The organism is Phenylobacterium sp., from assembly GCF_036501465.1.
Taxonomy (GTDB): domain Bacteria; phylum Pseudomonadota; class Alphaproteobacteria; order Caulobacterales; family Caulobacteraceae; genus Phenylobacterium.
Genome location: NZ_DASYAF010000159.1, coordinates 1 through 52,855, shown reverse-complemented (window position 1 = coordinate 52,855; position 52,855 = coordinate 1). Strand labels below are relative to the sequence as shown.

Here is a 52,855-nt window from a genome sequence, read left to right as displayed (position 1 = left end):
CGTGGCCTGGAGCCGCCTCAGGAAGTCGCCCAGCAGGGCGTCGAACGCCTGCGGCCTGTCCACGAAGACCGCGTGGCCCGCGCCGGCCACCGTCTGCACCGGACCGGCCTTGGGCAGCGCCTTGGCCAGGGCCGCGAGATCGGCGGCGTTGGGCGAGGCGTCGGCTGCGATCAGCAGGGCGGGCACATCGGCCTTGCTCAGAGGGCTCATCCGGTCGGGACCGAACAGATCGTCCTCCAGGATGGCGGCGCCGATCGTGGGCGGGGTCTTCAGGGCGTCGGCGATCATCCGGGCGCGCTCGGCCTTGGGGCGCGGCGTCTTGAACACCGCCTGCATCATCCCCTCGGTCGCCTCCCTCGGATAGCGCGCATAGAGCGAGAGCTGGCGCAGCTGCTGCGCCGCGCCGGGCGCGGCGACCGCTTTCTCCCAGCCCTGGGCCGGAGCGGCGTCCACGAACACCAGGCCGCGCAGGTCCTTGGTCCCGAACTTGGCGACAAAGGCGGCGACGTCCTGCGCCCCCTGCGACCAGCCCACCAGCACCGCCGGGCCGGAATGCAGGCGGCCCAGGATCGTATGCAGGTCGGCGGCCCGGTCCTCGGGGGTGTTGCCGTCCAGCGCCTTGGTCGAGGCGCCTTGCGAGCGGGGGTCGAGCGTGATCACCCGATAGCGGCCGGAAAAGGCGGCGATCTGCTCGCGCCAAGCGTCGGCCGTGAAGCGCCAGCCGGGGATCAGCACCAGGGTGAGCGCCGCGTCCTTCGGCCCGGCGTCCACGACGCGGATTTGCACACCAGGGGCCGTCGCGACCATCTGCGGCGGGGCGGCGGCCAGGGCCGGTCCCGCGGCCGCCAGCAGGGCCGCGGCGAGCGCCGCTCCAAAGCCTCGACCGATCCGCATAGCCGCCTCCCACGCATCCTGACCCGGTGAAGCTGTTCCGCGTCAGCATGGCGAAAACGCGGCCTGCAAGCCCTGCCGCTCAGAACCTCTCCACCGGCTGGCGCGGGCAAGCCTCCGACAACGGGCAGGCCGTGCAGAGCGGCTGGCCGCGGCGGCACAGCGTCCTGCCGTGCTCGCGCAGCAGCAGGTAGGCGTCCATCAGGCCTGCGCGGTCGCTGAGCCCCGCCGCCGCCAGCACCGCGATCCCGCCCTTGTAGGTGGCGTCATAGGATTTCTGTTCAGCGCAGTAGCCCAGCCGGATCAACACCCGCAGGCCGTTGGACTCCAGCGCGGGCCTGGCTGCGATCCCGGAGAACAGCAGCACCTTGTCCGCGCCCGGGTCGGCGATCACCGGGAAGGCCTTGAGCAGGGCCCGCGCCTTGGCGAGCGGCAGGGCCCGCAGCGTCGCGGCCAGGTCGCCGCCCGCCCGCTCGCGGATCAGCCGGGCGATCTCGCGCCAGCGCTGGACCCGGGTCTCCGGGCGCATGCCGCCCAGTTTGGCGCGAGCGAGGAGAGCCGCGTCACTCGCCGCCTCGATGGCGCCGGGCGACAGGCCGATCTCGGCTTCGAAGGCGTCGAACAGCCTGCGCCGGCGCTCGTCGTCGACCAGGTAGCCGATGTTCTCCCACAGGATCATCTGGAACGGCTCGGTGGGAACCGCCGCGGGCGTCGTCGTGCGCTTCAGCGCGGCGAGATCGGCGATCAGCGCCCCCGCCGACGCCATCCTAGCCGCCCAGTTCCTTCGACCGGCGCTGCGCCGCGGCCACCGCCTCGCGCATCAGGGGCGGTAGGCCATGCTCGCCCAGCAGCACGTTCATCGCCGCCTCCGTGGTGCCGGCCGGCGAGGTGACCTGGCGGCGAAGTTCGGCGGGCTCCTCGCCGCTGGCCTCCAGCAGCGCCGCCGCGCCGATCACCGTCGAGCGGGCCAGGGCCTTGGCGTCGTCGGGTGACAGGCCGATGGCGGCGCCGGCCGCCTCCAGGGTCTCGACGAAGGCGTAGAGGTAGGCCGGGCCGGAACCCGCGACCGCCGTGCCGGCGTGGATCAGCGCCTCCTCCGGCAGCTCCACCACCGCGCCCAGCGGCGCGAACAGCGCGCGCGCCCGGGCCCGGGCGTCGGGGTCCGCGGCATAGAGGCTGGTGGTTCCGCGGTTGATGGCGGCGGCGGTGTTCGGCATCACCCGGGCCACTGTGCGGCCGCCGAACTCGCGGGAGATCGCCTCGGTCGGCACGCCCGCGGCGATGGAGACGATCACCGCGTCGGGCGCCAGATGCGCCCCGTGCTGGGCGGCCGCCTCCAGCCACTTCTGCGGTTTCACCGCCAGGATCACCGTGCGGGCTTGCGCCAGGGCCGCGGCCGGCGGATTGAGCCGGGCGCCAGCCGCCTCCATCCGTTTCGCCGCCTCGGACGGGAAGGGATCGACGATCAGGATGTCACGTGCGGCGAACGCGCCGGCCTTCGCCCACCCATCGAGGATGGCGCCGCCCATGCGGCCCGCGCCCAGCAACAGGATCGGTGTGATCATGCGGGGCAACCTAGAGGCCGCCCTCGCAGACCTCAAATCAGATCGTCATGGCTCGGCTTGTCCCGGCCATCCATGGACACCGCGTTTGCAAGATTGCCTGAGACGCCAGCGTCTATGGATCCCCGCAAAGGGCCGGGGATGACGTCAGAATGAGAAGGTCGGCCCTAGGCTTCGCCCACCGTCTCGAACATGCAGGCGGCGATGGCTTCGGCCGGCGACTTGGAGCCCTGGATCAGGAAATCGAAGGCCGGATAGAAGCGGTCGCCGGCCTCCACGGCCACGTCGATCATCGCCGCGGCCTGGGCCAGGCTCGGTTGTTCGCCGGTCATCAGCGCCATGCCGTGGCGGAAGATCACCTCGCCGTCTTCCCACAGTTCGAAGTGGCCCAGCCACACCCGCGGGTTCACCTGAGCGATCAGGTCCATGGCCGCCTCGCGCTGCGCCTTCGGCACGGTCAGATCCATGGAGAGGCAGAGCTGCAGGCAGTCGCCCTCCGGCCGCCAGGCGAACCAAAGCTCGTAGTCCTTCCAGTCGCCGGCCAGGGAAAAGGCGAGGTCGCCGTCCTCGGTGCGGTCGAAGGGCAGGTTCTCGGCGGCGAGCACATGCTCGACCACATCGAGCGGATCGGCGCCCAGCTGGACGCTGTCGTCAGACGGGCTGGTGGTGTCCATTGCAGGACTCCTTTCGCAGCGGGCGGGGAGCAGACGGCCGCCCCCGAATCGCCTGCGACCCTGAAACTAAGCTGCTTCGCGCCTCGCGCGTCACCTGCTTCATCGTCGCGGGCGCCCACATTCCTGTGTGCAATTGCGTGGACAGGTTCAGCCGCCTGCCTTCGGCTTGGCCTTGGACGAGGCGGCCTTCGCGGAGGCCGGCTTCGGAGCCACCGCGGTCTGGGCGGCCCGCAAGGCGGCCACCTCGGCCCGTAGCGCGGCGATCTCGGCCTTCAGGGTCTCGATCTCGTCGCGGCGGATCAGGTCGAGCTCGGCCACCATGCGGTCGGCCTGGGCGCGGGCCGCGGCCTTGACCTCGTCGCCGGCCGCCTGGGCCAGGCCCATGGCCGCGGTGGAAAGCTTGGCCATCTCGTCCAGGAAGGGATTCTGTGTCTGCATCGTCTACTCTGCCCCTGGCGGACGAGAGGCCCACCGGATGGTCCTTATATGGGCGCAAGGGGATGAAAGCGAAGAGGTTCTCCTCTAAAGCGACAGTCAACCCTAACGTCGCACCCCCTCATCCGGAGCGCCGCCCTGCTGCACTTCCCGAACTTCAACCCGGTGATCTTCCAGATCGGGCCCTTCGCCCTGCGCTGGTACGCCCTGGCCTACGTGGTCGCGATCCTGTTGGGCTGGCGCTACGTCGTGGCCATGGTGCGCAACCAGAAGCTCTGGACGCACCGCCCGCCCACCGCCACGGCGCTGGAGATCGACGACCTGATCCTGTGGCTGACCCTGGGGATCATCGTCGGCGGCCGGCTGGGTCACGTGTTCTTCTACACGCCCTGGCTGATCTGGAAGGATCCGGTCGAGATCCTGAAGACCTGGCACGGCGGCATGAGCTTCCACGGCGGGGCGATCGGGGTGTTCCTCGCGGGCCTGGCCTTCGCCCGGTTCAAGAAGATCGACGCCCTGCGCCTGGGCGACCTGATCGTCGCCGCCGAGCCGATCGGTGGCTTCTTCGTGCGGATCGCCAACTTCATCAACGGCGAGCTCTGGGGCCGCCCGACCAGCCTGCCCTGGGGCATGGTGTTCCCCGACCCCGACGCCGGCGGCGTGCCGCGCCACCCTAGCCAGCTCTACGAGGCGGCGCTGGAAGGCATCGTGCTGTTCTGCGTCCTGCGCTGGGCGACCCATCGCAAGCACTGGCTGAACCGTCGCGGCGTGGTCCTGGGCCTGTTCCTGGCCGGCTATGGCGTCGTCCGCATCAGCCTGGAGAACGTGCGTGAGCCGGACGTCTACATGCCGCACTTCCCGCTCGGCCTGACCATGGGGATGATGCTGTCGGTCCCCATGGTGCTGCTGGGCGCGTGGCTGATCTGGCGTGGCCTGAAGGAGCCCCTGCCGCCGGCGCTGGCGGAGGAAGAGGCCCACCTGGCGGGCGACGCCGAGGCCGCCGCGAAAGCTCCATGAGCCTGACGCGGCGGCTGGCCGACCAGATCGCGGCCAACGGCCCACTGAGCGTCGCGCAGTACATGACCGCCTGCCTGCATGATCCGGACTTCGGCTACTACGCCACGCGTCCGGCCCTGGGCGCCGGCGGCGACTTCATCACCGCGCCCCTGGTCAGCCAGATGTTCGGCGAACTGGTGGGCGTCTGGGCGGCCGCCTCCTGGGAGCTGATGGGCCGCCCGGGCGAGCTCCGCTTCGTCGAGATGGGCCCCGGCGACGGGACCCTGATGGGCGACATGCTGAAAACCCTGCGCCACGCGCCGGGCTTCCTGGACGCCGCCGACGTCTGGCTGGTGGAAACCTCTGCCCCGCTCCGCGCCCTGCAGGCCGAGGCGCTGGGGGACCGCGTGCGCTGGGCGGCGAGCCTGGATGGGGTCCCGGACGGCGCGCCGCTGATCCTGGTGGCCAACGAACTGCTCGACTGCCTGCCGGCCCGCCAGTTCGTGCGCACGGCCACGGGCTGGTCCGAGCAGGTGGTGGGCCTGGATGCGGACGGCGAGCTCGCCTTCGGCCTGGTCCCCACCGCCGCGGCCGGCCTGCTGCCCGACGCGCGGCCCGGCGAGGTCTTCGAGCAGTCCGCCGCCCAGGCCGCCCTGGGCGCGGCGCTGGGCGCACGGATCGCCGCTGACGGCGGGGCGGCCCTGCTGATCGACTATGGCCGCGCCGCGCCCGGCTTCGGCGACACCCTGCAGGCGCTGCGCCGCCACGAGAAGGTCGATCCGCTGGACGAGCCCGGAACCGCCGACCTCACCGTCCACGCCGACTTCCCGGCGGTGATGGCCGCCGCCGGGCGAGAGGGCTGCGAGAGCGCCATCCTCACCCAGTGCGACTTCCTGGCCCGACTAAGGATCGGCGCGCGGGCTGAAGCCCTGGTCCGCGCCCAACCGGACAAGACCGCGACCCTCGGCCGCCAGCTCACCCGCCTGATCGCCGCCGACGAGATGGGTGAGCTGTTCAAGGCCTGCGTCATCCACTCGCCGGGCTGGACGCCGCCGCCGTTCGAGGAGAGCCCGGACCCTGATAGAGGGAAGCCATGAGCGCCCTGCCCGTCATCACCTCGAAGCTGCTCGACCTGCCGGGCATGCGCCACGCCTTCTTCACCCGCCGGGGCGGCGTCTCCCTGGGTATCTACGCCAGCCTGAACGTCGGCCTGGGCTCGAAGGACGATCCCGAGGCGGTCATCGAGAACCGCGCCCGCTGCGCCGCCAACTTCGGCGCCCCGGCGATCGTCACCGCCTACCAGGTCCATTCCGCCGACACCCGCCTGGCCGAAGGCCCGTGGCCGGGCGAGGCGCCCCAGGCCGACGGCGTCGTCACCAAAACCCCCGGCGTGGTCTGCGGCGCGCTCGCCGCCGACTGCGCCCCGATCCTGCTGGCGGATCCGCAGGCGCGCGTGGTCGCCGCCGCCCATGCCGGCTGGAAGGGCGCGCTGAGCGGCGTCGCCGAGGACGCCATCGCCAAGATGGAGACCCTGGGCGCGGTCCGCTCGCGGATCACCGCCGTCGTCGGCCCCTGCATCGGCCCGGCCTCCTATGAGGTCGGCTTGGAGTTCCTGGAGCGGTTCGCCGCCGCCGACCCGGCCTACACCGGCTTCTTCACGCCCGGCGCGGCGCCGGAAAAGCGGCTGTTCGACCTGCCGGGCTTCGTGCTCTCCCGCCTCACCGCGGCCGGCGTCGGCGCCTGCGAATGGGTCGGCCACGACACCTGTGCGCAGGCGGAGGATTTCTTCTCCAACCGCCGCGCCTTCAAGACCGGCGAGCCCGACTACGGCCGCCTGCTCTCGGCGATCATGATTTCCCCCTGAGTCGGGGTTCGACTCAGGGGCGTCGCCTGCTACAAGCGCCGCCATCCACCCAGAGACCTCGAGGGGCCCCGATGAAGCTGCTGGCCGGCAACTCCAATCGTCCGCTGGCCGAGGCCGTCGCGTCCCACCTCGACCTGCCGCTCACCAAGGCTCAGGTGAAACGGTTCTCCGACAACGAGGTCTGGGTGACCATCGACGAGAACGTCCGCGGCGAGGACGTCTTCGTGATCCAGTCGACCAGCTATCCGGCCAACGACAACCTGATGGAGCTGTTGATCTGCGTCGACGCGCTGAAGCGCGCCTCGGCCCGGCGGATCACCGCGGTGATGCCCTATTTCGGCTACGCCCGGCAGGACCGGAAGACCGGCGGGCGCACGCCGATTTCCGCCAAGCTGGTGGCCAACCTCCTGACCCGCGCCGGCGCCGACCGGGTGCTGACCATGGACCTGCACTCCGGCCAGATCCAAGGCTTCTTCGACATCCCCACCGACAACCTGCTGGCCGCCCCGATCCTGGCCCAGGACATCAAGGACAATCACAAGAAGACCGCCGAGCTGATGATCGTCTCGCCCGACGTGGGCGGCGTCACCCGCGCGCTGGCGGTCGCCACGCGGCTGAACGCCGAGCTTTCCATCGTCGACAAGCGCCGCTCCGGCCCCGGCAAGAGCGAGGTGGCCAACATCATCGGCGACGTCTCCGGCCGCCGCTGCATCCTGTTCGACGACATCATCGACGGCGGCGGCACGCTCACCAACGCCGCCCAGGCCCTGGTGGACAACGGCGCGGCCGAGGTCTCGGCCTATGTGACCCACGGCGTGCTGTCCGGCGCGGCGATCGAACGGGTCAACGCCTCGGCCCTGAAGGAACTGGTGATGACCGACTCCATCGCCCCGCCGGAGCGCGCCGGCGACGGCGGCAAGATCCGCTATGTCAGCTGCGACCGGCTGATCGGCGAGGCCATCCGGCGCATCGCCAACGAGGAATCGGTCTCCAAGCTGTTCGACTGAGGCGAACCGGGCCCGACTGGGGGCCGGCTGGGGCCGTTCGCCGCGCGACGGCGTCCGCTCGTCGGCCAAGCTTGCTCACCAGCCGTGCAGTGTGCGATTCCACATTCGGCCGGGGACGAATCGAAGACTGACGCCCAAACGTGCGTCCGTGGGGAACGCCTCCTGATGATAACTGCCCGCCGCCTGCTCGCCCTCAGCCCGCTCAAATCGGCCGCCGTCGCGGCGCTCAGCGCCCTGGCTGTCGCCTGCAGCAGTCCGCCGCCGCCCCCGCCGCCCGCGCCCCCGCCGCAGCCCCCGCCGGCGCCGGTCATCCCAGGCGTCAGCCTGTCGGCCAAGGTGGTGGAGCAGGCCGCCGCCTACCGCGCCTATGTGGCCCACGCCTCGGCCATCTCGCCCAGCTTCGCCAACGGCGACGACGTCGCCCAGAGCCTGAAGACCGGCGAGTCCTACGAGCCCGCCGCCCTGGAGCGCGGCGCCATCGCCTATGGCGCGGTGGTGGCCCTGCAGGAGCCCAGCTATGTGGCCGGCGTGCGCAAGTTCGTCGCCGATCCGGACGGACGGCGCACGGTGGCCTACGAGATCATCCGCAACCCCGACTATGTGACCAAGTTCGACGGCTACGACCAGGCCGCCGGCATGGTGCGCCACGCGCTGGGCGAGGACGGCCGCCGCATCCTGATGGCCGGCCGGACGATCCGCCAGTCGGCCTATGACGTGCAGCACCAGGCCTGGTCCAAGGCCGACGTCCAGGGCCGCGACGCGCGCCTGGCGCTGGCCAAGGACCTGTCGTCCAAGGCCGGCGTCGGCGAGGTCGAGGAGACCGCGCGCCTGCAGAGCGCCGTTGGCGGCGGCGCCCAGATGGACAAGACCTCCGACCATTCCGACAGTCCCTACGCCAACGCGGTGAACCATGCGCTCGCGGTCGCCGCCTTGGCCGCCCTGGGCTACGCCAACGACGACCTCCTGGGCTCGGTGATGCCTATGCTGGGCGAGCCGGATGAGGTCACCTGCCTCAACGCCGCCAAGCTCAACCTCTACCAGTGCCTGGCGGTGGCCCGGCCGCACTACGAGGACGTCTTCTGCCTGGGCCAGCACGCCCTGGAGGAGACCGGCCATTGCCTGATGCTGGGCGCGGGCGTCGCCGAGCCCATCGATCCCACGACCAAGGTCGCCGACGCCAGCACCAGCAAGCCCGTCAAGAAGAAGCGCGCGAAGTCGAAGAAGCGCTGAGGGAATTTAAGGCCCGCGCCGTTGCGCGGACGGAGGGTTTTGTGTATCTACGCGCACCCTTTCGGCCAACACGGCCGCAACTAGCGTCGCCGCGCGCCGTTCGCGCGGCGGTTTCGTTTCTGAGGCAAGGCCATGGCCGATATCGTTCTGAACGTTGAAGTGCGCGAAAAGACCGGCACCGGCGCCGCGCGCGACGCCCGTCGTGCGGGCCTGGTCCCCGGCATCCTCTATGGCGGCGACAAGGATCCGGTGGCGATCTCGGTCAAGATGAACGAGTTCAAGAAGGCGCTCTACACCGGCAAGCTCCTGGGCCACCTGGTGACCCTGAAGTATGGCAAGGAGACCCAGCCGGTGATCGCCAAGGCCGTGGACATGCACCCGGTCAGCGACACGCCCTGGCACTTCGACCTCTACCGGGTCGACGCGCACCAGCAGATCAAGATCGAAGTGCCGCTGCACTTCTCGAACCAGGACGCCTCGCCGGGCCTGAAGCGCGGCGGCACGCTCAACATCGCGCTCCACACGGTCACCGTGTCCTGCGCCGCCGACCACATTCCGGAAGAGCTGGTGTTCGACCTGACCGGCAAGGAAATCGGCGACTCGATCCGCGTCTCCGACCTGAAGATGCCGGCCAACGCGCAGGCCGCGCTCAGCCCCGACACCGTGCTGGCCTCGGTCGCCGGCGTCTCGGCCGGGGTCGAGGAAGACGAGGCTGCTGAAGCGACAACCGCCGAGGGCGGCGAGCCCGCCGCCGAGGCCGAGGAAGGCGACGAGGGCTAAGCCTTCGCCGCCTCCCCCAGAGTCCGGAAGGCTTCTTCCGGCAGGGTTCGGGGGATTTCATGCTGCTGATCGCCGGCCTCGGCAATCCGGGCCCGACCTACGCCAAGACGCGCCACAACATCGGCTTCATGGCCGTGGACGAGATCGCGCGCCGCTGGGGCTTCGGCCCGTTCCGCTCGAAGTTCCAGGGTTTCGTGGCCGAGGGCTTGATCGAAACGCCGGCCGGGCCGGTGAGAACTCTGATCCTCAAGCCCCAGACCTTCTACAACGAGGCCGGCCGCGCCATCGGCGAGGCGCTGAAGTTCTTCAAGATCGAGCCTGAGGACCTGGTGGTCTTCTACGACGAGATCGACCTGGCCCCGGGCCGCTTCCGGATGAAGGCCGGCGGCGGGGCGGCCGGCAACAATGGCGTGCGCTCGATCACCAGCCAGGTCGGCCCCTATTTCCGCCGCGCCCGCCTGGGCACCGGCCATCCCGGCGAGAAGGAACTGGTTCACGGCCACGTCCTGTCCGAATTCCACAAGGCGGACCTGAAGTGGGTCGAGCCGCTGCTCGCCGCCTGCGCCGACGCAGCCCCCCTGCTGGCCGCCGGCGAGGACGAGAAGTATCAGGCGGAGGTGATGCGCCTGGCCCCGGCCGAAAAGGTCGACCCCCGCAAGGCGGCGCGCGAAGGGAACCAGCCATGATCCTCGCCCTTCTGCTGACCTATGTGCCGGCGATCCTGCTCTGCTGGCACATCGTGCGCACCGGGCGCGACACCTTCTGGATCTTCATCGTGCTGATGGCCCCGGGCCTGGGCAGCATCGTCTACATCGTGCTCAACATCATCCCCGACATCTTCGGCGGCAAGACCGCGCGCAACGTGGCCAAGGCGGCGCGCGAGACCCTCGACCCCAACCGCGAATACCGCGAGGCCAAGCAGGCCTGCGACGACACGCCCACGGTGCGCAACCAGTCGCGCCTGGCCGCCGCGGCCATGGGCATGGGCCACTACGCCGAGGCCGAGAGCCTCTACCGCGCCGCCGCCCACGGGGTGCACGCCGACGATCCGGTCCTGCTGTTGGGCCTGGCCAACGCCCTCCTGGAACTGAACCGCGCGGCCGAGGCCCTTGAGGTGCTGGAGCGCCTGGGCCAGGACCAGGCCCACGGCCGCACCCCCAGCGCCGCGCTGGCCCTGGGCCGCGCCTACGAAGCCCTGGACCGCCTGGCCGAAGCCGACGACGCCTACCAGTGGGCCGCCGAACGGATGCCGGGCTTCGAGGCGCTCGGCCGCTACGCCGCCTTCATGGCCCGCCACGGCCGCGCCGACGAGGCCCGCGCCATGGTCGCCGACATGGACAAGCGCATGACCCGCCTGCGCGGCGGCTTCCGCAAGGAAGCCCAGATGTGGCGCGACCACGCAGCGACGGCTCGGTAGGGCGCCCGGCGCAACCCGCCTTGCACGTGTCGCCGACTTCGGCCTATCGTAGACTACGAATGTAAATTGTTGGGCGGGCGATCATGCGCAAGACCACCCTCATCGTCGCGGCGGCCGCCTGGATGTCTCTGGCGCCCGCGCTGGTTCTGGCGCAGCCCCAGACCGCCGCGGCCAGGTACCAGGATCTCCTCGGCAAGGCGAAGGCCGGCGGGACGGTCGACTGGGTCGCCCTGCGCTTCGCCTACGCGGACTACGCCGACGACCAGGGTCAGGACCTGCGCGACAGGCGCCGCAAGATGCTGACCGCGCTAAACGCCTCGGACTATGCCGCCGCCAAAGCCCAGGCCGAGGCGATCATCGCCGCCGCCTATGTCGACGGGGAAGCCCACCTCATCGAGAGCATCGCCGAGCGGCATCTGAACCAGATCGCCGACGCCGACCGCGAGCAGGCCGTGGCGCTGGCCGTCCTCAAGTCGATCCAGACGGGCGACGGATCGAGCCAGGCCACCGCCTTCACGGTGATCTCGGTCGACGAGGAGTACGAGCTGATGCGGGCGCGTGGCCGGCAGGTGACGCAACAGGCGCTGGTCCGGGACGGCGGGCACGCCTACGACGTGCTGACCACGGTGAACGAGAGCCGCCAGCCGCAGGTCTTCTACTTCCAGATCGACCGGGTGATGGCCTCGGAAAGCCGGATGTTCTCCGGCAAGAAGCCCTAGATCGGGCCGCCGGAGCGGCCGCGACGCCGGCGCCGGGCTCAGCCCCCTGGCCAGCTCGCCGCGCCGAGCGCGCGGATCTCCGCCTCGTCCGCCGGCAGGATGAAGCCGGCCTTCACCGAGGCCGCCAGCGAGGCGTCGAACTTCTTCTCATAGTCGGCCTTGCCGCCCGGATAGAGCCTGGCCAGGGCGGCGGCGTCGAACGGCTGGGTGGTGCCCACCAGGAAGCCGAACGGGCCGCCCGAGTTGCCGAAGCCGGAGAGCTTGGCGGTCGGCGCGTCGACCCAGGGCGTACGGATGCCGCCGCGCGCATTGCCCGACCCGTCCAGCGCCAGCTTGGGCGCCTCGCCCGCCTTCTCCGGCGGATTGAGCTCCAGGCGCGGCGCTTTGGGCGGGGCCCTGCCGGTCGCCACCCAGTGGTCCAGCGCCGCCATCGCCGCCTCGGCCACATAGTGGTGCTGCGGCCCCGAATTGATCGGGTGCGCCATCTTCGACCCATAGAGGCCGTCGTTCGGCTTCCATAGCCGCGCCAGCGTCTCGATCGGGGCCGAGCCGCTGTCGGCGGCGCCGACGAAGAACATGTAGTTGTCCACGTGCGACGCGCCCGGGATCTCCCAGATGCGCAGCTTGTCGTTGTCCGGCTGCTGGGCCGCCCAGAAGCCGCTGAGGCCCGAGCCCAGCATGTCGGTCTCGGTGATCAGGGTCATCACCGGCACGCGCAGGTTCGGGCGCAGCTTGACGCCCGCAGGCCCCCGCGCGTTCGGCCCGCCGCGCATCGAGGCCATCTCCGGCGCCGGCGCCCCGCCGAACCGCGAGTGGATGAAGAAGCCGTCGAACACCCGGGCCAGCGGGTCGATGGCGTCCACATAGGTGGTCATGAACACCGCCGACTGGCTCTCGCCGGTGGCCAGCACATGCTTGGGCTTCAGCGGCCCCAGCACCTTGCCGCTCTTCACCGCCTGGCCGGCCTGGCTGAACATGTCGAAGGCGAAGGCGTCGCCGGGATGGGTCAGCGTCCCATAGCGCGCCGGATTGACCCGCTTCAGCGACATGCCGGCGGTCCCGCCGATGCCGTTGCCGCCCTCGACGCCGACCTTCTGGGCCGAGACCCCCACATAGGCCATGCCGCTGCGCAGCATGTAGCGGTGCGTGTACATCCAGTCCGGCGCCGCATCGAGGCCGCCGGTGACGTTCAGCCACTCCACCGCCACCGTGCCGCTGAACGCCTTGGGGTCCTTCGGGCGCACCACCACGATGCGGGTGGCGTAGGGCGCGGTGTCGGCCGGCTTCGCGGTCCAGGCGCCGTCGGCGGTCGGCTCCCCGGTCAGCTTGAAGGATCTCGCGGTCCCGGAGATGAAATATTCCTCGACCACATAGCCCAGGGCCTTGAGGTCATAGGTCCCCAGCGACAGGAACGGACTGCCCGCGGCGGTCACCAGCTGGGTCGTCGGCGTGGGCGCCGCCGCCAGGGCCGGCTGCGCCAGCCCCAGGCTCAGCCCCGCCAGCAGGCCCGCCGCCGCGACCGCCCACGTCCTCATGCGCTTGCCCATCATGTGCCCTGCCCCGTTTTGGACCCGCGTCAACACCGGGTCCTTGCGCCTGAGCCTAGGCCCGACCCGCGCGCCGTGCTAGGTCGCCCGACCGTCCGCCTATCGAAAGACCTCCGCCACCCATGGCCCTGAAAGTCGCCATCGTCGGCCTGCCCAATGTCGGCAAATCGACCCTGTTCAACGCGCTCACCCAGACCGCCGCCGCCCAGGCCGCGAACTATCCGTTCTGCACCATCGAGCCCAACGTCGGCGACGTGGCGGTGCCGGAGCCCAGGCTCGACAAGCTGGCCGAAATCGCCAGCTCGAAGGAGATCATCCCCGCGCGGATCAACTTCGTGGACGTGGCCGGCCTGGTGCGCGGCGCGTCGAAGGGCGAGGGCCTGGGCAACCAGTTCCTAGCCAACATCCGCGACTGCGACGCCATCGCCTTCGTCGCCCGCTGCTTCGAGGACGACGACATCACCCACGTGGAGGGCAAGGTCGACCCGATCGCCGACCTGGAGACCATCGAGATCGAGCTGATGCTGGCCGACCTCGAGAGCCTCGAGAAGCGGGTGGTCAACCTCGAGAAACGCGCCAAGGCTGGCGACAAGGAAAGCGCCCAGACGCTGCGCCTGGTCAACGCCGCCCTGGCCGAGCTGAAGGATGGCCGCCCGGCCCGCAAGGCGAGCATCTCCGCCGAGGACGAGAAGGCGTGGCGCATGCTCCAGCTGCTCACCTCCAAACCCGCCCTCTACGTCGCCAACGTCGACGAGGCCTCGGCCGGCGAAGGCAACGAAATGTCGAAGCAGGTCGCCGAACGGGCCCGGCGCGACGGCGCCGACACCGTCGCCATCTCCGCCCAGATCGAGAGCGAGATCGCCATGCTGGACGCCGGCGAGCGGCAGGAATTCCTGGAGACCCTGGGCCTCGCCGAACCCGGCCTCAACCGGCTGATCCGCGAGGCCTATCATCTGCTCGGCCTGCAGACTTATTTCACCGCCGGGCCGAAGGAGGCGCGCGCCTGGACCATCCATCGCGGCGACACTGCGCCCCAGGCGGCTGGGGTGATCCACACCGACTTCGAGAAGGGCTTCATCCGCGCCGAGACCATCGCCTATGACGACTATGTCCGCCTGAAGGGCGAGGCCGGCGCGCGCGAGGCCGGCAAGCTGCGCCAGGAAGGCAAGGAGTATGTCGTCCAGGACGGCGACGTGATGAATTTCCGCTTCAACGTCTGAGGAGACCAGGATCATGGCCGAGACCATCAAGATCGCCGGCGCCGACGGCTTCGAGTTCTCGGCCTACCACGAGCCGTCGTTCACCCCACGCAAGGGCGGCGTGATCGTGATCCAGGAGATCTTCGGCCTCGACCAGCATGTTCGCGCAGACGTCGGGCGCTGGGCGAAGATGGGCTACGAAGCGATCGCGCCCTCCATGTATGACCGCCGCGAACCCGGCTTCACCGCCCACCATGATCCCGACGGCATCAAGGCCGGTGTCGCCCACGCCATGGGCACCCCGCTGGACCAGGCCATGGGCGACATCGCCGCCTGCGCCGCCTTCCTGCGCACCCGCGGCGAGAAGGTCTGCATCGTCGGCTACTGCTACGGCGGCTCGCTCGCCTGGCTGGCCGCAAGCCGCGTGCCAGGCCTGGCGGCGGCCTCCAGCTACTACGGCTCCATGGTCCAGGCCAACGCCGCCCAGAGCCTCGCCTGCCCGGCCATCGTCCATCTCGGCCGCACCGACGGCGGCATCCCGGCCGACGAGGTGGCCAAGGCGGTGGGCGAGCACCACCCGGGCACGCCGGTCTACGTCTACGAAGGCGCCGGCCACGGCTTCAACAACGAGAGCCCGGAGCGCTACAACGCCGAGGCCGCCGACCTCGCCCGCCACCGCACCCTCGAGCTGTTCGACAAGGCCTGAGCGGTGGGCGAGACCGTCCGCCTGACCAGCGCCCCTCTTGAAGGCGATGGCGACGGCTTCGAATACGAGGCCTTCCACGAGGCCCCGCGCGAGGCGCGCCGGGGCGGGCTGGTCGTCCTGCACGCCATCTGGGGCGTCACCCCGCACCTCCGCGAACTGGCGGGCGAGTTTGCCGACATCGGCTATGAGGTGCTGGTCCCCAGCCTGTTCGACCGCTTCGGCCGCGGCTTCGCCGAGAAGGATTCCGACCCGGCGCTCGCCCGCCGCCAGATGGGCTACAGCGCGGCGACCAGATGGGGCCTGGAGGTGCTGGACGCCGTGCAGGCGGCGGTCGACGCATTGCCCGGCCCGGTCTTCGTCATGGGCTTCTGTTTCGGCGGCACCACCGCCTGGCTGGCCGCCCAGCGCTGCCACGGTATCGCCGCGGTGGCGTCGTTCTACGGCGGCCAGATCAGCCTCTACCTCGACGCGGCGCTCCAGGCGCCGACCATCCTGCACCTGGGCAAGACCGACGAACTGATCCCGCCGGCCGACGTGGAGGCGATCCGCGCCGCCCATCCCGACCTGCCGGTCCACCTTTACGACGCGGGGCACGCCTTCGTGGCCCCCAGCGGCTACGACGAGGAGGCCGCGCGCCTGTCGAAGCTGCGCACGCTCGCCCACTTCGCCCGCCACTCCGGCGTCCGGTCCGAGGCCTGAGGCCGCCCCACGCTCAAGCCAGTTGTCAGGCGGCGATCTGCTCGCCAAGGTGGCGCGCCTCATCGGAGGGAAACCCATGCTGCGCCCAGGCCTAGCGGGCCGATCCGTCGTCGCCCTCGCCGTCGTCGCGACCCTGGCCGGCGCCGGCCACGCCCAGTCGCTCGCGCCGATCGCCGTGCCGACGCCCGGCCTGACCCAGGCCAAGGCGGCCGAGGGCTTCTATCTGGATGTCGCCCGCTGCCTCTACAGCCGCGAGCACGGCGCCGGCGTGGCCGAGCTGCCGCCGGAGGCCAAGGCGGACCTGCGCCCGGCTGAACCCGCCGAGCGCCACCTGTTCAAGGACCCGGCGGTCAAGGTCTGGACCAACGACCTTCTCCGCGATCATGTGGTCCTCGCCGAGCTCAGCCCCGGCAAGTGCCAGGTGGTCGCCGACCAGTTGCCGGTCGACGCCACCTTCCGCGACGTGGTCGCCCGATTGCACAGGTCCGATCCCGTCTTGCGTGACGGCGCCGCCAGGTCGGACCGCGCCTGGCCCATCGCCTACCGGCTGGAGCGCGAAGCCGACGGCGCGCACTACACCGTCCGGCTGGAGGGTTCGGACCCCGGCGGTCTCGCCCATCCGCTGCGGATGGCCGAGGGCCATGCCTTCCGCTTCAGCCTGCTGACGGCGACCATCGAACGAACCCCGGGCGGGGGCCCAGGCACGGCGGCCTTGGTCCCAGCGGCGCCGAAAGCCTGCGGGCTGGACCTCCCGGAGGCCGCGCCGGCCATGGGACCCGGAACGGTGCGGGGCGTGGAGGATCGCGAAGCCTCGGCCACGCGGATCGTCGCCGTCCAGAAACGCCTGAAGGGCCAGATCGACCCCGACTATGCCGAGACCCCGCGGGTGTTCGTGGAGCTCGACAGCGGCGAGCGGCACGCCGTGGCGACCCTGCCGTCGATGCAGCTTCATCCCGGCGACCGGGTCACCGTGCTGGGGCTCACGCGGAACCCGAGGCTGCCGTGCAACTACCTGCCGGTGCGGGTGGGCGCCGCGCCTTAGCCCTCAGCCCCGCTCCATGATCCGCGCCTGCACCTCGGGCGTCTTCTCAAGCGCGCGGGTGAGCACCGCCTGGGCGGCCAGGATGCCGATGCCGGCGGCGTAGGCGGAAAAGACGTTGGCGCCGAGCTGGCCCGCGCGGACCGCCCGGCCCACCTCTTCCCAGATGAACAGGCCAGCGCCCATCAGAAGCGCGACGCCCACCACCACCGAGCCCGGCGTCTGGCCGAAGCCGGCCTGGAAGCTCATCCAGACATAGCGCGCCAGCCAGCGCTTCACCGGCGGAATGATCAGCGGCAGCAGCAGCGAGGGGACCAGGAAGGCCAGCGGCCACAGGAAGGTCCAGCGCGCGGCGACGGCCGGGCCGCCGGGCAGCCGCTGCAGGGCGTTGATCGCGCCGGCCGCGTAGATCAGGCAGGCGGCCGCGACCGTCAGGTCCTGCATCCGCTTGAAGTTCCGCCACGCCCGCGTGTAGGCCATGCGCCCTAGTTAGGGACCTCTTGCGGCAGGCGTAAGGCGCGACATCGCCAGAGGCTTCGACTAGCGCCTATCCTCGCCTGGTGAACCGGCCCTTGAGTCGCCCCTTGTCGCTGTATTGCGCCCTCGCGGCGCTGGCCTGCGCGCCCACGGCGCGGGCCGCGGCCGCGCGCTGCTGGTACGAGAACCAGGTGGTGGTGGTGGGCGCCGAGGTCATGGGCGTCACCGGCGACTTCATCCTGGATCCGGCCACACCGCACACCGAGCTCGCCGACAGCCAGGCTCAGGCCGCGGGCTTCGCGGACACCGAATTGCAGGGCCCGGTGCGGCTGGCCGGGGTGACGGTCCCGCGGGCCGCCGTCTCGGTGCAGACCCTGGACCTGCGCACCGGCGCCCTGCCCACGCCGGTCGCCGGCGTCATCGGCGCCGACGTGCTGAAGGGCTATGTCCTCGACGTCGATTTCCACCCTTGCCGCATCCGCCTCTCGCGGCCCGGCCATGCGCCGCGGTTCCGCGCGCTGCGCACCCTGCCGCTGAGCTGGATCGCCGGACGGCCCGTGGTGGCCGCCGCGGTCTCGGACGGGCCGCACGCCGCCGGCGGCGGCTTTTCCCTGGGGGTGGGCGCCGACACCGCCGTTCGCGTCAGCGACGCCGCGGCCGCGGCGCCGGGGGCCGCCAAGCCGAAGGAAGCCTATCCCTATGGCGTCCTGCGCCCGCGCCTGCGCGCCTTCTCCTTCGCGGGCGGCCTGGTGGAGAACCTGGCCTCGGGCCTGGTCGCCGCGGAGGACCCGGCGCTGGTCGGCCAGATCGGCGCGCCGATCCTGTCGCGCTTCCGCTTGCGCCTCGACCTGGCCAGGAATCGCCTGATGCTCGCCGCCCCGCTGAAGGCGTCCCCCGGAGGCCGCAAGCATGTCCGCTGAGTTCGCAGGCTGGCCGCGCGTGGGCGGCGGCGCGGTGATCCTGCGCGACGGCGCGATCCTGCTGCAGCGCCGCCTCACCCCGCCGGAGGCCGGCGCCTGGGGCATCCCCGGCGGCAAGGTCGATCCCTTCGAGCCGACCGTGGACGCCGTGCGCCGCGAGGTCGAGGAGGAGACGGGCCTTGTGCTGGGGGCGCTCGAACTGATCAGCGTCTGCGACATGATCGACCGCGCGGCGGGCTACCACTGGGTCGCGCCCGCCTATCTGGCCATGAGCTTCCAGGGCGAGCCGCAGCTTCGCGAACCCGCCAAGCACAGCGGCCTGGCTTGGTTCGACCTCGCCGCCTTGCCGACCCCGCTGACCGCCCCGACGGTGGCCGCGCTCGAGGCCTTGCGCCGGCGCCGCTGACCGCAACGAAAAAGGCCCCGGCGCGAACCGGGGCCCTGATCGATCGCGGTACAGCGTGACCTAGTGGCCGACGTTGCGCCAGATCCGCTTGTAGCTGAACCACAGCAGGATCGAGAAGATCACCAGATAGATCATCGCGCCCAGGCCGAACGACTTGCGCTCCTCGGCCTTGGGATCCGAAGCCCAGGCCAGGAAGGCCGCCACGTCGCGGGCCTCGTCGGCGATCTTGTCGGGATGGCCGTCGTCGAAGGTCACCTTGCCGTCGGTGAGCGGCGGCGGCATGCCGATCGAGCCGCCCTCCGGCACCTTGTCCTTTGCCCCGCTCCAGCTGCCGCTGAGGTCGCCCGGGAACCAGGGGTTCCAGTACTTGCCGGCTGGCATGGTCAGGCCCGGCGGCGGCTTCTTGAAGCCGGTCAGGATCGAGAAGATGTAGTTCGGCCCGCCGTCGCGCGCCTTGGCCATATCCGACAGGTCCGGCGGAACGGCGCCGCCGTTGGACGCTTTCGCCGCATATTCATTGGCGAAGGGCGCGGGGAACTTGTCGGCGGGGGTGGCCGGGCGGGTGATCGGGTCGCCGGTGTCGGTGTCGATGTCCTTGACCTGGATGTCGTGCGCCAGGGACTTCACCACCGGGTTGTTGTTGGGGTTCGGGTACTTCGGATCGTAGAACGGCCCGCCCTTCTGCCCGAGGTTACGGAAGGACATCAGGTTCATCGAGTGGCAGGCCGAGCAGACCTCCCGATAGACCTTGTAGCCCCGCTGGAGCTGTTCCTTATCGAACCGGCCGAACGGCCCGTCGAAGGACCAGGCCTGTTCCCGAGGCTCTGCCTGGGTCGTGGCGGCGGACGCCGACCCGGCCAGCGGGCCGGCCCAAGACGCGGCCACCACCGCGAGCCCGAGCGCCGCGAACGCGAAACCTTTGCGCAGCATCAGGCTCAACCCCTCTTTTCAGGCGACGCCGCGGCGCCGGACGGCGCGGAGGCGGGATGCGACAGGACCGGGGAGGAGATGGACTCCGGCACCGGCAAGGGTGTTTCGGTCAACCCCAGCAGCGGCGTGATCACCCAGAAGTAGGCGAAGTAGTAGAGCGCGCCCACCCGCGACAGCCACACGTAGCTGTTGATGTTCGCGTCGAGGAACTGCAGGCCGGACGCGCCCGGGATCACCATGTCGTCCGGCGCATGCGCGCCGCAAAGGCCCAGGACCAGGCAGGCGAAGATGAAGATGAAGAAGTACAGCCGCGCTGTCGGGCGATAGCGCATCGACTTCACCTTCGAGGTGTCCAGCCACGGCAGCACGAACAGGGTGAGCAGCGCGCCGCCCATGGCGATCACGCCCATCAGCTTGTTCGGGACCGCCCGCAGGATCGCGTAGAACGGCAGCAGGTACCATTCGGGCACGATGTGCAGCGGGGTCTGCAATGGGTTGGCCTGGACGTAGTTGATCGCGTCGCCCAGCACGTTCGGCATGTAGAAGACGAACGCCGCGTACATGATCAGGAAGACCGAAATCGCGAAGCCGTCCTTCACCGTGTAGTAGGGGTGGAACGGGACGGTGTCCTCCTTGGACTTCACCTCCACGCCAGTCGGGTTGTTGTTGCCCGGCACGTGCAGCGCCCAGATGTGCAGGCCGACGACGCCGGCGAGCACGAAGGGCAGCAGGTAGTGCAGCGAGAAGAAGCGGTTCAGCGTCGGGTCGTCCACCGCGAAACCGCCCCACAGCCAGGTGGTGATCGAGGGGCCGACCAGCGGGATCGCGCCGATCAGGTTGGTGATCACCACCGCGCCGTGGAAGCTCATCTGGCCCCAGGGCAGGACGTAGCCGAAGAAGGCCGTGCCCATCATCAGCAGGTAGATCACGCAGCCCAGGATCCACAGCACCTCGCGCGGCGCCTTGTAGGAGCCGTAGTAGAGGCCGCGGAACATATGGATGTAGACCGCCAGGAAGAACATCGAGGCGCCGTTGGCGTGCGTGTAGCGGATCAGCCAACCGTAGTTGACGTCACGCATGATGCGCTCGACCGAATTGAAGGCGTAGTCCACGTGCGGGACGTAGTGCATCGCCAGGATGACGCCCGTCACGATCTGGATGCCCAGCATCATCGCCAGGATGCCGCCGAAGGTCCACCAGTAGTTCAGGTTCTTTGGCGTCGGGAACGTCACCATGGTGTCGTTGGCGAAGCGAAGGATCGGAAGGCGCGCGTCGAGCCAGCGCTCGAAACCGGTCTTCGGCTCGTAGGTCGAGGGTCCGCTCATCCGTCAGCCCACCTTGATCTTGGAATCGGAGAGGAAGCTGTAGTCCGGAATCGCGAGGTTCAGCGGCGCGGGACCCCGCCGGATGCGGCCGGAGGTGTCGTAGACCGAGCCATGGCACGGGCAAAGCCAGCCGCCGTAGTCGCCGCCGCCGAAGGTCGGCACGCAGCCCAGGTGCGTACACACACCGATCAGGATCAGGTACTGGGCCTTGCCCGGCTTGTGGCGGCTCTCGTCGGTGGCCGGATCGCGCAGGTCGGCGTGGTCGCCGGCGATGGCCTCCTCGATCTCCTTGGGCGTGCGGTAGCGGACGAACAGCGGTTTGCCGCGCCACTTCACGACGATCTGTTGGCCTTCGACGACCTTCGAGATGTCCACATCGATGGACGCCAGGGCGAGCGTGTCGCCGGCCGGGTTCATCTGGTCGATGAACGGCCAGGCGAGACCGCCGACCACGCCGAGCGCAGCCACGCCCGCGGCGATATGGATGAAGTCGCGACGATTCGGGTCGTCACCCGAAACGTGCGGATCGGGACTTGCGCCCGCGACGGTGTCGGCCACCTAAAGCTACCCTTCGTTTCAAGGCTCCCAAGAGCCTCGCATGAGACCTCGGGGCCTGGCGTCTTTGGACCCTGCCAGAGGCTCTGGTAAGGGCTTTTAAGTCACGACGGCCCGGCAGGAAACTCGCGTGTCCGATACTCTTCCCCGATGGCCCTGCGAACCCCGCACAGCCTCGGGTGTGAATCGTCCATTGCCCCGGCCTAACCCGTCGCGGTTCGCTTAGAATGCGTTTGGCCCTTTTTCAACCGGACATTCCGCAAAACGTCGGCGCCGCTCTGCGGCTGGGCGCCTGCCTGGGCGTCCCGGTGGACGTGATCGAGCCCTGCGGCTTCCCCTTGTCGGACGCCGGCGTGCGCCGCGCGGCGATGGACTACGGGGCAATGGCGGACCTCAAACGGCACGCGGGGTGGACGGATTTTCTCGCCGGTCCGGAGCGGGCCGAAGGCCGGCTGATCCTGTTCACCACCAAGGGCGCGGCGCCCCTCCACGGCTTCGAATTCCACCCCGGCGACACCCTGTTGTTCGGCCGCGAGAGCGCCGGCGCCCCGCCGGAAGTCCATGCCGCGGCGCAGGAACGGCTGTTCATCCCGCTCACGCCCGGGGCGCGGTCCCTGAACCTCACCGTGAGCGCGGCGATCGCGCTCAGCGAGGCCCTGCGCCAGACGAACGGCTTTCCAACCAGCGCCCCAACCGGCTAGCACACAGGCCATGTCGCAAGCTCAAGCGCCCGCCCCATCGTCCCTGCCCCCCGAGATCCTGGGGCGCCGCGACCGCGCCAAGGCCTGGTTCGAAGGCCTGCAGACCCGCATCATCGCCGAGCTGGAACGCCTGGAGGATGAGGCGCCGGCGGAACTCTACCCTGACGCGCCGGGCCGCTTCGACCTGCGCCCCTGGACGCGGGAGACCGGGGTCGGCGGCGGCATCGGCGGTCACCTGCGCGGCCGGCTGTTCGAGAAGGCGGGCGTCCACACCTCCGCCGCCGTCGCCCGCTTCTCGCCGGAGATGGCGCAGACCATGCCGGGCGCCGGCAAGGACCCCTCCTACGTCTCGGCCTCGATCAGCCTGATCGTCCATCCGGCGAGCCCGCGCGTGCCCACCGTGCATATGAACACGCGGTTCCTGTCGACGGCGGAGAGCTGGTTCGGCGGCGGCGCCGACCTCACCCCCATGCTGGACGAGCAGAGGAGCCAGCAGGCCGACGACGCGATCCTGTTCCACAAGGCCATGCAGGACGCCTGCGACCCCTTCGACCCGGAGTGGTATCCGAAATTCAAGGCCTGGTGCGACGAGTACTTCTACCTGCCGCATCGGGGCGAGACGCGCGGCGTCGGCGGCATCTTCTACGACCGCCACGACACCGGCGACTTCGAGCGCGACTTCGCCTTCACCCGCGCGGTGGGGGAGGCCTTCCTCGCGGTCTATCCGAAGATCGTGCGCCACCGCATGGATGAGCCCTGGACCGACGACGACCGCGCCCAGCAGCTCATCCGCCGCGGCCGCTACGTCGAGTTCAACCTGCTCTACGACCGCGGCACCATGTTCGGCCTCAAGGCCGGCGGCAACATCGAGACGATTTTGAGCTCCATGCCGCCGCTGGTCGCCTGGACCTAGCGAGAAGTTCAGGCTTCCCTGTTCCTTCTCCCCTTGCGGGAGAAGGACCTTCGCGTCCCGGTCTCAGCAATTCTCCGCCAGGAACGCCGCGATCCAGTCGCCGACGCGCGCCCGGTCATCGGGGCGATCGTAGCTTTCCACCGCCGCGGTCGCGATCTCCGGGGTCAACGGCCCGTCGCGGCGGGTCTCGATGAGGGCCACGGCATAGGCCGGGTCGAACTCGGGATGCGGCTGCATGGAGATCGCCCGCTCGCCCGGCCAGACCAGCCCTGCGAAGGGGGTGAAGTCGCTGGCCGCCCAGACCTCGGCGCCCGGCGGCTTTTCCACCACCTGATCCTGGTGGCTGGCCGGCAGGCGGATGGTCGCCGGCGCGCCTTCGCCCATCCAGGGCTCGCGCAGCGCGATGCGGTATTCGTTCTCGCCGACGCCCCAGCCCTTGGGCGACTTGATCACCTTGCCGCCGAACGCCTGGGCCATGATCTGGTGGCCAAGGCAAACGCCGACCAGCGCCGCCCGTCCCTTCGCCGCGCGCAGGAAATCCTCGAACGGCGCGATCCACGGCAGCGGCTCATAGGCGCCCGCCGCCCCGCCGGTGACGATATAGCCGTCGCAGGCCGTCGGGCTCTGCGGCAACTCGCCCGCCTCAACATCGAAGGCCGCCCAGTCGTAGGCGTCTTGCCCCAACAGATGGCGGAACATGTCCGGATAGGTCCCGAACTGCGGGACGCAAGCCTTCGGCGGCCGGCCGGTTTTCAGGATGCCGAGTTTCATTTTGGCCAACTGCCTTCGCCCCCTCCGTCACCTGCGGTGACACCTCCCCCGCACTCTGCGGTGCGGGAGAGGAGCGTGCGCCATCGCTCCACCCCAGAAGGGAACACATCGGGGGCGGTGTCACCGCAGGTGACGGAGGGGGCGAGCGGACTCAAAACGCCATCCCCTGCGTCACCGCCTTCAGCTTCTCGATCACCGACAGCCGGTCGTCGAGGAAGTCCTGGTCGACCCACCAGTCCTCCACCTCGCGCAGCACCTGGCCCACCATCGGGCCCTTGGGCGCGCCGGCGGCGATCACGTCGTCGCCGGTGAGCGGGAAGGCGGGCGGGCTCCAGCCTTCGCCCAGCGCGATCAGCCCGCGCCATTGCATGGTGGGCGCCGTGCCGCTTGACCGCGCCCAGGCCAGCTTGGCCCGGTCGCGGAACACCCTGGGCCCCTGGCGATAGACCGCGCGACGAATCTCCCTGGGGCTCATCCAGCTCTTCAGCTCGGGCGTCGGCGAGAGCGCCGCGGCCAGCCGGTCGCGTTCGGCGTTCGCCAGCCGCAGGCGCTCTGCGAGCTGGACTGCGCCCACCTGGTCATCGGCCAGCAGGGCCGCCAGGCGCAGCAGCGGGTCGCACTCGAACAGCTGGTCGGCCTCGATGGCCACCAGGCCCTCGAACCGCGCCAGGTCGATCGGCGCGGGCAGCACCTCGCCCAGCACGCCGGTGCGGGCCATCAACGCCACGGCCGGGCGCGGATCGTCGGCGGCCAGCAGCTTCAGAAGCTCCTTCGACACCCGCTCGGCCGAGAGCGTCCCGATCTCGCCGCGCAGCCTTTCGCAGGCGGCCAGCGCCGCGGCGTCGGCCGGCTCGCTCCCATACCAGGCGAAGAAGCGGAAGAAGCGCAGGATGCGCAGATAGTCCTCCCGAACCCGGGCCTCCGGCTCGCCCACGAACACGATGCGCCCGGCCCGCGCGTCAGCGACACCCTCGCCGGTCGGGTCGAACAGCGTCCCGTCGCGCCGGGCATAGAGGCTGTTCAGGGTGAAGTCGCGCCGCCGCGCGTCCGCTTCCCAATCGGCGGTGAAGGCCACCACCGCGCGGCGGCCGTCGGTGGAGACATCGCGGCGAAGCGTGGTGATCTCGAAGGGCTGGCCGCCCGAGACCGCGGTCACCGTCCCGTGCTCCACCCCGGTCGGCACGGCCTTCAGCCCCGCGGCCGCCAACGCCTTCGTGACCGCGTCCGGCGTCAGCACCGTGGCGATGTCGATGTCGCTCACCGGCCGGCCCAGGAGGGTGTTCCTCACGCAGCCGCCCACGAAGCGGGCGCAGTCGGCCCCGCCGGCCGCCTCCAGGGCGTCCAGCACCGCCGCAGCCTTCGGCTCGGTCATCCAGGGGCGTTGGCCGATCGTCCCGGTCATTTGCGCGCGCTCGGGAGCGTCGCCGTTGGGGGCGCGGGATTGGGGGATGCGGGAACGCCCTTCTCGAAATAGCCGGTGCTGACGCTGCCGTCCGACGTGGCCTGGGCCGGCACATAGGCCTCGTGGCGATTGTCCCTATGGAAGACCGCCGTGGCGATCAACGACAAGCCGACCAGCATCGCGCCCGCCGCGAACAGCCAGGACCAGGGCGTCGAGCCCATCGGCCGGCCGGTCCGCTGCGCCCAAGCCCGCCAGACGAACCAGACCACGAAGGGAAGCGCGGCGAGCGCTAGGCGCCAGGCGACGATCTCAGGCAACGGCGGCTCCATAGAGCCGCTCGTAGAGCGCGCGCAGCATCCCCGCCGTCGCGCCCCAGATGAACCGGTCCTCGTGGGTGTAGGCGTAGAAGCGTCGCTTCTCGCCGGTCGGAAGTTCGCGCTCGTGCTCCTCCAGGTTGGTAGGGTCCATCAGGAAGCCGAACGGCGTCTCGAAGATCTCCGCCACCTCGTCGGGGTTGGCCGTGAGCGTGAAGCCGGGGGAGACGAAGCCCACCACCGGGGTGATCAGATAGCCGGTGCCGGTGCGGTAGGGCGTCGAGAGCCCCACCGGCGAGACGAAGCGGGGCTCCAGCCCGATCTCCTCGTGCGCTTCGCGCAGCGCCGTCTGCCAGGGCGTCTCGCCCGGATCGCGCCGCCCGCCCGGCAAAGCCACCTGGCCGGTGTGGCGGCGAAGCGTGTCGGCGCGGCGCGTCAGGATCACGTTCAGGCCCGCGTCGCGCTCCACCAGGCCGATCAGCACCGCCGCCGGCGTCAGTGGGCCCTCGGCCGGATCGGGATAGGCCCTGGAAAGATCGAAGTCCGAGCGGATCGGGCCGGCTTGCGACGCCGCATAGGTCTCCAGCGGGTCCAGATGGTCGCCGATCCAGTCGCGCAGGTCGCCGCGCCCGCCCCTCAGCAGGCTCACCGCTGGTGCGCCTCAAGCTTGTGGGCGTTAGGGGGCCCGACCGGATACCAGGCGCCGTTCGAGGCCACGCCAAGGGTCGGCCCGTCGGGCGTGTCCCGCTCCTCGGCCAGCTCCACCAACTCGTAGAACACCGGGCGCGCGATCAGCGCCTCCAGCCCGCGCCGCACGTGCAGATAAGGCCGGGGCTCGCCGCCCTCGCCCATCTCCACGCGGATGTAATTCTCCGGCCCGGCCTCCACCTCGTCGCCGACGTTGGTCAGGAACCGCAAGACGTCGCCTTCGCGGTCCACGCGGGTGGCCACGAAGGGCGCGTCCTCGACCCGGATCTTCATCTTCTCCACCGGGGTCACCAGGCAGATGCCGTCGGGGTCCTTGCGCAGCACCGTGGAAAACAGGCGCACCAGCGCCTCGCGGCCGATCGGCGTGCCCTCGTGGAACCACACCCCGTCCTTGCGGATGAAGATGTCGATCTCCCCGCAGTGCGGCGGATTCCACAGGTGCACCGGCGGCAGGCCGCGGCCCTCCTTTGAATCTGGGGCAGCCTGCTTGGCCGCGGCGATCACGCCCTCGAGACTCGGTTTGCTGGGCGCCTCGGCCATGCGGGGAAGGTAGGCGCGCCGGAGGGCCGCCTCAACCTCCCCTCACCGCGAAGCGACAGCCGGCGAGGCTGCGCCTCAGACCGGCCGGACCGGCCCCGCCAGTTCCGCCGCGTCCGAGGTCAGCGCGCGGACCAGCACCCGCTTCGGATCCACCGGCCCGGGCATGACGATCCGGCGCGCCGGGGCGTTGGCGAAGCCCACGCGCCCGAAATAGGCCTCATCGCCCACCAGCAGCACGTGGGTCTCGCCGGCGGCCGCGGCGGCTTCGCAGGCGCGCGCGATCATCCGGGCGCCAAAGCCCGCGCTGCGCTCGCCCTCCTCCACGGCGAAGGGGCCCAGGAAGGCGATGGGCGCGCCGCCCACCCGCACGCGCCACATCCGCGCGCAGCCCAGGAGCCGCTCTTCCCCCGAAGGGCCTGGCGACCAAGCGCAGACCGATAGCTCCGGGGCGAACTGGGCGAACTCGCGCACGCGTTCGGAGACCTTGGCATAGCGGCCGGGGCCGAAGGCGCGCTCGATCAGGGCGTCGATCTGCGGGCCGTCCTGCGGCCGTTCGGGTTGCAGGATCAGTGTCGGAGCCTGGTCCGACGGCGCGGGTTTGGAAGGTTGGGCGGTCATGAAGGCGACCTCGACGAAGGAAACGACGACAGCCCGGCCGCGCGAAGGCGCGGGGCCGGAGGCGGATCAGCAGGCGCGGCGCACGCGCCCGGTTCGTCGAAGGCTTCGCATCTCAAGGCCGGTCCAAGGACCCAAGCGGGGTCGAGGCCGGCGCACATAGGGCCTTGCGCCCCGCAGGTCAACGCCGGGCCGGCCCCTAAACCACGCCAGCCATTGCAGGCGCGGGCGGGTTTGGGCAGGTTGCACCCGCCCATGGCCGAGACCACGCCCGACGCGCCCGCGCTTCCCGTCCCCTCGGCCCCGGTTCCGTCGGCCCCCGTTCCTTCGGCCAGGGCGCTGCTGAGGGAGCGCGACTACCTGGCCTTCTGGATCTGCCGCTGGACCGGCGGCTTCGCCGGCCAGATCCAGAGCGTGGCCATGGGCTGGCAGATGTACGGGCTGGCCCGCGCCGCCGGGAAAACCGTCGACGAAAGCGCCTTCCTGGTCGGCATGCTGGGCCTGGCCTCGTTCGTGCCGGTGTTCCTGCTGGCGCTCATCGCCGGCGAGGCCGCCGACCGCTACGATCGCAAGAAGGTGCTGCTCTGCTGCTTCGCCGGCGAGATCGCCACGGTGCTCACCCTGGCGCTGGCCTCCTGGCAGGGCTGGATCTCGCCGTCGATCATGATGGGGGTGGCCTTCCTGTTCGGCTGCGCGCGCGCCTTCTTCGCCCCGGCCAACACGGCGCTGGGGCCCATGCTGGTGCCGCGTGAGCTCCTGCCGCGGGCCATCGCCTGGAACTCGCTGGCCTGGCAGACCGCCTCCATCATAGGGCCCGCCGCGGCCGGCTTCCTGGTCGCCCAGTCGACCACCGCGGCCTACCTGACCACCTTCGGCCTCTATGTGGTCTCGGGCTCCGCCGTGCTCGCCATCCGCAAGAGCGGCCAGCCGCAGGTCAGCCCCGGCTCGCGCTGGCAACTGATGAAGGAGGGCCTGAGCTACGTCTGGAACCAGAAGATCGTCTTCGGGGCCATCTCGCTCGACCTGTTCGCCGTCCTGCTGGGCGGGGTGACCTCGCTCCTGCCCAGCTTCGCCCGCGACATCCTGCACATCGGCGCCCAGGGCTTCGGCGTGCTGCGTTCCGGCCCCGCCATCGGCGCGACCGTGGTGGCCCTGCTGCTGGCCGCGCGGCCGATCCGCCGCCACGCCGGCCTCTTCATGCTGGGCGGCGTGGGCCTCTATGGCCTGGCCACCTGCGTCTTCGCCCAGTCGCGCATCCTGTGGGTCTCGGTCGCCGCCCTGGCCGTGCTGGGCGGAGCCGACATGCTCAGCGTCTACGTCCGCCAGACGCTGGTGCAGCTGGTCACGCCGGACCCGATGCGCGGGCGCGTGGCGGCTGTTTCCTCGGTGTTCATCGGCGCCTCCAACGAGTTCGGCGAGTTCGAGAGCGGGGTGGTCGCCCGCTTCCTGGGGCCGGTCGGCGCGGCCCTGTTCGGCGGCGTCGGCGCCTTGGTGGTCGTGGCCGCCTGGTCCGGCCTGTTTCCCGCCTTGCGCAAGGCTGATCGGCTCGAATAACTGTCGGCCAATTCATTCGGCGAAATTGGATAGGGAGATAGATCCATGGGCGCATTGGCAGGCAAGGTCGTCCTCGTCACCGGCGGCGGCAACGGAATCGGGCGCGACTGCGCGCTGATCGCGGCGCGCGAAGGCGCCAAGGTGGTGGTCAACGACCTGGGCGGGGGCCTGAAGGGCGAGGACGAAGGCTCCGCGGGCCCGGCCGAGGCGGTGGCCGCCGAGATCCGCGCGGCCGGCGGCGAGGCGGTCTCCAACTCCGACAGCGTCACCGACCTGGACGCCGTCCACGGCATGGTCGAACAGGCCAAGAAGGCCTTCGGCGGCCTTCATGCAGTCATTAATCCTGCAGGAATTCTTCGCGACGTAATGTTCCACAAGATGAGCGAGGCCGAGTGGGACTCGGTGATCAACGTCCACATGCGCGGCTCCTTCAACGTCGCGCGCGCCACCATCGAGCTGTTCCGCGAGCAGCAGGACGGCGCCTACATGTTCTTCACCTCGACCAGCGGCCTGTTCGGCAACATCGGCCAGGCCAACTATGGCGCGGCCAAGATGGGCATCGCGGGCCTGTCGCGGATCATCGCCATGGAAGGCGCGCGCAACAATGTGCGCTCCAACTGCCTGGCGCCGGTCGCCTGGACGCGGATGACCCAGTCGGTGCCGATCAAGGACGAGGCGGCCGCCGCGCGGCGCGCCGTGATGGCCGAGAAGATCCGCCCCGACCAGCCGGCCCGCTTCTCCGTGGCCATGGTCAGCCCGGCCGCCTCGGGCGTCTCCGGCCAGATCTTCGGCTCCTCCGGCGAGAACATCATCCTCTACAGCCAGCCGCGCCCGGTGGTGACCTGCACCAAGCCGGAGGGCGAAAGCTGGACGGTGGAGTCCATCCTCAAGGAGGCCGTCCCGCAGATGGCGCCGAAGTTCTTCGACCTGAACCGCGCCCCGCTGGCCGGATCCCAGAACAACCAGCAGAAGACCCCGGCCTAGGCTTCGAAAAACCTCTCCCATTAGTGGGAGAGGGGGGACCACGAAACCATCTGGAGAGGGCGCTGGATCGGCCATGGCGGCACGACCGGCGCACGGCCTCAACGCCCCTCCGTCAGCTTCGCTGCCACCTCCCCCGAATGGGGGAGGTTTTGCTACAGCCTGTGCCGCAACTCCCAATCCGCGCGGGTCAGCTCCCAGTAGAGTGACCGCCGGATCGTCCCGTCGGGCCGGGTGCTCTCGACCTCGCCCATGCGTCGGAAGCCGGCCGCGTCGATGGCCTTGGCGGACCGGACGTTGTCGAGGGCGGCGGTGAGGCCGATCAGCCGCAGGCCCAGGTGCTCGAACATCCAGGCGATGGATTGGGCGACGCCGCGCGCGCCCTGGCCGGAGTTCTGCAGGTCGCCGCGCCGCGCGCCCGCCAGTTCGCCCGAGGCCCGCTCGGGCCAGACGGTGATCCGCGAATAGCCGCCCACCGCGCCGGCCTCGTCGAGGTTCACCGACAGGATGCAGCGGCCCTCCTGGCGCAGGGCCTCGCTGTCGGCCACCCAGGCCGCGACGCTGTCGCGGGTGATCGGCTTCGGCAGGTCGTAGATCGGCCCCGACACCGCCGGATCGGCCAGCAGTTGGTAGAGGCCGTCCACATGCTCCGGCCCCGCCACCACCCGGCCCTGCGCCGCCCGCACCGCCGTGCGGATCGCCGCCGCTTCGTCGGGCGTGGCGACCAGCTCGGTCTTGGGCGGCGCGCTCATGGCCGGTCTCCTATCCCTCCGCCAGCGCCATCAGCGCTTCGCCGTAGAGCCGGCGCACCGTCCACTCCTCCATCGCCGCGGCGTTGAGGCTGTCGTAGAACTCGATGGCCGGGGTGTTCCAGTTCAGCACCGACCATTCCAGCCGGCCCAGGTCGGCGTCGACGCAGCGCTGCGCCAGCCGGCGCAGCAGCGCCTTGCCGGCCCCCAGACCGCGGGCCTCCGGCTTCACGAACAGGTCCTCGAGGTAGATCCCGGCCCGGCCCCGGAAGGTCGAATAGTTGTAGAACCAGAGCGCGAAGCCCACCGGCTGGCCGCCCGCCTCGGCGATCTCGCAGAAGCAGCGCGGGTTCTCGCCGAACAGGTCGCGGCGGATGTCGGCCTCGGTGGCCTCGACGTCGTGGCCCAGCTTCTCGTACTCGGCCAGCGCCTTGATGAACTCCAGGATCAGCGACACGTCGGCCAGGGTGGCGACGCGGATCTTGACCTTCTCTGTCGTCCCGACATTCATCGCGGTTGCAGGCTCCCCTCGCCGATCGTCACGCCGGGCGGCGGCGGTATGTCGTCCGGCACGAAGAAGTCCGGCATCAGGCTGGCGCTCGGATCCACCCGGTACTTGTCGAAGTCGCGCACGCCCTCGCCGTAGAGGAAGGTGTCGTCGATCAGGAAATTGCCGCTGAAGCTGCGCGCGTCCTTCTCGAAGACCGCATGCGCGGCGTCGGCCATGATCTCCACCGTGCGGCAGTGGCGCAGCCCCTCGTCGCCGGCCAGGGCGAACTTGATCGCCGCGGTGGCGATGCCGGTGCGCGGCCAGAGCGCGTTGAAGGCGATCCCGTCGTCCTTGAACTCCGCGGCCATGCCCAGCACGCACATGCTCATCCCGAACTTCGCCATGCTGTAGGCTGTATGCCCCGAGAACCACCGCGGGTTCATGTCCAACGGCGGCGACAGCATCAGCACATGCGGATTGGCCGCCTGCTTCAGCCAGGGGATGCAGGCCTTGGAGGTCAGATAGGTGCCGCGCGCGTTGATCTGGTTCATCAGATCGTAGCGCTTCATGTCGGTGGCCAGCGTGCCGGTCAGCGAAATCGCGCTGGCGTTGTTCACGCAGATGTCGATGCCGCCGAACCGCTGGGCCGTCTGCTCGACCGCCGCCATCACCGAGGCCTCATCGCGCACGTCCACCACCAGCGGCAGAGCCGCGCCGCCGGCCTTCTCGATCTCCTCGGCGGCGGTGTAGATCGTGCCCGGCAGCTTGGGGTGCGGCTCGGCGGTCTTGGCGGCGATCGCCACATTGGCCCCGTCGCGCGCGGCGCGCAGGGCGATGGCCAGGCCGATGCCGCGACTGGCGCCGGTGACGAACAGGGTCTTGCCCTTGAGGCTCATGATCGTTCTCCCGAAGAGCGGGGCCTCCGCTGTACGGCCTCAGGCCGCCTGGTACCAGTCGATCCCGTCCGCGCCGCGGGTGCGGGTCGCCTGGCCGCGGGCGATCAGGCAGTTGAGATGGGCGAGGCTCTCGCCGGTCGCCAGCCCCAGCAGGCCGTGGTCGATCTGGCGGCGGAACAGGGCGCGGAACACATCCACCGCCCGCTTGGGGTCGGCGATCAGGGCGTGCAGCCGCGCCAGCCCCCGCTCGTGGCCGCCGATCAGGTGGTCGATCCGCGCGTGCAGCCCGTGGAACGGGTCGTTGTGCGCCGGCAGCACCAGCACCTCGTCCGGCACCGTGGCCTTCACCCGCGCCAGCGAGGTCAGCCAGTCGGTCAACGGGTCGCCGTTCGGCTCGGTCGGAAACACCGAGACGTTGGACGAGATCTTCGGAAGCACCTGGTCGCCGGTGATGATGACCTTGAGCTCGGGCGCCCACAGGCAGGCGTGCTCCGGGCTGTGGCCCGAGCCGATCACCACATGCCAGTCGTGCTCGCCGATCCGCACCACGTCGCCGTCCGACAGCCGCTGGAAGCTGTCGGGCAGGGCGTGCAGGGCACGGCCGAAGCCGCCGAAGCGCGCCTTGTAGGTCTCCAGCGCGTCCTCGTCCCAGCCGGCGGCCCTGAAGAAGGTCAGCGCGTCGCGCGGCGCCTCGCGCCCGGTGTCGGCCGCCAGCGAGCGGCACATCAGGAACTCCAGGCGGCTGATCCACAGCCGGCAGTCGAAGCGCCGGGTCAGCCAGCCGGCCATGCCGATATGGTCGGGGTGCATGTGGGTGACGAACACCCGGCTGACCTTCAGGCCCGCCAGCGGCCCGGCGAAGGCCTTCTTCCAGGCGCTCTGGGTCGCCTCGCCGCCCAGGCCGGTGTCGACGATCGCCACCTGCCGCTCGCCTCTCTCGTTCAGGCCATCGTCGATCGCCCAGACGTTGATGAAAGCCAGCGCCCCGCCCAGCGGCATGCGCAGCCAGCGCACGCCGGGCGCGACCTCGATGGCTTCGCCGGTCCTGGGCCCCTGCTCGAAGGGATAGACGAGCCTCGCCCGTTCCTTCTCGCGCACCGCCTCTTCGATCCCGTCGCGCAAACGTCAGACTCCTGAACCCGAAGGCTGTTATTCTGGTCCGGCCCGGCCCTCCGCCGCAAACGGCGATTTCTATGGCGCGGCCCGGGTCCGAAAGCGAGACGCTCCGCCATGGCGAACCCTCCCCGGCCCCGCGGGGGCATCCCGACACCGCAGAGCCGGCTGGACGCCGCGCCGCGCTATGTGCTCCCCGAAGCCGACGCCGAAACCGACAGCTCTGGGCAGGCGGGGCCGGACCGGTCCCCGCCCGCGAACGTCCCCGATCCGAAGGCCGGCGAGGGCCAGGACAGCGGAAACGACTGACGCGCCGCGGCGCTACTTCCCGTAAGAAGAGCATAATTTTCCTATGCTATTTGTAATTGATACCGGCGTTTTGTCTGATAAGGTGGCGGCGCCTGGAACGCTGCGGATCCAGATGGCGAGCCGGGCCCAAAATATCTGACCCAACCATCCTTCGAAGGCGGCGTTCGCGCGTCCGTAAGCGCCCGGCCGCCGGCCTTCGCCTGTCGAGGAGCTAGCAATGCCGGACAAACGACCCCGTGGCGCGCTGCCGAGCCCCAGGCACAAGCTGGCGGCCGCCATGCCGCACATCCCCTCGGCGCCGGCCCCGGCGAACTACCTCGTCATCCCCGCCCAGCTGTCGTTCTGGGGCAACCAGACCGACGGCGACTGCGTGACGGCCGAGGAGGCGTTCGCCAAGGCCTGCCATCAGCCGGAGATTTTCATCACCGAAGCGATCGCCGTCGCCTGGGCGGGGGCTCATGATTACCTCAACGGCGCGGTGCTGAGCGATGTCCTCGACACCATGCTGAACGACGGCTTCCAGCAGGGCGGCCAGCAGTACGACGACGGCGCCGCCAACACCGTCGATTGGACCAACGCCGCGATCCTGAACAGCGCCATCTCCCAGGGGCCGGTCAAGATCGGCGTCGCCGCCGACCAGCTCGAGAACGTGGTGACCTCCCAGCAGAACGGCTGGTTCGCGACCGGCTTCGCACGCGACGAAAACGAGGACCATTGCGTCAGCCTCTGCGGCTACGGGTCCATCGCCTGGCTGGCAGGCCAGATGAACGTCGCGGTCCCGGACGGCGTCGACGGAAGCCAGCCCGGCTATGCGCTGTTCACCTGGAGTTCGGTGGGCATCATCGACGCCGCCTCGATGGTGGCGATCACCCATGAAGCCTGGCTGCGGCGGCCGACCACCATCGTCCACTGATGCGCCACCCGCCCGCGCCCCGCCCGGCGCGGGCGGGATCGATGGCCTATCCCGCCGAGGCGGCCTTGACCCCGAACTGCCTGTTGATGCCGTCCAATTCCTTCTGCAGGGCGGCCTTGTGCTCGGCGGTCAACTGCCCGCCGTCGGCGCGGGCCGTCTTCTGCATCTTGTCGCGCAGGGCGATGATCTTCTGGTTGTAGCGCTGCTGCGGGCTGGGCGCGGTCTGGAAGTCCAGCCCGCCGCCATAGGTGGCGGTGCTAGGCATCGGCGTCGTCGGCCCCATCATCTGGGCGGCGGCCGCGCCGGCGGCCGGGAGAACGAGGATTGCGGTCAGGAATGCGAGACGGGGACGGCGCATGGGCGGCTCCCAGGTTTCCGTGGCGGAAGCCAACGCCCGCCCGGCCGCGCCGTCAAGGGGAACGGCGTTCGGCAAGAGCCGCGTAGAAGGCCGCGCCGATCGCGGCGCCCGCGCTTCTACGCCCGATCCTTGCCCGCTACGGTGGGGACATGAAGACGCCCCTTCTCGTCACGCGCCTCGGCCCCGGCGACCTTGACCGCCTGCGCGCGCTCAACCGCCTGTTCGCGGCCGCCTTCGAGGACCCTGAGAGCTACGCGGCCGCACCGCCCTCCGACGCCTACCTCGCCGCCCTGCTGGCCCGCGACCACACCCACGTCCTGGTGGCGCTGGTGGGCGAGACGGTGATCGGCGGCCTCACCGCCTACGAGCTGGAGAAGTTCGAGCAGGCGCGCCGCGAGGTCTACATCTACGACCTGGCGGTCGACGAAGCCCACCGCCGCCAAGGCGTCGCCACCGCCCTGATCGGCGAACTCCAGGTCGTCACGCGCAGCCGCGGCGCCTATGTGATCTTCGTCCAGGCCGACCATGGCGACGAGCCGGCCATCGCCCTCTACGAGAGCCTGGGCGAACGCGAGGAGGTCCTGCACTTCGACATCCCGGTCTGAGCCGGCTTGCATCACAGGGCGCCCGTCCCGATCTTCCCGCCATGAGCACCCTGCCCGACCGCCCGAACGCCGCCCTCCTGGTCATCGACGTCCAGAACGGAGTGATGAAGTCCGCCCACGACCGCGACGGCGTCGTCGGCAATATCGTCGCCCTGGTGGCCCGCGCCCGCGCGGCCGGCGTCCCGGTCGTCTGGGTGCAGCACGAGAGCGAGCAGCTGGTGAAGGGCCAGGACCCCTGGCGGTTCGCCCCCGAGCTCGACCCGCGGCCGGACGAGCCCCTGATCGCCAAGCGCTACGGCGACGCCTTCGAGGACACCGCCCTGGACGCGGTGCTCGCCGAGCGCGGCGTCGGGCGGCTGATCGTCGCCGGCGCCCAGACCGACGCCTGCATCCGCTCCACCCTGCACGGCGGCTTCACCCGCGGCTACGACGTGACCCTGGCCGCCGACGCCCACACCACCGAGGACCTCAGCCAGTGGGGCGCGCCGCTGCCCGGCCAGGTCATCGCCCACACCAACCTCTACTGGACCTACCAGCGCGCGCCCGGCCGCACGGCCGCCGTGGCCAAGGCTGGCGAGGTGGCGTTCGGTCAGGGGTGACGACCCGGCCTACCGCCCGTGGGCGCGGACCGCCGTCCACTCAAGGTAGGTCTTGAACTGGTCGCGGGCGTTGGGCGGAGCGATCTCGAAGCGACCCGCCAGCCCCCCGGCGGTGCGCCGGTAGCTCAGCCGGTAGCGCGGCCCCGCCGGATCGTCGCTAACGAACAGCGCCTCGCCGGCCGCCGGAGCGCTCGCCGCGTAGTGGATCACATGACCTTCGCTGTCCCAGTAGGTCGCCCGATCGGCGGCGCCTTCGCGGGACATCACCAGCAGATCCTCGTGATGCTCGGCGGGCTTGCCGCCCTGGGCCGGATAGTCGGCGAAGTTCCGCCGCACCAGCAGCCAGCCCCCGGCTTCCGGCCGGAAGCTGAAGCCGCCCTTGCCCGGCGCGCCACCCACCGCCGTCCAGTCGCCTTCGAGCCAGGCCAGCTGGCTCCAGTCCGGCTTCGGCGGATTCTGGGCCGCGGCCGCACCGGCCAGGACCAGGCCCGCCGCCATTCCGATCCATATCGATCGCATTCAACCCCCGTCAGGCGAGCATCCTTTGGGACGCCCCTCCGCCTTACATTCCACGGTTATCCGAGCCTTGGGGTCCTGGGCTTGTCAAGGACCGCGCATCGTCGTGGGCTCCAAGCCGGCGGTTCAACTTGCCGCGCCGGCGACCCCCTGAAATAGTCCCGCCAACGGATCGGGGTTCACCAATGAAGACGCTCGCCCGCGCGCTCAGCGCCGCCGCCCTGCTGGTCGCCACCGCCGCCATTCCTCAGGTCGTGGGCGCCCAGCCGCCGCCCAGCCCGGCGATGCCGAAGGCCGACCCGACGCTGCCGGCCTTCAAGGCGCTCTACAAGGAGCTGGTGGAGACCAACACCACCGCCTCGGTGGGCTCCTGCACCCTGGCCGCCCAGCGCATGGCCGCGCGGATGAAGGCGGCCGGCTTCCCCGACAGCGACCTCACCGTCTTCATTCCCCCCGAGTTCCCAAAAAGCGGCGGGCTGGTGGCCGTCTATCCGGGGACGGACCCCAAGGCCAAGGCGGTGCTGCTGCTCGCCCACCTCGACGTGGTCGAGGCCAAGCGCGAGGACTGGACGCGCGACCCGTTCACCCTGGTGGAGGAAGGCGGCTACTTCTACGCGCGCGGCGCCATGGACGACAAAGCCCAGGCCTCCATCTGGGTCGACAGCCTGATCCGCTTCAAGCACGAGGGCTACAAGCCGCGCCGCACCGTCAAGATGGCGCTGACCTGCGGCGAGGAGGGCGGCGGCCCGCTGAACGGCGCCTCCTGGCTGGTGAAGAACAAGCGCGAGCTGATCGACGCGGCCTTCGCGCTCAACGAGGGCGCCGGCGGCCAGCTCACGGAAGACGGCGCCAAGCGGATCGCCCACACCGTCGAGGCCGGCGAAAAGACCTCGCAGAGCTTCGTGCTCGAGGTGACCAATCCCGGCGGCCACTCCTCGCGGCCGGTGCCGGACAACGCCATCTACCGCCTGGCCGACGCCATCGAGAAGGTGCGCCGCTACGAGTTCCCGGTGATGATCAACGACGCCAACAAGGCCTACCTGATGGGCATGTCCAAGATCGAGGGCGGCCAGCGCGGCGCAGCCATGACGGCGCTGGCGGCGAACCCGAAGGACGCGGCGGCCGACAAGCTGCTGTCGGCCGATCCCAGCCTGCACACCCTGCTGCGCACCACCTGCGTGGCGACCATGATCTCCGGCGGCCACGCCCAGAACGCCCTGCCGCAGCGGGTCACCGTGACCATCAACTGCCGCATCTTCCCAGGCGTCTCCCGCGAAGCCATACGCGACAAGCTGATGGAGATCATCGGCGACCCGCAGGTGAAGATCTCCCAGGTCGCCAGCGGCCGCGAAGGCGAGGCGCCCGCCCCGCCGCTGACCGCCAATGTCATGGGCCCGATCGAGAAGGTCTCCGCCCAGATGTGGCCCGGCGTGCCGGTGATCCCAATCCTCCAGGCCGGCGCCACCGACGGCAAGGCGCTGACCGCCGGCGGCATCCCGACCTACGGCGTCTCCGGCCTGTTCCTGGAGCCCGACCTCGGCCGCATCCACGGCCTGAACGAACGGCTCGGCGTCCAGTCGCTCTACGAGGGTCGCGAGTTCCTCTACCGCCTGGTCAAGGTCTACGCCGACACGCCAGGCGCCTGACCCGGGGGAATACGCGGAACCCTCCCATCGCCCGTCCGTTGCCGGAGGGACCGCCGCCCGCGCCGTCGGGGCGCGCTCTTGGCGCGGCGGCGATGCAGCATGCCCATGGACGCCCAACCCCACGCCTTCGATCCGCCGGCCGTCGCAGACGCCGACCAGCTCGCCGTCGACACCCTGCGCACGCTCGCCATCGATGCGGTGGAGAAGGCCCAGTCGGGCCACGCCGGCGCGCCCATGGGCTTCGCGCCGGTGGCCTATGCGCTGTGGAGCCGGGTGCTGCGCTACGACCCCAAGGCGCCGCTCTGGCCCGACCGCGACCGCTTCGTGCTGTCCAACGGCCACGCCTGCATGCTGCTCTACGGCCTGCTGCACCTGGCCGGCGTGGTCGCGCTCGACCATCGCGGCAAGCCCACCGGCAAGCCCGCCGTCAGCCTCGACGAGATCAAGTCGTTCCGCCAGCTCGGCAGCGCCTGCCCCGGCCACCCGGAGCAAGGCCACACCACCGGGGTCGAGACCACCACCGGCCCGCTGGGCCAGGGCGTCGGCGACAGCGTCGGCATGGCCATGGCCGGCCGCTGGCTGGCCGCCCGCTTCAACCGCCCGGACCACGAGCTGTTCGCCCACCGCGTCTTCGCCGTCTGCAGCGACGGCGACCTGATGGAGGGGATCAGCGGCGAGGCCGCCTCCCTGGCCGGCCACCTTAAGCTCTCCAACCTCTGCTGGATCTACGACGACAACGCCGTCAGCATCGAGGGGCCCACCTCGCTGGCCTTCGGCGAGGACGTGGCCAAGCGCTTCGAAGGCTACGGCTGGGCGATCCAGCGGGTCGCCGACGCCAACGACACCCAAGCGGTGCTGCGCGCGCTGGAGGCCTTTGCCGAGACCGACGGCAAGCCCACCCTGATCCTGGTCAAGAGCGTCATCGGCTACGGCGCCCCGCACAAGGGCGGCACGTCGAAGGCCCACAGCGACCCGCTCGGCCCGGAAGAGGTCAAGGCCGCCAAGCGCGCCTACGGCTGGCCGGAAGACGCGCAGTTCGAGGTCCCGCCCGCCGCGGTCAACCGCTTCGCCGAGACCCTGGGCGTGCGCGGCGGCGCCGCCTCGGAAGCCTGGGAGCGCCTGCGCAAGGCCTACGCCAAGACCTATCCGGAGCTGTCGGCCGAGCTCGACGAGTTGCTGGCCGGCCGCCCGCCCAAGGACTGGGACCGCGACACGCCGGTCTTCCCCGCCGACCCCAAGGGCATGGCCACCCGCGCCGCCTCCGGCAAGGTGCTGAACGCCATCGGGCCGCGCTGGCCCTGGCTGGTGGGCGGCTCGGCCGACCTCGCGCCCTCGACCAAGACCCTGCTGGAGTTCGACGCGGCCGGCGACTTCCAGCCCGGCGCCTGCGGCGGCCGCAACCTGCATTTCGGGGTGCGCGAGCACGCCATGGGCGCCATCGCCAACGGCCTGACGCTCTCAGGCCTGCGCGCCTACACCGGCACCTTCCTGGTGTTCAGCGACTACATGCGCCCGCCGATCCGCCTGGCGGCGCTGATGGGCTGCCCCGCGGTCTTCGTCTTCAGCCACGACAGCATCGGCGTCGGCGAGGACGGCCCGACCCACCAGCCGATCGAGCAGCTCTGCGGGCTTCGCGCCGTGCCCGGCCTGATGGTCCTGCGGCCCGCCGACGCCAACGAGACCGCCGAGGCCTGGCGCGTGATCCTGGGCCAGCGCGACAAGCCCGCCTGCCTCATCCTGTCGCGCCAGGCCACGCCCACCGTCAACCGCACCGCCTACGCCCCGGCGTCCGGCGTGGCCAAGGGCGCCTACGCGCTCAGCCGCGGCGATCCGGCCAAGGCCGACGTGATCCTGATCGGCACGGGAACCGAGGTCGGGCTCTGCGTCGCCGCGGCGGAAAAGCTGGCGGACGAGGACATCCGGGCGCATGTGGTCTCCATGCCATCCTGGGACCTCTTCGAAGCCCAGCCCCAGGCCTACCGCGACGAGGTTCTGCCGCCGGGCCTCAGCGCCCGCGTCGCCGTGGAGGCCGGCTCGCCGCTCGGCTGGGACCGCTACGCAGGCCCCGCCGGTGAGATCGTCGCCATGCGGAGCTTCGGCGCCTCGGCGCCTGGGCCCGACGTCATGCGCCACTTCGGCCTGACCGCCGAGGCGGTCTGCGCCGCCGCCCGCCGCCAGGTCGAGGCGAACGGCCACCGGCGGGGCGGCAAGTCTTGAGAAGGAGCGATCCATGACCGCCTCACCCCCGCTGAAGGCCCTCTCAGAGGCCGGCCAGGCGGTCTGGCTGGATTACCTGCACCCGGACCTGATGAGCTCCGGCAAGCTCGCCAGGCTGATCGCCGAAGACCAGCTCACCGGCCTCACCTCCAACCCCTCGATCTTCGAGAAGGCGATCGGCGACGGCGACGTCTACGACGCCCGCATCGGCGAACTCGTGGACCGCGGCGTGACCGAACCCGGCGAGATCTTCGAGCGCCTGGCGGTGGCCGACATCCAGGCCGCCGCCGACGTCTTCCGCCCGACCTTCGACCGGTTGGGCGGTCGCGACGGCTACGTGAGCCTGGAGGTCTCGCCGAAGCTGGCGCACGACGCCACCGGCTCTATCGCCGAGGCCCGGCGGCTGTGGAAGGCCGTCGATCGCCCGAACCTGATGATCAAGATCCCCGGCACGCGCGAGGGCGCGCCGGCCATCCAGGCGCTGATCGCCGAAGGGATCAACGTCAACGTCACCCTGCTGTTCGGCATCGACGCCTACCTGGCGGTGGCCGAAGCACACGCCGCGGGCCTGGAGGCCTTCAAGGCGGGCGGCGGCAATGTCGGCGCGGTGCACGGCGTCGCTTCCTTCTTCGTCAGCCGCATCGACACGGCCATCGACAAGGCGGTCGACGAGAAGCTGCAGGGCGCCGACGCGGTCACGACCCAGCGCCTGAAGGCGGTGCGCGGCCGGGTGGCCATCGCCAACGCCAAGATGGCCTACCAGCACTATCTGCAGCTGGCCTCCACCGAGCGCTGGCGGGCGCTGGAGCACGCCGGCGCGGCCCCGCAGCGGCTGCTCTGGGCGTCGACCAGCACCAAGGACCCGGCTTTCCCCGAGCTGCTCTACGCCGAGGCGCTGATCGGGCCGGAGACCGTCGACACCCTGCCGCCCAAGACGCTCGACGCCTTCCGCGAACACGGCAAGGTCGCCCAGACCCTGGTCGACGACGTGGCCGGCGCGCGCCAGGTGCTGTCTGAGACGGAGGCCCTGGGGCTGGACCTCGACGCGGTCACCGACCGGCTGGTGGACGAGGGCGTCGAAGCCTTCGAAAAGGCCTTCGAGACTCTGCTGGCCGCGGTGGCGGACAAGCAGGCGAAGATCGGCAAGCATCACAGCGGGCGGCGGGCCAGCGCCTGAACTCGCGGAAACGGAGCCAACCAGAAATGCAGGTCTGCATCGTCGGCCTCGGCCGGATGGGCGGGAACATCGCGCGCAGGCTGATGGCCGCGGCCCATCAGTGCGTGGTCTACGACCGCGACGCCAAGGCGGTGGCCGACGTGGTCAAGGACGGCGCCAGGGGGCTTAAGGATCTGAGCGAGGTGGCCGGCGCGCTGAAGCCGCCGCGCGTCGCCTGGGTCATGCTGCCGGCCGGCGCGCCCACCGAGCAGACCGTCGCGGCCCTGGGCAAGGCTTTCGACAAGGGCGACGTCGTGATCGACGGCGGCAACAGCTACTACCGCGACGATATCCGCCGCGCGAAGACGCTGGCCGAACGCGGCGTGGGCTACGCCGACGTCGGGACCTCCGGCGGCGTCTGGGGCCTGGAACGCGGCTACTGCATCATGGCCGGCGGGACGAAGGCGACCTTCGACCTCATCGAGCCGCTGCTGAAGACGCTGGCCCCCGGCCGCGGCGACATCGAGCGCACCAAGCGGCCCAAGGACGCCGACCCGCGCGCCGAGGAGGGCTACATCCACACCGGCCCGGTGGGCTCCGGCCACTTCGTCAAGATGGTCCACAACGGCATCGAGTACGGCCTGATGCAGGCCTATGCCGAGGGCTTCGACATCCTGAAGAACCGCGCCGGCGCCGACGTCGCCGAGGACGAGCGCTTCGACCTCAACCTGGCCGACGTCGCCGAGGTCTGGCGCCGCGGCAGCGTGGTCTCCTCATGGCTGCTGGACCTGACCGCCTCGGCCCTGGCCAGCGACGCCGAGCTCGAGCAGTTCAAGGGCGCCGTGGCCGACAGCGGCGAGGGCCGCTGGACGCTGGAGGCGGCCATCGAGACCGCCACCCCGGCCAATGTGCTGGCGGCCGCGCTGTTCACCCGCTTCCGCTCGCGCGAGGAACACAGCTTCGCCGAGCAGATCCTCTCGGCCATGCGCTTCGGCTTCGGCGGCCACATCGAGGTGAAGAGCTAGGGGCGACCTATTCCGCCGCCGTCCCCAGCATCAGCTGCGCGGCCGATCCTGGGCCTTCGTCGCGCTCCGACAGCCACGTCCTCAGGGCGCGGAGGAACGGCAGGGCCTCGCGGAATTCCTTGGAGGTGAAGCCGTCGCGGAGGCTTTCCATCTTCGGGCGCAGCGCCGCCATCGCCTGGCCGTAGGCGGCGCGACCGGCCGCCGTCAGCCAGATGCGCTTCTTGCGGCCATCCGACTGGCAGTTCTCGACCTCCACCAGCTTGCGCGCGGCCAGCCGCTGCAGCGTGTTGGTGAGCCCGCTCTTGGTCATCTGCAGGGCGCGCGCGATGGTCACCGGCGTCACCCCGTCGCCTCTGCGGGTGAGCAGGTTCATCACCTCGAACTGCGGATAGGTCAGGCCGACCGGCAGCTTGCGGGTGATGGCCGTGCGCGCCAGGTGCTCGATGTAGCGGATTTCGTCGAAGACCTGGACGTCGGGGTGGTCTTCCGGTTCGGCGGCCATGGCGGCCTCCTGGGAGGGCTGAGAACTCCGTACAGACTACGCCGTTCGAGGGCGAACCGCAAATTACAGCCCGTTCAGATTCGAACTACTTCGCCGCGGCGGCCACGGTCTCCTCCAGCCCGCGGCGGGCCAGTTCGTCGGCGCGCTCGTTGAACTCGTGGCCGGCGTGGCCCTTGATCCAGCGCCAATCGACCTCGTGACGCGCCCGCGCCTCGTCCAGCCGCTTCCACAGGTCGTCGTTCTTCACCGGCTTCTTGTCGGCGGTCTTCCAGCCGCGCGCCTTCCAGGCGTGGATCCATTCGCGGATGCCGTTGCGGACGTACTGGCTGTCGGTGTGCAGTTCCACGCGGCAAGGCCGTTTCAGCGCCTCCAGCGCCTGGATCGCCGCCATCAGCTCCATGCGGTTGTTGGTCGTCTGAAGATCGCCGCCCCAGAGCTCCTTCTCCTGGTCGCCCCAGTGCAGCACCGCGCCCCAACCACCCGGCCCGGGATTGCCTGAACAGGCGCCGTCCGTATGGATCACCACCTGGGGTGTCATTCGGCTTGGCTCTGGGGGGCGCCGAACAGCACGAGGTCCGGCGAGGCCCGGTGCACCGCCAGCTTGCGCTCGTACTCCAGCGGGTCCTTGGGCCGCACCAGCGCGCCCGCCGGCGTCGCGCCCCAGTCGTGCAGCCGCGTCAGGAAGAAGCGCATCGCCGCCCCGTGCGCCAGGATCGGCAGGGCCGATCGTTCGAGATCGGACAACTTTCGCTGGCTCTCGTAACCGGCCACCAGGGCTCGCGCCGAGGTGATGTTGAAACTGCCGTCCGGCTCGAAGCACCAGGCGTTCAGCGCCACGGCGATATCGTAGGCCAGCGCGTCGATGCAGGCGAAATAGAAGTCGATGGCGCCCGCGAATTTCCCCTGTTTGAAGAACACGTTGTCGGGAAAGAAATCGGCGTGGATCACGCCCTTGGGCAGGTCCTTGGGCCAGCGCTTCGCCAAAAGTTCGAGATCGGACGAAATCGTCGCCGCCAGGCCCGGCTTCAGCGCGTCGGCCGCACCCGTCAGCTCACGGAACATCGGCGCCCAGGCCGCCTGGCCGAGGTCGTTGGCGCGGCTGAGCGGGAAGCCGTCGGCCGCCAGGTGCAGCGCCGCCAGGCCCGCGCCCGCCTCGCGGCAATGGGCCGCCATCGGCCGGCGCACCGCCAGCCCCGACAGGAAGGAGACGATGGCGCAGGGCTTGCCGCGCACGCTCTTCAGCAGGCGCCCCGCGCGATCAGCGATCGGCGTGGCGCTCGGATAGCCCCGGTCGGCGATCCAGCGCAGCAGCTCCAGGAAGAACGGCAGGTCGTCGGGCTTCACCCGGCGCTCATAGACGGTCAGGAAGAACCGCCCGGCCTCGGTCTCCAGCAGGAAGTTAGAGTTTTCCACCCCCTCGGCGACGCCCTTCAGGCTCAGCGCCTGGCCGATGTCGTAATCGGCCAGCAGCCCCGCCAGCTCCTCGTCAGTGATGTCGGTGTAGACCGCCATGGCCCGGGCATGGGGGAGGTCGCGTGAGGGGTCAAGTCGACAGGACGTATGACATCGGTTATAACTCGAGAGTATTACGTGCGTTATAACTGACGGATTGGGAGTCCCGATGATCCCGCTCAAACTGACCCAGGTCGGAAATTCCGTTGGCGTGTTGCTGCCCAAGGAGGCGCTGGTCAAACTCGGCGTCGAGAAGGGCGATATCGTCTATCTGACCGAAGGCCCGGACGGCGAGATGCGGCTGTCCGCCTATAACCCCGGGGTCGCGGAAGAGATCGCCCTGGGCGAAGAGTTCATGGACGACTACCGAGACGCCTTCCGCGTCCTCGCCAAGTGATCACCGAGCCGCGTTGGCCCAGCAAGGCGGCGCTGATCGTCCTCCATGACCGCAGCTTGGCCCTTCACGGCGGCGCGCCAGGCCTGCGGGACGAGGGATTGCTGGAATCGGCGCTCGCGCGTCCTGCGAACCTGTTCCACTACGAAGGTGTCGCCGACATCAGCACGCTTGCGGCGAGCTACCTGGTGGCGGTGGCCAGCAACCATCCCTTCGCCGACGGCAACAAACGCGCCGCCTTCCTGGCTTGCGGCCTCTTCTTGCGGCTCAACGGCCATCGCCTGATCGCCGAACAGGCGGAGGCCGCACGCGCGGTCCTGGCCGTCGCCGCAGGCGAGCGGGATTTGGCGACCGTCGCAGAATGGATTCGCGCCCGTTCGATCAAGTCATAGATCGCCGCCCGCCCCTACGGCGCGTCGGTGGGGACGAACTGCACGGCGCGGGATTCATATTGCGCCACCACCAGGGTCTTGCCGTCTGGCAGGAAGCCGATGTCGCGCGGGAAGATTCCGGTCGGCACGGTGCGCAGCACCTGGCCGCTGGCCGAGACCGCGGTCAGCGAGCCCGGCCGGTTGTGGCCGAAGCGGTTGGAGTTGGCCACCCACACCTGGGCGCCGTCGGGCCGCACGGCCAGGCCGACCGGCGCGGGGCCGACCTTCACCGCGATCTCCGGGGCGTCCATCACCATGCCGGCGAGCTTGGCCGTCGAGAAGCCCTCCAGCCGATTGTCGCCGCGCGCGGTGACCCACACCGTGCGGCCGTCCGGCGACAGCGCCACGCGCACGGGGTTGCAGCCCGCCTTGCGGACGCCCAGGGACGCCTTGGCGGGGTCCGTGGCGATGGCGCGCACGTCGATGATCGTCAGCACCCCTTCCGGATGCTGGCCGTGGCCGCCGTTCTCGGCCTCGCAGGTCGTCGCGAACGTCTTGCCGGCGAAGCTCTCGCTGGTGGCGAACAGCACCCGGCCGTTGGCCGACAGCGCCAACCCCACAGGCGCGCGGCCGGTCTCCATGCTGGCCACTTCCGCCTTCTCGCCCGCGCCGCGCGCCTTGGCGAAGTCGAGCACGCTGAGCCGCGCCAGCCGCTCCTGGCTGATGAACAGCATCCGGTCGTCGTCGCTGATGGCCGCATAGACCGAGCCCGCGCCCATCGGCAGGCTGGCGGTCACCGCGCCTTGGTCACCGGCCTCCAGCTTGGCGACATCGACGATGGCGACGCTGCCGCCGGTGGCCATCGCCAAGGTCTTGCCGTCATGGCTGATCGCCAGGCCGCCGGGGAAATCCTTGACCGGCGCCACATGGGCCACGCTGAAGCGCCCGCCCTCGTTGTGTAGCGCCGCCACGCCGCCGCCGCCGACCTGGGATCCCTCAAGACCGCCCAGGGCGACGAAAAGCCAGCAGCCATCGGCGCTGGCCACGGCCATGAACGGGCGGCCGGGCACCGGAAGCGTCGCGGCCCCACCGGTGTAGCGGCAGGCGCCCGTGGCCGGCGCGCTGGCCGGCGCGTTCGGGGCCGCGGGCTGCGATATGGCTGGAGCGGCCACGCCCAGGGCCAACCCCACCGCCGCAGCCGCGGCCAGACAACGCGAACCCATCGAAATATCCCTCACCTCTATCCAGGACCACCGCCGCGGCCCCGCGGCCACGTCCGTACGGCGCCCTATCCCATCAGAGCCCTCGGCAGCTTGAAGCTCACCGTCTCGTGGGCCGCGTCGATCTCTTCGACCGTCACCGCGAACCGGTCGCCCAGCCGCTCGATCACCCCCTGCACCAGCACCTCCGGCGCGCTGGCCCCGGCGGTCACGCCCACCGTCCGCACGCCGTCCAGCCAGGCCAGGTCCAGCCCGTCGGCGTCGTCGATCAGATAGGCCCGGGCCCCGGCGCGGCGGCCCACCTCGGCCAGGCGCACGGAGTTGGAGGAATTGGCGCTGCCCAGCACCAGCAGGACCTCGCTGCGCGCCGCCGCCGTCTTCACCGCGTCCTGGCGGTTGGTGGTGGCGTAGCAGATGTCTTCCTTGTGCGGCGCGGCGATGGCCGGGAAGCGGGCGCGCAGCGCGGCCACGATATCGGCCGTGTCATCCACCGACAGCGTCGTCTGGGTGACGAAGGCGACATTGGCCGGATCGGCGGGCTCGAAGGCCTCGGCGTCGGCCACCGTCTCGACCAGCGTCACCGCGCCCTCTGGAAGCTGGCCCATGGTGCCCACCACCTCCGGGTGGCCGGCGTGGCCGATCAGCACGATCTCGCGCCCGGCCTCGAAATGGCGGCCGGCCTCCACATGCACCTTGGAGACCAGCGGGCAGGTGGCGTCGAGATAGAGCATCCGCCGCGCCTTGGCCTCGGCCGGCACCGACTTCGGCACGCCGTGGGCGCTGAACACCACCGGCCGGTCCGGCGGGCATTCGGAAAGCTCTTCCACGAAGACGGCGCCCAGAGCCTTCAGCCGCTCCACCACATGGCGGTTGTGGACAATCTCGTGGCGCACATAGACCGGCGCGCCATATTTGCCGATCGCCCGCTCGACGATCTGGATCGCCCGGTCGACGCCGGCGCAAAAGCCGCGCGGGCTGGCTAGCAGGACGGTGAGCGGGGGCCGGGAAGCTGGCTGCGTCATCGCGCGCAAGGTAAGGGCCCGCGGGATTGACACAAGCGCGCGACGGCCAGCCGCGTTGCCGCCACAGTCCTTCGGCTGTAGTTAGGGGCCGAATTGGCGCAACCTCCCGCGCCGCATCCTCTGGAAGTCACGGACGCCCGTCATGCGCCGCCTCACCCTCCTCGCTGCAGCCGCCTGCATGGTCGCGCTGCCCTTCGCCGCCCACGCCCAGTACGGCGGCGGCGGTCCGGGCGGCGGCAACGGCCCCTCCAAGCAACAGCAGGACGACGACGCCAAGAAGAAGAAGCGCGACAAGGAGTGGGGCGATTCGAAGGCCCCGCTGCCGGCCATGCGCAACGCCGGCCCCTGCCCCTATGTGAAGGCCCTCTACGACGCCACCCGCTACGTGGAGTTCAAGGACGCCCGCGAGGCGTCGGCCAACGTGGTCTATTCCGGTGAGATCCAGGGCATTTCGTCCGGCTGCGAATACAAGGACGACGAGCCGATCAAGGTGGTGATGGACATCCTGTTCGAGCTCGGCAAAGGCCCGATGGCCACCAGCGAGACCAAGACCTACCACTATTGGGTGGCCGTCACCGACCGCAACCGCGAGGTCATCGCACGGCAGAACTTCGACCTGCCGGTCCACTTCCAGGGCGGCAAGGACCGCGCCTATGTGACCGACTCCATCGCCAACATCGTCATCCCGCGCGGCACCCAGACCACCTCGGGCGCCAATTTCGAGATCCTGATCGGCTTCGACGTCACGCCCCAGATGGCCGAGTTCAACCGCCTGGGTAAGCGTTTCCACGTGGACGCCGGACAGACTGCGGTGGCCTCCGCCGGACCGAGCCCCGCCCCGCACCAATGACCGACCTCAGAGGGGCCCTCAGCGAAGCGGTTGGCGCCGCCTTCGCGGGCCTCGGCTTGCCGCCCGACCTGGGCCGGGTCACCGCGTCCGACCGCCCCGACCTCGCCGACTTCCAATCCAACGGCGCGCTCGCCGCCGCCAAGCGCGTCGGCCGCAATCCGCGCGACCTCGCCGCCGAGGTCGCCGCCGCGCTGGCCGCCGATCCGCGCCTGGCGTCGGTGGAGATCGCCGGCCCCGGCTTCATCAACCTGAAGCTCGCCGACGCCGCCCTGGCGGCCCGCGCCCAGGCGATCGCCGATGATCCGCGCAGCGGCAGTGAGCGGGTGGCTCAGCCGCGCCGGGTGCTGGTCGACTACGGCGGCCCCAATGTCGCCAAACCCATGCACGTGGGCCACCTGCGCGCCTCGATCATCGGTGAGTCGATCAAGCGCCTCTACCGCTTCCGCGGCGATACGGTGCTGGGCGACGCCCACTTCGGCGACTGGGGCTACCAGATGGGCCTGCTGATCGGCGCGGTGATGGACGAGAACCCGAAGATCGGCGAGATCACCGAGGCCCTGAACGCCGGCGGATCCGCCGACACCGCGCCGTTCGAAGCCGTCACCCTGGCCGACCTCGACCGGCTCTATCCCGAGGCCGCCGCCAAGGGGAAGGCCGACACCGCCTACCGCGACCGCGCGCGCAAGATCACCGCCGGCCTGCAAGACCGCCAGCCGGGCTACTTCCAGCTCTGGCGGCGATTCCGCAACGTGACCCAGGTGGCGCTGGAGCGCGACTTCCACGCGCTGGGCGTCGACTTCGACCTCTGGAAGGGCGAGAGCGACGTCGAGGACCTGATCGACCCCATGGTCGACGAACTCGCCGCCAAGCACCTGTTGCAGGACGACCAGGGCGCCCGCATCGTCCGGGTCGCCCGCGACGGCGACAAGCGCGAGCTTCCGCCGCTCCTGGTGGTCTCCTCCGAGGGCTCGGCCATGTACGGCACGACCGACCTGGCCACCATCCTCGACCGCAAGAGGAGCTTCGATCCGCAGCTCATCGTCTACTGCGTCGACCAGCGCCAGGCCGACCATTTCGAGATCGTCTTCCGCGCCGCGGTGCTGGCCGGTTACGCCGCCGAGGGCGAACTGATCCACGTGGGCTTCGGCACCATGAACGGGACCGACGGCAAGCCCTTCAAGACCCGCGAGGGCGGGGTGTTGAAGCTCGCCGACATGATCGAGATGACCCGCGAGAAGGCGCGCGAGCGGCTGCACGAGGCCGGCCTGGGCGAGAACCTGCCGGCCGACGAATTCGAGGACATCGCCGGCAAGGTGGCCGTGGCCGCGCTGAAGTTCGCCGACTTGCAGAACTTCCGCGGCACCTCCTACGTCTTCGACCTGGACCGCTTCACCAGCTTCGAGGGCAAGACCGGCCCCTACCTGCTCTACCAGGCGGTCCGGGTGAAATCCCTGCTGCGCCGGGCGGAAGCCGATGGCGTCACGCCCGGCCCGATCGCCGTCGCCGAACCGGCCGAGCGCGAACTGGCGCTGACCCTGGACGCCTTCGAGACCGCGCTTTCCGAGGCCTACGACCGCTACGCCCCCAACGCCGTGGCCGAGCATGCCTATCGCCTCTCCCAGGCCTTTTCGAAGTTCTACGCCGCCTGCCCGATCCTGCAGGCCGAGCCGCCCACGCGCGCCTCGCGCCTGGCGCTGGCGGCCGCGACTCTGGCCCAGCTCGAGACCGCGCTGGACCTTCTGGGCGTCGCCACGCCGGAGCGCATGTAGACCAGTCCTGGATGTAACGCGTTCGCTGACGTGTTAACCTTCGCCATGGCTCGGTGAGGAGGCAGCGGATGCGGGCGTCCGGTTTTTCGAGGATCCTTTTCCTGCTGGCGACGCTGGTCGCCCTTCCGGCCGTCGCCGGGCAGCCGCAGACGCCTTCGGAAGACAATCTGGGCGTCAGAACCGAGGACGGCGTCAGGACCACGGACCCGCGATATCATCAGCCGCAAGCCAACATCGGCGGGGGCGGTTCGGGAGGCGCCGTCGGCCACCCCGGATCGGGTTCGGCCGCCGCCGACGCGCTCACCAATGAAATTTTCAACGGGGTGCTGGCCAAGGCCCCCCTGCTTTCGGCCGCCCAGAACCCGCTCCTCGGCCGCTGGCGCACGACCGGCGCCAATCCCGGCATGGACCTGAACAGCATTGGTCCGCTGGGCCAGCTGTCCAGCGGGATGCTGGCCGGCGGCTGCGACTCGATGTTCGGCAAGATCGTGACGTTCGGGCCTTCGAGCTTCGAGCGGGTGGGCGCCGACGGCCGCGCCCAGGTGCAGCAGCACGTCGAGTATCACGGCAATCCCTCGCGGATCGCGGTGCTGGTCAAGGGCTCGGGGAGCCAGCCCACGATCATGAGCCTGTCCGATCCCGATCACGCGGTCTCCGCCATGGGCTGCACGCTGCAACGCGACCGCTCGGGCGGTCCGGGGCGCACCGGGGGCCAGGCCCTGGCGTCCATCCCCGGCGCCCAGCTCGCCAACGCGCCGATGCCGCGGGCCGCGCCCCCGCCGTCCGGTCCGGCCAATGCGACCCTGAGGTTCCAGGTGGGAATCTCCGTCCCGGGCGGCTTCACCCCGCTCGTCAACGCGCCCCTGTGGCTGATGACCCAGGACCCGCAGGCGGCCTACGCCGCGACGGGCCTGCCGATGCCGCAGGGCGTGAGCCTGCCGGCCAAGCTCGCGTCCGATTGCCGCTCGCTCCCGGTCTGCCAGAGTGAAATCCCCGCCATTGTGAGAGGCGCGCTGGGCCGGGTCATGACCGACGCCCAGGGCCACGCCCAGACGCCGCAGATCCCCTCGGGGCGTTACTATGTGGTGGGCGTCTCCGCCATCCAGGGCAAGCCGGTCGTCTGGGTCCAGCCGGTCAACGTCCAGCCGGGAGCCAATACGCTCACCCTCGACCAGCTCAACGGCCACACACCCTAGGCGGCCGGGCCCCTCAACCGCCGGCGCGCTTGCTGACCAGCTCGGATGGCTGGAACGGCGGCTTGGGCGGATCGTCGTCGGCGTGGGCCGCGCGCTCGGGCGAGGCGTGCGGGCCACCCTGCCGCGGGACGTCCTCGGTGGTCTGCTCGCCAAGCGGCCGGCCGTCCCAGACCGAGCTTTCGGCCACATCGACCTTCACGTCCTCGATCGGCTCGCCCGGCTTGTCCGGCTCGAGGCCGGCGCCCACCGTGCCCTCATGGCGTGGCAGCGGAGCCTGCGGCTTCTCCAGGTGGGCGACCCGGACCATCTGGTCCTTGTCGCGCTCATAGTGGGTCTCGGCCCGGCGGTTGCCGGTGGCGATTTCAAGGTTTGGGTCCGGAGAATTGGGTGTGGTCATGGCTGGCTCCTCCAGGACTCAGCGGGCGGCGGGCCTGCGGGTTCCGGTCGCCGCCGTCGCGTGAGCGCGCCTAGACCGGCCCGTCCGGGCCGATCACCGTCAGGCCGCGGGCCTTCAGGCTCTCGATCAGCCCGTCCTTGGCCACCAGCCGGCGCAGCGGGACGGTCGCCACCGCATGGCCGGGCTTGCCAAGGGCGCCTGTGATCGCGTCGGCCAGGTCGTCGGTGCTTCGGCGCCAGAGCTGCGGCCCGCCCGCCATCAGCAGCAGGCAGCGGTCGAAGCGCCGCGGGGCCAGCAGGGCCGCGCCCACGTCGCCCCGCGCCCAGCCGACCGCGGCCTTGCGCCAGACCGCCTCGTCGGTCTCCGCGTCGTCCAGCGCCGCGCCCAGGCATTCGCCCTCCGAGGCCGGGGTCAGCGAGCTGAGCGCCGCCTTGGCGAAGGGGACCAGGTCGTACTCGCCCGCCGCCTTCACCGGCGTCCCGCGCTTGACCGCCTCGGCGCGCACCTGCCGGCCCACGTCGACGAGCGCCTGCGGCCGCGAATCCCGCAGCAGCATCTGGCCGGCGATCATCGGCCGCCAGTGGTCGTAGCGCTCCGGCCCCTTGCCCAGCTTCTCCCGGTCTGCCACGAACCGCGCCCGCTGCGCCGGGGCGAGCGCCGCTTCCATGTGTTGCGTCCGCAGCATGCCGTAGAGCTTGAAGAGGCCGACGATATCGTCCAGCCCGGCGTGCAGCCTGGGCCCGGTGATCAGCGCGCTGGCCCCCTTCAGATGCTCGTCCAGTTCGCGGCGCCGCCAAGTCACGTCCTTGGGCAGGGGCGTGTCCAGCACGCCCAGGATCCAGACCGTCGAGCCGTCCTTCTCGACGCGCCACCAGGCCGGGGCGGGACGCCGCGCCACCACCACCAGCTCCTCGACCACATTGGCCTCGGGGTCGCCGGCCACCGGCGGGGCGGCCCTCGTCGCACCCGCCAGCGCGACGCTCAGAGCCAGGATCAGGGCGGCGCCCGTCGCGGTCCGCATCGTGAAGCTTCCCATGGCGGCCACCGTCGGCGCCACATGCGGCGAAAGCGGGGCCGTGCTAGGTGTCTGGTCCCGCTGTGTGGGGGACTCAGCTTAGCTGAGTGCTCACATCGGGAGGCTCTATGGGCCAGATACTCCACGGCAGCGCCACGACCACGCACGCCATCCGAGCGGCGATACAGCGATCGAAAG

Annotated in this window: 61 protein-coding genes (1 of these 61 cut by a window edge); 32 read left to right on the top strand and 29 right to left on the bottom strand. The window is 70.5% G+C overall.

The genetic code is table 11. The annotated features are described in order from the left end of the window. The 5 genes from VGL85_RS18425 to VGL85_RS18405 form a co-directional block, all read right to left on the bottom strand. Positions 1 to 894 carry the 5' portion of an alpha/beta hydrolase gene (locus VGL85_RS18425; protein ID WP_331590464.1) on the bottom strand. The gene continues 15 nt to the left of window position 1, outside the view, so the window shows 894 of its 909 coding nt (coding positions 1-894); it begins with the start codon at positions 892 to 894; its stop codon lies beyond the left edge, outside the window. A gap of 79 nt (positions 895 to 973) precedes the next feature. Continuing rightward, positions 974 to 1,657 carry a hypothetical protein gene (locus VGL85_RS18420; protein WP_331590463.1) on the bottom strand — a complete coding sequence of 228 codons (684 nt, stop codon included), beginning with the start codon at positions 1,655 to 1,657 and terminating at the stop codon, positions 974 to 976. A 1-nt stretch (position 1,658) separates the two neighbouring features. After that, complete coding sequence (proC, locus tag VGL85_RS18415) at positions 1,659 to 2,453, bottom strand: pyrroline-5-carboxylate reductase (protein ID WP_331590555.1); 795 nt, start codon at positions 2,451 to 2,453, stop codon at positions 1,659 to 1,661. Between the two features lie 167 nt (positions 2,454 to 2,620). Next, positions 2,621 to 3,127, bottom strand: a complete 507-nt coding sequence (locus VGL85_RS18410; protein ID WP_331590462.1) for a YbjN domain-containing protein — start codon at positions 3,125 to 3,127, stop codon at positions 2,621 to 2,623. A gap of 147 nt (positions 3,128 to 3,274) precedes the next feature. Further along, positions 3,275 to 3,565, bottom strand: a complete 291-nt coding sequence (locus VGL85_RS18405) for an accessory factor UbiK family protein (protein ID WP_331590461.1) — start codon at positions 3,563 to 3,565, stop codon at positions 3,275 to 3,277. Positions 3,566 to 3,703: 138 nt separating this feature from the next. Here VGL85_RS18405 and lgt point away from each other — a divergent pair, with 138 nt between their 5' ends. The 9 genes from lgt (at position 3,704) to VGL85_RS18360 (ending at position 11,575) form a co-directional block, all read left to right on the top strand. After that, positions 3,704 to 4,579, top strand: coding sequence for a prolipoprotein diacylglyceryl transferase (lgt, locus tag VGL85_RS18400; RefSeq protein WP_414695307.1), 876 nt, complete (start codon positions 3,704 to 3,706; stop codon positions 4,577 to 4,579). Next, positions 4,576 to 5,655: a class I SAM-dependent methyltransferase gene (locus tag VGL85_RS18395; RefSeq protein ID WP_331590460.1), complete on the top strand. Its 1,080-nt coding sequence runs from the start codon at positions 4,576 to 4,578 to the stop codon at positions 5,653 to 5,655. Before lgt ends, VGL85_RS18395 begins: the two co-directional genes overlap by 4 nt. Next, entirely contained in the window at positions 5,652 to 6,422 is a 771-nt protein-coding gene (gene pgeF, locus VGL85_RS18390) for a peptidoglycan editing factor PgeF (protein ID WP_331590459.1), read from the top strand. The genes VGL85_RS18395 and pgeF overlap by 4 nt, the downstream gene beginning before the upstream one ends. A gap of 71 nt (positions 6,423 to 6,493) precedes the next feature. Beyond that, positions 6,494 to 7,429 carry a ribose-phosphate pyrophosphokinase gene (locus VGL85_RS18385; RefSeq protein WP_331590458.1) on the top strand — a complete coding sequence of 312 codons (936 nt, stop codon included), beginning with the start codon at positions 6,494 to 6,496 and terminating at the stop codon, positions 7,427 to 7,429. Positions 7,430 to 7,594: 165 nt separating this feature from the next. Continuing rightward, on the top strand, positions 7,595 to 8,659 hold the full coding sequence (locus VGL85_RS18380) for a hypothetical protein (RefSeq protein WP_331590457.1): 1,065 nt from the start codon (positions 7,595 to 7,597) through the stop codon (positions 8,657 to 8,659). 132 nt (positions 8,660 to 8,791) lie between these two features. After that, the gene (locus VGL85_RS18375) at positions 8,792 to 9,439 is read left to right on the top strand and encodes a 50S ribosomal protein L25/general stress protein Ctc (protein ID WP_331590456.1); all 648 of its coding nucleotides are present in this window, start codon (positions 8,792 to 8,794) and stop codon (positions 9,437 to 9,439) included. 59 nt (positions 9,440 to 9,498) lie between these two features. After that, positions 9,499 to 10,125 carry an aminoacyl-tRNA hydrolase gene (pth, locus tag VGL85_RS18370; protein WP_331590455.1) on the top strand — a complete coding sequence of 209 codons (627 nt, stop codon included), beginning with the start codon at positions 9,499 to 9,501 and terminating at the stop codon, positions 10,123 to 10,125. Further along, the gene (locus VGL85_RS18365; RefSeq protein WP_331590454.1) at positions 10,122 to 10,856 is read left to right on the top strand and encodes a tetratricopeptide repeat protein; all 735 of its coding nucleotides are present in this window, start codon (positions 10,122 to 10,124) and stop codon (positions 10,854 to 10,856) included. Before pth ends, VGL85_RS18365 begins: the two co-directional genes overlap by 4 nt. A gap of 83 nt (positions 10,857 to 10,939) precedes the next feature. Beyond that, positions 10,940 to 11,575: a DUF4919 domain-containing protein gene (locus tag VGL85_RS18360; RefSeq protein ID WP_331590453.1), complete on the top strand. Its 636-nt coding sequence runs from the start codon at positions 10,940 to 10,942 to the stop codon at positions 11,573 to 11,575. A 38-nt stretch (positions 11,576 to 11,613) separates the two neighbouring features. On the opposite strand, the gene VGL85_RS18355 is transcribed toward VGL85_RS18360, so the two are convergent. Next, positions 11,614 to 13,110, bottom strand: coding sequence for an alpha/beta hydrolase domain-containing protein (locus VGL85_RS18355; RefSeq protein ID WP_331590452.1), 1,497 nt, complete (start codon positions 13,108 to 13,110; stop codon positions 11,614 to 11,616). Positions 13,111 to 13,244: 134 nt separating this feature from the next. On the opposite strand from VGL85_RS18355, the gene ychF reads away from it, so the two are divergent. From ychF to VGL85_RS18335, 4 genes are all read left to right on the top strand, one after another. Then, a complete protein-coding gene (gene ychF / locus VGL85_RS18350) occupies positions 13,245 to 14,342 on the top strand; it encodes a redox-regulated ATPase YchF (RefSeq protein WP_331590450.1) in 1,098 nt (365 codons plus the stop codon). 13 nt (positions 14,343 to 14,355) lie between these two features. After that, complete coding sequence (locus tag VGL85_RS18345) at positions 14,356 to 15,027, top strand: dienelactone hydrolase family protein (protein ID WP_331590449.1); 672 nt, start codon at positions 14,356 to 14,358, stop codon at positions 15,025 to 15,027. A gap of 3 nt (positions 15,028 to 15,030) precedes the next feature. Next, on the top strand, positions 15,031 to 15,726 hold the full coding sequence (locus VGL85_RS18340) for a dienelactone hydrolase family protein (RefSeq protein WP_331590448.1): 696 nt from the start codon (positions 15,031 to 15,033) through the stop codon (positions 15,724 to 15,726). Positions 15,727 to 15,802: 76 nt separating this feature from the next. Next, positions 15,803 to 16,768, top strand: coding sequence for a hypothetical protein (locus VGL85_RS18335; protein ID WP_331590447.1), 966 nt, complete (start codon positions 15,803 to 15,805; stop codon positions 16,766 to 16,768). Positions 16,769 to 16,771: 3 nt separating this feature from the next. On the opposite strand, the gene VGL85_RS18330 is transcribed toward VGL85_RS18335, so the two are convergent. Beyond that, positions 16,772 to 17,245, bottom strand: coding sequence for a hypothetical protein (locus tag VGL85_RS18330; protein WP_331590446.1), 474 nt, complete (start codon positions 17,243 to 17,245; stop codon positions 16,772 to 16,774). Positions 17,246 to 17,349: 104 nt separating this feature from the next. On the opposite strand from VGL85_RS18330, the gene VGL85_RS18325 reads away from it, so the two are divergent. Together VGL85_RS18325 and VGL85_RS18320 are read left to right on the top strand one after the other, a co-directional pair. Beyond that, on the top strand, positions 17,350 to 18,162 hold the full coding sequence (locus tag VGL85_RS18325; RefSeq protein ID WP_331590445.1) for a hypothetical protein: 813 nt from the start codon (positions 17,350 to 17,352) through the stop codon (positions 18,160 to 18,162). Beyond that, positions 18,152 to 18,568: an NUDIX domain-containing protein gene (locus VGL85_RS18320; protein ID WP_331590444.1), complete on the top strand. Its 417-nt coding sequence runs from the start codon at positions 18,152 to 18,154 to the stop codon at positions 18,566 to 18,568. Before VGL85_RS18325 ends, VGL85_RS18320 begins: the two co-directional genes overlap by 11 nt. Positions 18,569 to 18,628: 60 nt before the next feature. On the opposite strand, the gene VGL85_RS18315 is transcribed toward VGL85_RS18320, so the two are convergent. Genes VGL85_RS18315 through petA form a run of 3 tightly spaced genes read right to left on the bottom strand, consistent with a single transcriptional unit; the run spans position 18,629 to position 21,381 of the window. After that, complete coding sequence (locus tag VGL85_RS18315) at positions 18,629 to 19,498, bottom strand: cytochrome c1 (RefSeq protein WP_331590443.1); 870 nt, start codon at positions 19,496 to 19,498, stop codon at positions 18,629 to 18,631. 5 nt (positions 19,499 to 19,503) lie between these two features. Next, positions 19,504 to 20,823 (bottom strand): cytochrome b, encoded by a 1,320-nt coding sequence (locus VGL85_RS18310; protein WP_331590442.1) that lies wholly within the window; start codon positions 20,821 to 20,823, stop codon positions 19,504 to 19,506. Positions 20,824 to 20,826: 3 nt separating this feature from the next. Next, positions 20,827 to 21,381, bottom strand: a complete 555-nt coding sequence (gene petA / locus VGL85_RS18305; protein WP_331590441.1) for a ubiquinol-cytochrome c reductase iron-sulfur subunit — start codon at positions 21,379 to 21,381, stop codon at positions 20,827 to 20,829. A 224-nt stretch (positions 21,382 to 21,605) separates the two neighbouring features. Here petA and VGL85_RS18300 point away from each other — a divergent pair, with 224 nt between their 5' ends. Together VGL85_RS18300 and hemF are read left to right on the top strand one after the other, a co-directional pair. Beyond that, a complete protein-coding gene (locus VGL85_RS18300; RefSeq protein WP_331590440.1) occupies positions 21,606 to 22,079 on the top strand; it encodes a tRNA (cytidine(34)-2'-O)-methyltransferase in 474 nt (157 codons plus the stop codon). Between the two features lie 10 nt (positions 22,080 to 22,089). Continuing rightward, on the top strand, positions 22,090 to 22,992 hold the full coding sequence (gene hemF, locus VGL85_RS18295; protein WP_331590439.1) for an oxygen-dependent coproporphyrinogen oxidase: 903 nt from the start codon (positions 22,090 to 22,092) through the stop codon (positions 22,990 to 22,992). A 63-nt stretch (positions 22,993 to 23,055) separates the two neighbouring features. Here the strand turns inward: hemF and VGL85_RS18290 are convergent, their stop codons facing one another. The 6 genes from VGL85_RS18290 to VGL85_RS18265 all read right to left on the bottom strand — a co-directional run bounded on the left by VGL85_RS18290 (position 23,056) and on the right by VGL85_RS18265 (position 27,345). Beyond that, positions 23,056 to 23,763 (bottom strand): type 1 glutamine amidotransferase, encoded by a 708-nt coding sequence (locus tag VGL85_RS18290; protein ID WP_331590438.1) that lies wholly within the window; start codon positions 23,761 to 23,763, stop codon positions 23,056 to 23,058. 151 nt (positions 23,764 to 23,914) lie between these two features. After that, positions 23,915 to 25,165, bottom strand: coding sequence for a CCA tRNA nucleotidyltransferase (locus tag VGL85_RS18285; RefSeq protein WP_331590437.1), 1,251 nt, complete (start codon positions 25,163 to 25,165; stop codon positions 23,915 to 23,917). Beyond that, positions 25,162 to 25,482, bottom strand: a complete 321-nt coding sequence (locus VGL85_RS18280; RefSeq protein ID WP_331590436.1) for a hypothetical protein — start codon at positions 25,480 to 25,482, stop codon at positions 25,162 to 25,164. The genes VGL85_RS18285 and VGL85_RS18280 overlap by 4 nt, the downstream gene beginning before the upstream one ends. Continuing rightward, positions 25,475 to 26,128: a CoA pyrophosphatase gene (locus VGL85_RS18275; RefSeq protein WP_331590435.1), complete on the bottom strand. Its 654-nt coding sequence runs from the start codon at positions 26,126 to 26,128 to the stop codon at positions 25,475 to 25,477. Before VGL85_RS18275 ends, VGL85_RS18280 begins: the two co-directional genes overlap by 8 nt. After that, positions 26,125 to 26,727, bottom strand: coding sequence for a DUF1285 domain-containing protein (locus VGL85_RS18270; RefSeq protein ID WP_331590434.1), 603 nt, complete (start codon positions 26,725 to 26,727; stop codon positions 26,125 to 26,127). The genes VGL85_RS18275 and VGL85_RS18270 overlap by 4 nt, the downstream gene beginning before the upstream one ends. A gap of 75 nt (positions 26,728 to 26,802) precedes the next feature. Further along, positions 26,803 to 27,345: an N-acetyltransferase gene (locus tag VGL85_RS18265; RefSeq protein WP_331590433.1), complete on the bottom strand. Its 543-nt coding sequence runs from the start codon at positions 27,343 to 27,345 to the stop codon at positions 26,803 to 26,805. Positions 27,346 to 27,597: 252 nt separating this feature from the next. Between VGL85_RS18265 and VGL85_RS18260 the strand changes: the two genes are divergently transcribed. Beyond that, complete coding sequence (locus tag VGL85_RS18260; RefSeq protein ID WP_331590432.1) at positions 27,598 to 28,896, top strand: MFS transporter; 1,299 nt, start codon at positions 27,598 to 27,600, stop codon at positions 28,894 to 28,896. Between the two features lie 45 nt (positions 28,897 to 28,941). Beyond that, positions 28,942 to 29,880 (top strand): SDR family NAD(P)-dependent oxidoreductase, encoded by a 939-nt coding sequence (locus tag VGL85_RS18255; RefSeq protein ID WP_331590431.1) that lies wholly within the window; start codon positions 28,942 to 28,944, stop codon positions 29,878 to 29,880. Between the two features lie 152 nt (positions 29,881 to 30,032). Here VGL85_RS18255 and VGL85_RS18250 read toward each other — a convergent pair whose 3' ends face one another. Genes VGL85_RS18250 through VGL85_RS18235 form a run of 4 tightly spaced genes read right to left on the bottom strand, consistent with a single transcriptional unit; the run spans position 30,033 to position 33,134 of the window. Then, complete coding sequence (locus tag VGL85_RS18250) at positions 30,033 to 30,629, bottom strand: GNAT family N-acetyltransferase (protein WP_331590430.1); 597 nt, start codon at positions 30,627 to 30,629, stop codon at positions 30,033 to 30,035. A gap of 10 nt (positions 30,630 to 30,639) precedes the next feature. After that, the gene (locus VGL85_RS18245) at positions 30,640 to 31,137 is read right to left on the bottom strand and encodes a GNAT family N-acetyltransferase (protein WP_331590429.1); all 498 of its coding nucleotides are present in this window, start codon (positions 31,135 to 31,137) and stop codon (positions 30,640 to 30,642) included. Next, complete coding sequence (locus VGL85_RS18240) at positions 31,134 to 32,012, bottom strand: NAD(P)-dependent oxidoreductase (protein WP_331590428.1); 879 nt, start codon at positions 32,010 to 32,012, stop codon at positions 31,134 to 31,136. The genes VGL85_RS18245 and VGL85_RS18240 overlap by 4 nt, the downstream gene beginning before the upstream one ends. A 39-nt stretch (positions 32,013 to 32,051) precedes the next feature. Beyond that, positions 32,052 to 33,134: an MBL fold metallo-hydrolase gene (locus tag VGL85_RS18235; RefSeq protein WP_331590427.1), complete on the bottom strand. Its 1,083-nt coding sequence runs from the start codon at positions 33,132 to 33,134 to the stop codon at positions 32,052 to 32,054. A gap of 108 nt (positions 33,135 to 33,242) precedes the next feature. Here VGL85_RS18235 and VGL85_RS18230 point away from each other — a divergent pair, with 108 nt between their 5' ends. Continuing rightward, entirely contained in the window at positions 33,243 to 33,434 is a 192-nt protein-coding gene (locus VGL85_RS18230; RefSeq protein ID WP_331590426.1) for a hypothetical protein, read from the top strand. A gap of 217 nt (positions 33,435 to 33,651) precedes the next feature. Next, positions 33,652 to 34,347, top strand: coding sequence for a hypothetical protein (locus tag VGL85_RS18225; protein ID WP_331590425.1), 696 nt, complete (start codon positions 33,652 to 33,654; stop codon positions 34,345 to 34,347). 46 nt (positions 34,348 to 34,393) lie between these two features. On the opposite strand, the gene VGL85_RS18220 is transcribed toward VGL85_RS18225, so the two are convergent. After that, positions 34,394 to 34,705 carry a hypothetical protein gene (locus VGL85_RS18220; RefSeq protein ID WP_331590424.1) on the bottom strand — a complete coding sequence of 104 codons (312 nt, stop codon included), beginning with the start codon at positions 34,703 to 34,705 and terminating at the stop codon, positions 34,394 to 34,396. A gap of 149 nt (positions 34,706 to 34,854) precedes the next feature. On the opposite strand from VGL85_RS18220, the gene VGL85_RS18215 reads away from it, so the two are divergent. Both VGL85_RS18215 and VGL85_RS18210 read left to right on the top strand, forming a co-directional pair. Then, complete coding sequence (locus VGL85_RS18215; RefSeq protein ID WP_331590423.1) at positions 34,855 to 35,310, top strand: AAC(3)-I family aminoglycoside N-acetyltransferase; 456 nt, start codon at positions 34,855 to 34,857, stop codon at positions 35,308 to 35,310. Positions 35,311 to 35,351: 41 nt separating this feature from the next. After that, positions 35,352 to 35,909, top strand: a complete 558-nt coding sequence (locus VGL85_RS18210) for an isochorismatase family protein (RefSeq protein ID WP_331590422.1) — start codon at positions 35,352 to 35,354, stop codon at positions 35,907 to 35,909. A gap of 9 nt (positions 35,910 to 35,918) precedes the next feature. Here VGL85_RS18210 and VGL85_RS18205 read toward each other — a convergent pair whose 3' ends face one another. Then, complete coding sequence (locus VGL85_RS18205) at positions 35,919 to 36,407, bottom strand: hypothetical protein (protein WP_331590421.1); 489 nt, start codon at positions 36,405 to 36,407, stop codon at positions 35,919 to 35,921. 203 nt (positions 36,408 to 36,610) lie between these two features. On the opposite strand from VGL85_RS18205, the gene VGL85_RS18200 reads away from it, so the two are divergent. The 4 genes from VGL85_RS18200 (at position 36,611) to gnd (ending at position 42,469) form a co-directional block, all read left to right on the top strand. Beyond that, the gene (locus tag VGL85_RS18200) at positions 36,611 to 38,071 is read left to right on the top strand and encodes a M20/M25/M40 family metallo-hydrolase (protein WP_331590420.1); all 1,461 of its coding nucleotides are present in this window, start codon (positions 36,611 to 36,613) and stop codon (positions 38,069 to 38,071) included. A 105-nt stretch (positions 38,072 to 38,176) separates the two neighbouring features. Further along, on the top strand, positions 38,177 to 40,288 hold the full coding sequence (tkt, locus tag VGL85_RS18195; protein ID WP_331590419.1) for a transketolase: 2,112 nt from the start codon (positions 38,177 to 38,179) through the stop codon (positions 40,286 to 40,288). A gap of 13 nt (positions 40,289 to 40,301) precedes the next feature. Further along, positions 40,302 to 41,465 carry a transaldolase gene (gene tal, locus VGL85_RS18190; protein ID WP_331590418.1) on the top strand — a complete coding sequence of 388 codons (1,164 nt, stop codon included), beginning with the start codon at positions 40,302 to 40,304 and terminating at the stop codon, positions 41,463 to 41,465. A gap of 26 nt (positions 41,466 to 41,491) precedes the next feature. Further along, positions 41,492 to 42,469, top strand: a complete 978-nt coding sequence (gnd, locus tag VGL85_RS18185) for a phosphogluconate dehydrogenase (NAD(+)-dependent, decarboxylating) (protein ID WP_331590417.1) — start codon at positions 41,492 to 41,494, stop codon at positions 42,467 to 42,469. Positions 42,470 to 42,476: 7 nt separating this feature from the next. On the opposite strand, the gene VGL85_RS18180 is transcribed toward gnd, so the two are convergent. The 3 genes from VGL85_RS18180 to thrB all read right to left on the bottom strand — a co-directional run bounded on the left by VGL85_RS18180 (position 42,477) and on the right by thrB (position 44,483). Next, positions 42,477 to 42,971, bottom strand: coding sequence for a MarR family winged helix-turn-helix transcriptional regulator (locus VGL85_RS18180; protein ID WP_331590416.1), 495 nt, complete (start codon positions 42,969 to 42,971; stop codon positions 42,477 to 42,479). An 85-nt stretch (positions 42,972 to 43,056) separates the two neighbouring features. Next, entirely contained in the window at positions 43,057 to 43,509 is a 453-nt protein-coding gene (gene rnhA, locus VGL85_RS18175; protein WP_331590415.1) for a ribonuclease HI, read from the bottom strand. After that, on the bottom strand, positions 43,506 to 44,483 hold the full coding sequence (gene thrB, locus VGL85_RS18170) for a homoserine kinase (protein WP_331590414.1): 978 nt from the start codon (positions 44,481 to 44,483) through the stop codon (positions 43,506 to 43,508). Before thrB ends, rnhA begins: the two co-directional genes overlap by 4 nt. Positions 44,484 to 44,592: 109 nt before the next feature. On the opposite strand from thrB, the gene VGL85_RS18165 reads away from it, so the two are divergent. Beyond that, positions 44,593 to 44,820: an AbrB/MazE/SpoVT family DNA-binding domain-containing protein gene (locus VGL85_RS18165; RefSeq protein WP_331590413.1), complete on the top strand. Its 228-nt coding sequence runs from the start codon at positions 44,593 to 44,595 to the stop codon at positions 44,818 to 44,820. Beyond that, positions 44,817 to 45,209, top strand: coding sequence for a type II toxin-antitoxin system death-on-curing family toxin (locus tag VGL85_RS18160; protein ID WP_331590412.1), 393 nt, complete (start codon positions 44,817 to 44,819; stop codon positions 45,207 to 45,209). The genes VGL85_RS18165 and VGL85_RS18160 overlap by 4 nt, the downstream gene beginning before the upstream one ends. Before the next feature lie 14 nt (positions 45,210 to 45,223). Here VGL85_RS18160 and VGL85_RS18155 read toward each other — a convergent pair whose 3' ends face one another. Both VGL85_RS18155 and ispH read right to left on the bottom strand, forming a co-directional pair. Then, on the bottom strand, positions 45,224 to 46,411 hold the full coding sequence (locus tag VGL85_RS18155; protein WP_331590411.1) for a hypothetical protein: 1,188 nt from the start codon (positions 46,409 to 46,411) through the stop codon (positions 45,224 to 45,226). Positions 46,412 to 46,476: 65 nt separating this feature from the next. Further along, positions 46,477 to 47,430 (bottom strand): 4-hydroxy-3-methylbut-2-enyl diphosphate reductase, encoded by a 954-nt coding sequence (ispH, locus tag VGL85_RS18150; RefSeq protein ID WP_331590410.1) that lies wholly within the window; start codon positions 47,428 to 47,430, stop codon positions 46,477 to 46,479. 142 nt (positions 47,431 to 47,572) lie between these two features. On the opposite strand from ispH, the gene VGL85_RS18145 reads away from it, so the two are divergent. The 3 genes from VGL85_RS18145 (at position 47,573) to VGL85_RS18135 (ending at position 51,245) form a co-directional block, all read left to right on the top strand. Then, entirely contained in the window at positions 47,573 to 48,280 is a 708-nt protein-coding gene (locus tag VGL85_RS18145; protein ID WP_331590409.1) for a Tat pathway signal sequence domain protein, read from the top strand. Continuing rightward, the gene (gene argS / locus VGL85_RS18140) at positions 48,277 to 50,049 is read left to right on the top strand and encodes an arginine--tRNA ligase (protein WP_331590408.1); all 1,773 of its coding nucleotides are present in this window, start codon (positions 48,277 to 48,279) and stop codon (positions 50,047 to 50,049) included. The genes VGL85_RS18145 and argS overlap by 4 nt, the downstream gene beginning before the upstream one ends. A gap of 68 nt (positions 50,050 to 50,117) precedes the next feature. Beyond that, entirely contained in the window at positions 50,118 to 51,245 is a 1,128-nt protein-coding gene (locus VGL85_RS18135) for a hypothetical protein (RefSeq protein WP_331590407.1), read from the top strand. 13 nt (positions 51,246 to 51,258) lie between these two features. Here the strand turns inward: VGL85_RS18135 and VGL85_RS18130 are convergent, their stop codons facing one another. Together VGL85_RS18130 and VGL85_RS18125 are read right to left on the bottom strand one after the other, a co-directional pair. Then, positions 51,259 to 51,642, bottom strand: a complete 384-nt coding sequence (locus VGL85_RS18130; RefSeq protein ID WP_331590406.1) for a hypothetical protein — start codon at positions 51,640 to 51,642, stop codon at positions 51,259 to 51,261. Between the two features lie 70 nt (positions 51,643 to 51,712). Continuing rightward, positions 51,713 to 52,663: a TraB/GumN family protein gene (locus VGL85_RS18125; RefSeq protein ID WP_331590404.1), complete on the bottom strand. Its 951-nt coding sequence runs from the start codon at positions 52,661 to 52,663 to the stop codon at positions 51,713 to 51,715. Positions 52,664 to 52,855 lie beyond the last annotated feature (192 nt).

Bases quoted from the DNA above. Each gene is read 5' to 3' on its own strand.
- gnd (WP_331590417.1), top strand. From the start codon at position 41,492: ATGCAGGTCTGCATCGTCGGCCTCGGCCGGATGGGCGGGAACATCGCG.
- VGL85_RS18315 (WP_331590443.1), bottom strand. From the start codon at position 19,498: ATGCTGCGCAAAGGTTTCGCGTTCGCGGCGCTCGGGCTCGCGGTGGTG.
- VGL85_RS18385 (WP_331590458.1), top strand. From the start codon at position 6,494: ATGAAGCTGCTGGCCGGCAACTCCAATCGTCCGCTGGCCGAGGCCGTC.
- VGL85_RS18250 (WP_331590430.1), bottom strand. From the start codon at position 30,629: ATGAGCGCGCCGCCCAAGACCGAGCTGGTCGCCACGCCCGACGAAGCG.
- VGL85_RS18205 (WP_331590421.1), bottom strand. From the start codon at position 36,407: ATGGCGGCGGGCCTGGTCCTGGCCGGTGCGGCCGCGGCCCAGAATCCG.
- VGL85_RS18320 (WP_331590444.1), top strand. From the start codon at position 18,152: ATGTCCGCTGAGTTCGCAGGCTGGCCGCGCGTGGGCGGCGGCGCGGTG.
- argS (WP_331590408.1), top strand. From the start codon at position 48,277: ATGACCGACCTCAGAGGGGCCCTCAGCGAAGCGGTTGGCGCCGCCTTC.
- VGL85_RS18410 (WP_331590462.1), bottom strand. From the start codon at position 3,127: ATGGACACCACCAGCCCGTCTGACGACAGCGTCCAGCTGGGCGCCGAT.
- VGL85_RS18355 (WP_331590452.1), bottom strand. From the start codon at position 13,110: ATGAGGACGTGGGCGGTCGCGGCGGCGGGCCTGCTGGCGGGGCTGAGC.
- ychF (WP_331590450.1), top strand. From the start codon at position 13,245: ATGGCCCTGAAAGTCGCCATCGTCGGCCTGCCCAATGTCGGCAAATCG.
- VGL85_RS18220 (WP_331590424.1), bottom strand. From the start codon at position 34,705: ATGCGCCGTCCCCGTCTCGCATTCCTGACCGCAATCCTCGTTCTCCCG.
- VGL85_RS18375 (WP_331590456.1), top strand. From the start codon at position 8,792: ATGGCCGATATCGTTCTGAACGTTGAAGTGCGCGAAAAGACCGGCACC.
- VGL85_RS18270 (WP_331590434.1), bottom strand. From the start codon at position 26,727: ATGGCCGAGGCGCCCAGCAAACCGAGTCTCGAGGGCGTGATCGCCGCG.
- pth (WP_331590455.1), top strand. From the start codon at position 9,499: ATGCTGCTGATCGCCGGCCTCGGCAATCCGGGCCCGACCTACGCCAAG.
- VGL85_RS18420 (WP_331590463.1), bottom strand. From the start codon at position 1,657: ATGGCGTCGGCGGGGGCGCTGATCGCCGATCTCGCCGCGCTGAAGCGC.
- VGL85_RS18225 (WP_331590425.1), top strand. From the start codon at position 33,652: ATGCCGGACAAACGACCCCGTGGCGCGCTGCCGAGCCCCAGGCACAAG.
- VGL85_RS18285 (WP_331590437.1), bottom strand. From the start codon at position 25,165: ATGACCGGGACGATCGGCCAACGCCCCTGGATGACCGAGCCGAAGGCT.
- VGL85_RS18300 (WP_331590440.1), top strand. From the start codon at position 21,606: ATGCGTTTGGCCCTTTTTCAACCGGACATTCCGCAAAACGTCGGCGCC.
- VGL85_RS18255 (WP_331590431.1), top strand. From the start codon at position 28,942: ATGGGCGCATTGGCAGGCAAGGTCGTCCTCGTCACCGGCGGCGGCAAC.
- VGL85_RS18335 (WP_331590447.1), top strand. From the start codon at position 15,803: ATGCTGCGCCCAGGCCTAGCGGGCCGATCCGTCGTCGCCCTCGCCGTC.
- VGL85_RS18215 (WP_331590423.1), top strand. From the start codon at position 34,855: ATGAAGACGCCCCTTCTCGTCACGCGCCTCGGCCCCGGCGACCTTGAC.
- VGL85_RS18165 (WP_331590413.1), top strand. From the start codon at position 44,593: ATGATCCCGCTCAAACTGACCCAGGTCGGAAATTCCGTTGGCGTGTTG.
- VGL85_RS18145 (WP_331590409.1), top strand. From the start codon at position 47,573: ATGCGCCGCCTCACCCTCCTCGCTGCAGCCGCCTGCATGGTCGCGCTG.
- VGL85_RS18130 (WP_331590406.1), bottom strand. From the start codon at position 51,642: ATGACCACACCCAATTCTCCGGACCCAAACCTTGAAATCGCCACCGGC.
- VGL85_RS18210 (WP_331590422.1), top strand. From the start codon at position 35,352: ATGAGCACCCTGCCCGACCGCCCGAACGCCGCCCTCCTGGTCATCGAC.
- VGL85_RS18245 (WP_331590429.1), bottom strand. From the start codon at position 31,137: ATGAATGTCGGGACGACAGAGAAGGTCAAGATCCGCGTCGCCACCCTG.
- hemF (WP_331590439.1), top strand. From the start codon at position 22,090: ATGTCGCAAGCTCAAGCGCCCGCCCCATCGTCCCTGCCCCCCGAGATC.
- ispH (WP_331590410.1), bottom strand. From the start codon at position 47,430: ATGACGCAGCCAGCTTCCCGGCCCCCGCTCACCGTCCTGCTAGCCAGC.
- VGL85_RS18135 (WP_331590407.1), top strand. From the start codon at position 50,118: ATGCGGGCGTCCGGTTTTTCGAGGATCCTTTTCCTGCTGGCGACGCTG.
- pgeF (WP_331590459.1), top strand. From the start codon at position 5,652: ATGAGCGCCCTGCCCGTCATCACCTCGAAGCTGCTCGACCTGCCGGGC.
- tal (WP_331590418.1), top strand. From the start codon at position 40,302: ATGACCGCCTCACCCCCGCTGAAGGCCCTCTCAGAGGCCGGCCAGGCG.
- VGL85_RS18380 (WP_331590457.1), top strand. From the start codon at position 7,595: ATGATAACTGCCCGCCGCCTGCTCGCCCTCAGCCCGCTCAAATCGGCC.
- rnhA (WP_331590415.1), bottom strand. From the start codon at position 43,509: ATGACACCCCAGGTGGTGATCCATACGGACGGCGCCTGTTCAGGCAAT.
- VGL85_RS18405 (WP_331590461.1), bottom strand. From the start codon at position 3,565: ATGCAGACACAGAATCCCTTCCTGGACGAGATGGCCAAGCTTTCCACC.
- VGL85_RS18290 (WP_331590438.1), bottom strand. From the start codon at position 23,763: ATGAAACTCGGCATCCTGAAAACCGGCCGGCCGCCGAAGGCTTGCGTC.
- VGL85_RS18310 (WP_331590442.1), bottom strand. From the start codon at position 20,823: ATGAGCGGACCCTCGACCTACGAGCCGAAGACCGGTTTCGAGCGCTGG.
- VGL85_RS18240 (WP_331590428.1), bottom strand. From the start codon at position 32,012: ATGAGCCTCAAGGGCAAGACCCTGTTCGTCACCGGCGCCAGTCGCGGC.
- VGL85_RS18230 (WP_331590426.1), top strand. From the start codon at position 33,243: ATGGCGAACCCTCCCCGGCCCCGCGGGGGCATCCCGACACCGCAGAGC.
- VGL85_RS18345 (WP_331590449.1), top strand. From the start codon at position 14,356: ATGGCCGAGACCATCAAGATCGCCGGCGCCGACGGCTTCGAGTTCTCG.
- VGL85_RS18365 (WP_331590454.1), top strand. From the start codon at position 10,122: ATGATCCTCGCCCTTCTGCTGACCTATGTGCCGGCGATCCTGCTCTGC.
- VGL85_RS18180 (WP_331590416.1), bottom strand. From the start codon at position 42,971: ATGGCCGCCGAACCGGAAGACCACCCCGACGTCCAGGTCTTCGACGAA.
- VGL85_RS18125 (WP_331590404.1), bottom strand. From the start codon at position 52,663: ATGCGGACCGCGACGGGCGCCGCCCTGATCCTGGCTCTGAGCGTCGCG.
- VGL85_RS18360 (WP_331590453.1), top strand. From the start codon at position 10,940: ATGCGCAAGACCACCCTCATCGTCGCGGCGGCCGCCTGGATGTCTCTG.
- VGL85_RS18260 (WP_331590432.1), top strand. From the start codon at position 27,598: ATGGCCGAGACCACGCCCGACGCGCCCGCGCTTCCCGTCCCCTCGGCC.
- VGL85_RS18265 (WP_331590433.1), bottom strand. From the start codon at position 27,345: ATGACCGCCCAACCTTCCAAACCCGCGCCGTCGGACCAGGCTCCGACA.
- VGL85_RS18155 (WP_331590411.1), bottom strand. From the start codon at position 46,411: ATGGGTTCGCGTTGTCTGGCCGCGGCTGCGGCGGTGGGGTTGGCCCTG.
- VGL85_RS18200 (WP_331590420.1), top strand. From the start codon at position 36,611: ATGAAGACGCTCGCCCGCGCGCTCAGCGCCGCCGCCCTGCTGGTCGCC.
- tkt (WP_331590419.1), top strand. From the start codon at position 38,177: ATGGACGCCCAACCCCACGCCTTCGATCCGCCGGCCGTCGCAGACGCC.
- VGL85_RS18395 (WP_331590460.1), top strand. From the start codon at position 4,576: ATGAGCCTGACGCGGCGGCTGGCCGACCAGATCGCGGCCAACGGCCCA.
- VGL85_RS18330 (WP_331590446.1), bottom strand. From the start codon at position 17,245: ATGGCCTACACGCGGGCGTGGCGGAACTTCAAGCGGATGCAGGACCTG.
- thrB (WP_331590414.1), bottom strand. From the start codon at position 44,483: ATGGCGGTCTACACCGACATCACTGACGAGGAGCTGGCGGGGCTGCTG.